Annotated in this window: 46 protein-coding genes (2 of these 46 cut by a window edge); 14 read left to right on the top strand and 32 right to left on the bottom strand. The window is 72.8% G+C overall.

Going from position 1 to position 57671, the window contains the following annotated elements:
* Positions 1-851, bottom strand: partial view of a glycoside hydrolase family 3 protein gene (locus IO29_RS14430; RefSeq protein ID WP_030383160.1) — the beginning only. The gene continues 2179 nt to the left of window position 1, outside the view; the window shows 851 of its 3030 coding nt (coding positions 1-851); the start codon lies at positions 849-851; its stop codon lies off the left edge, out of view.
* Positions 852-1137: 286 nt separating this feature from the next.
* Here IO29_RS14430 and IO29_RS14425 point away from each other — a divergent pair, with 286 nt between their 5' ends.
* Positions 1138-3021: a ricin-type beta-trefoil lectin domain protein gene (locus tag IO29_RS14425; protein WP_030383159.1), complete on the top strand. Its 1884-nt coding sequence runs from the start codon at positions 1138-1140 to the stop codon at positions 3019-3021.
* Positions 3022-3153: 132 nt separating this feature from the next.
* Here the strand turns inward: IO29_RS14425 and cimA are convergent, their stop codons facing one another.
* From cimA to IO29_RS14405, 3 genes are all read right to left on the bottom strand, one after another.
* A complete protein-coding gene (gene cimA / locus IO29_RS14420; protein ID WP_030383158.1) occupies positions 3154-4761 on the bottom strand; it encodes a citramalate synthase in 1608 nt (535 codons plus the stop codon).
* A gap of 353 nt (positions 4762-5114) precedes the next feature.
* Positions 5115-6203, bottom strand: coding sequence for a branched-chain amino acid aminotransferase (locus tag IO29_RS14410; RefSeq protein WP_030383157.1), 1089 nt, complete (start codon positions 6201-6203; stop codon positions 5115-5117).
* A gap of 290 nt (positions 6204-6493) precedes the next feature.
* The gene (locus IO29_RS14405; RefSeq protein ID WP_030383156.1) at positions 6494-7537 is read right to left on the bottom strand and encodes a 3-isopropylmalate dehydrogenase; all 1044 of its coding nucleotides are present in this window, start codon (positions 7535-7537) and stop codon (positions 6494-6496) included.
* A gap of 185 nt (positions 7538-7722) precedes the next feature.
* Here IO29_RS14405 and IO29_RS14400 point away from each other — a divergent pair, with 185 nt between their 5' ends.
* The gene (locus IO29_RS14400) at positions 7723-9237 is read left to right on the top strand and encodes a purple acid phosphatase family protein (RefSeq protein WP_030383155.1); all 1515 of its coding nucleotides are present in this window, start codon (positions 7723-7725) and stop codon (positions 9235-9237) included.
* A gap of 35 nt (positions 9238-9272) precedes the next feature.
* Here the strand turns inward: IO29_RS14400 and IO29_RS40030 are convergent, their stop codons facing one another.
* From IO29_RS40030 to IO29_RS14390, 3 genes are all read right to left on the bottom strand, one after another.
* The gene (locus IO29_RS40030) at positions 9273-9401 is read right to left on the bottom strand and encodes a hypothetical protein (protein WP_106969815.1); all 129 of its coding nucleotides are present in this window, start codon (positions 9399-9401) and stop codon (positions 9273-9275) included.
* A gap of 300 nt (positions 9402-9701) precedes the next feature.
* Entirely contained in the window at positions 9702-11333 is a 1632-nt protein-coding gene (gene pruA, locus IO29_RS14395) for an L-glutamate gamma-semialdehyde dehydrogenase (protein ID WP_030383154.1), read from the bottom strand.
* Positions 11334-11525: 192 nt separating this feature from the next.
* Positions 11526-12452: a proline dehydrogenase family protein gene (locus tag IO29_RS14390; protein ID WP_030383153.1), complete on the bottom strand. Its 927-nt coding sequence runs from the start codon at positions 12450-12452 to the stop codon at positions 11526-11528.
* Between the two features lie 144 nt (positions 12453-12596).
* On the opposite strand from IO29_RS14390, the gene IO29_RS14385 reads away from it, so the two are divergent.
* A complete protein-coding gene (locus IO29_RS14385) occupies positions 12597-13976 on the top strand; it encodes a PucR family transcriptional regulator (protein WP_199806889.1) in 1380 nt (459 codons plus the stop codon).
* Between the two features lie 22 nt (positions 13977-13998).
* Here the strand turns inward: IO29_RS14385 and IO29_RS14380 are convergent, their stop codons facing one another.
* The gene (locus IO29_RS14380) at positions 13999-14619 is read right to left on the bottom strand and encodes a TetR/AcrR family transcriptional regulator (RefSeq protein ID WP_030383151.1); all 621 of its coding nucleotides are present in this window, start codon (positions 14617-14619) and stop codon (positions 13999-14001) included.
* A gap of 173 nt (positions 14620-14792) precedes the next feature.
* Here IO29_RS14380 and IO29_RS14375 point away from each other — a divergent pair, with 173 nt between their 5' ends.
* Entirely contained in the window at positions 14793-16415 is a 1623-nt protein-coding gene (locus tag IO29_RS14375; protein WP_051707634.1) for an MFS transporter, read from the top strand.
* Positions 16416-16905: 490 nt separating this feature from the next.
* On the opposite strand, the gene serA is transcribed toward IO29_RS14375, so the two are convergent.
* The 6 genes from serA to IO29_RS14345 all read right to left on the bottom strand — a co-directional run bounded on the left by serA (position 16906) and on the right by IO29_RS14345 (position 27345).
* Complete coding sequence (gene serA / locus IO29_RS14370; RefSeq protein WP_030380200.1) at positions 16906-18495, bottom strand: phosphoglycerate dehydrogenase; 1590 nt, start codon at positions 18493-18495, stop codon at positions 16906-16908.
* A gap of 306 nt (positions 18496-18801) precedes the next feature.
* Complete coding sequence (gene ilvC / locus IO29_RS14365; RefSeq protein WP_030380199.1) at positions 18802-19800, bottom strand: ketol-acid reductoisomerase; 999 nt, start codon at positions 19798-19800, stop codon at positions 18802-18804.
* A gap of 185 nt (positions 19801-19985) precedes the next feature.
* Complete coding sequence (ilvN, locus tag IO29_RS14360) at positions 19986-20513, bottom strand: acetolactate synthase small subunit (protein WP_030380198.1); 528 nt, start codon at positions 20511-20513, stop codon at positions 19986-19988.
* A gap of 91 nt (positions 20514-20604) precedes the next feature.
* Positions 20605-22455, bottom strand: a complete 1851-nt coding sequence (locus tag IO29_RS14355) for an acetolactate synthase large subunit (protein ID WP_030380197.1) — start codon at positions 22453-22455, stop codon at positions 20605-20607.
* A gap of 252 nt (positions 22456-22707) precedes the next feature.
* Positions 22708-25941 (bottom strand): putative bifunctional diguanylate cyclase/phosphodiesterase, encoded by a 3234-nt coding sequence (locus IO29_RS14350; RefSeq protein WP_030380196.1) that lies wholly within the window; start codon positions 25939-25941, stop codon positions 22708-22710.
* Between the two features lie 450 nt (positions 25942-26391).
* Entirely contained in the window at positions 26392-27345 is a 954-nt protein-coding gene (locus IO29_RS14345; RefSeq protein ID WP_199806888.1) for a 2-hydroxyacid dehydrogenase, read from the bottom strand.
* Positions 27346-27419: 74 nt separating this feature from the next.
* On the opposite strand from IO29_RS14345, the gene IO29_RS14340 reads away from it, so the two are divergent.
* Both IO29_RS14340 and IO29_RS14335 read left to right on the top strand, forming a co-directional pair.
* Entirely contained in the window at positions 27420-28418 is a 999-nt protein-coding gene (locus IO29_RS14340; RefSeq protein WP_030380194.1) for an aldo/keto reductase, read from the top strand.
* A 258-nt stretch (positions 28419-28676) separates the two neighbouring features.
* The gene (locus IO29_RS14335) at positions 28677-29831 is read left to right on the top strand and encodes a PQQ-dependent sugar dehydrogenase (protein WP_030380193.1); all 1155 of its coding nucleotides are present in this window, start codon (positions 28677-28679) and stop codon (positions 29829-29831) included.
* A gap of 30 nt (positions 29832-29861) precedes the next feature.
* Here the strand turns inward: IO29_RS14335 and IO29_RS14330 are convergent, their stop codons facing one another.
* The 11 genes from IO29_RS14330 to IO29_RS14280 all read right to left on the bottom strand — a co-directional run bounded on the left by IO29_RS14330 (position 29862) and on the right by IO29_RS14280 (position 44759).
* Positions 29862-30479, bottom strand: a complete 618-nt coding sequence (locus tag IO29_RS14330) for a hypothetical protein (RefSeq protein WP_030380192.1) — start codon at positions 30477-30479, stop codon at positions 29862-29864.
* 36 nt (positions 30480-30515) lie between these two features.
* On the bottom strand, positions 30516-31103 hold the full coding sequence (locus IO29_RS14325; protein ID WP_030380191.1) for a GNAT family N-acetyltransferase: 588 nt from the start codon (positions 31101-31103) through the stop codon (positions 30516-30518).
* Complete coding sequence (locus IO29_RS14320; RefSeq protein WP_030380190.1) at positions 31081-33339, bottom strand: MMPL family transporter; 2259 nt, start codon at positions 33337-33339, stop codon at positions 31081-31083. The genes IO29_RS14325 and IO29_RS14320 overlap by 23 nt, the downstream gene beginning before the upstream one ends.
* A 262-nt stretch (positions 33340-33601) precedes the next feature.
* Positions 33602-35116, bottom strand: a complete 1515-nt coding sequence (gatB, locus tag IO29_RS14315; protein WP_030380189.1) for an Asp-tRNA(Asn)/Glu-tRNA(Gln) amidotransferase subunit GatB — start codon at positions 35114-35116, stop codon at positions 33602-33604.
* Between the two features lie 15 nt (positions 35117-35131).
* Complete coding sequence (locus IO29_RS14310; protein WP_006139668.1) at positions 35132-35374, bottom strand: hypothetical protein; 243 nt, start codon at positions 35372-35374, stop codon at positions 35132-35134.
* Complete coding sequence (gatA, locus tag IO29_RS14305) at positions 35371-36864, bottom strand: Asp-tRNA(Asn)/Glu-tRNA(Gln) amidotransferase subunit GatA (RefSeq protein WP_030380188.1); 1494 nt, start codon at positions 36862-36864, stop codon at positions 35371-35373. Before gatA ends, IO29_RS14310 begins: the two co-directional genes overlap by 4 nt.
* A 5-nt stretch (positions 36865-36869) precedes the next feature.
* Entirely contained in the window at positions 36870-37166 is a 297-nt protein-coding gene (gatC, locus tag IO29_RS14300) for an Asp-tRNA(Asn)/Glu-tRNA(Gln) amidotransferase subunit GatC (RefSeq protein ID WP_030380187.1), read from the bottom strand.
* A gap of 283 nt (positions 37167-37449) precedes the next feature.
* Positions 37450-39585 carry a putative bifunctional diguanylate cyclase/phosphodiesterase gene (locus IO29_RS14295; protein WP_420705373.1) on the bottom strand — a complete coding sequence of 712 codons (2136 nt, stop codon included), beginning with the start codon at positions 39583-39585 and terminating at the stop codon, positions 37450-37452.
* A 1069-nt stretch (positions 39586-40654) separates the two neighbouring features.
* Positions 40655-42850, bottom strand: coding sequence for an NAD-dependent DNA ligase LigA (ligA, locus tag IO29_RS14290; protein ID WP_030380185.1), 2196 nt, complete (start codon positions 42848-42850; stop codon positions 40655-40657).
* Between the two features lie 15 nt (positions 42851-42865).
* Positions 42866-43873, bottom strand: a complete 1008-nt coding sequence (locus tag IO29_RS14285; RefSeq protein WP_030380184.1) for a methionine synthase — start codon at positions 43871-43873, stop codon at positions 42866-42868.
* A gap of 160 nt (positions 43874-44033) precedes the next feature.
* Positions 44034-44759 carry an SDR family NAD(P)-dependent oxidoreductase gene (locus IO29_RS14280; protein ID WP_030380183.1) on the bottom strand — a complete coding sequence of 242 codons (726 nt, stop codon included), beginning with the start codon at positions 44757-44759 and terminating at the stop codon, positions 44034-44036.
* Positions 44760-44901: 142 nt separating this feature from the next.
* Here IO29_RS14280 and IO29_RS14275 point away from each other — a divergent pair, with 142 nt between their 5' ends.
* Positions 44902-45942, top strand: a complete 1041-nt coding sequence (locus tag IO29_RS14275) for a helix-turn-helix domain-containing protein (protein WP_234307534.1) — start codon at positions 44902-44904, stop codon at positions 45940-45942.
* Here the strand turns inward: IO29_RS14275 and IO29_RS14270 are convergent.
* Positions 45911-46600 (bottom strand): SDR family oxidoreductase, encoded by a 690-nt coding sequence (locus IO29_RS14270; RefSeq protein ID WP_030380181.1) that lies wholly within the window; start codon positions 46598-46600, stop codon positions 45911-45913. The genes IO29_RS14275 and IO29_RS14270 overlap by 32 nt on opposite strands.
* A 144-nt stretch (positions 46601-46744) precedes the next feature.
* Positions 46745-47284 (bottom strand): LOG family protein, encoded by a 540-nt coding sequence (locus IO29_RS14265; RefSeq protein ID WP_030380180.1) that lies wholly within the window; start codon positions 47282-47284, stop codon positions 46745-46747.
* A gap of 74 nt (positions 47285-47358) precedes the next feature.
* On the opposite strand from IO29_RS14265, the gene IO29_RS14260 reads away from it, so the two are divergent.
* The 5 genes from IO29_RS14260 (at position 47359) to IO29_RS14240 (ending at position 52130) form a co-directional block, all read left to right on the top strand.
* Positions 47359-47697, top strand: a complete 339-nt coding sequence (locus IO29_RS14260; RefSeq protein WP_030380179.1) for a DUF427 domain-containing protein — start codon at positions 47359-47361, stop codon at positions 47695-47697.
* Between the two features lie 62 nt (positions 47698-47759).
* Positions 47760-48545, top strand: coding sequence for an alpha/beta fold hydrolase (locus tag IO29_RS14255; RefSeq protein WP_030380178.1), 786 nt, complete (start codon positions 47760-47762; stop codon positions 48543-48545).
* A gap of 115 nt (positions 48546-48660) precedes the next feature.
* Positions 48661-49596: a ketopantoate reductase family protein gene (locus IO29_RS14250; RefSeq protein ID WP_033225613.1), complete on the top strand. Its 936-nt coding sequence runs from the start codon at positions 48661-48663 to the stop codon at positions 49594-49596.
* 222 nt (positions 49597-49818) lie between these two features.
* The gene (locus tag IO29_RS14245; protein WP_051707636.1) at positions 49819-50589 is read left to right on the top strand and encodes an SAM-dependent methyltransferase; all 771 of its coding nucleotides are present in this window, start codon (positions 49819-49821) and stop codon (positions 50587-50589) included.
* Positions 50590-50705: 116 nt separating this feature from the next.
* Complete coding sequence (locus IO29_RS14240) at positions 50706-52130, top strand: COG1470 family protein (protein ID WP_030380175.1); 1425 nt, start codon at positions 50706-50708, stop codon at positions 52128-52130.
* A gap of 73 nt (positions 52131-52203) precedes the next feature.
* Here IO29_RS14240 and mnmA read toward each other — a convergent pair whose 3' ends face one another.
* The gene (gene mnmA, locus IO29_RS14235) at positions 52204-53337 is read right to left on the bottom strand and encodes a tRNA 2-thiouridine(34) synthase MnmA (protein WP_030380174.1); all 1134 of its coding nucleotides are present in this window, start codon (positions 53335-53337) and stop codon (positions 52204-52206) included.
* A 60-nt stretch (positions 53338-53397) separates the two neighbouring features.
* Between mnmA and IO29_RS14230 the strand changes: the two genes are divergently transcribed.
* Positions 53398-54099 (top strand): N-acetylmuramoyl-L-alanine amidase, encoded by a 702-nt coding sequence (locus tag IO29_RS14230; RefSeq protein WP_030380173.1) that lies wholly within the window; start codon positions 53398-53400, stop codon positions 54097-54099.
* Positions 54100-54120: 21 nt separating this feature from the next.
* On the opposite strand, the gene IO29_RS14225 is transcribed toward IO29_RS14230, so the two are convergent.
* From IO29_RS14225 to IO29_RS38925, 3 genes are all read right to left on the bottom strand, one after another.
* Positions 54121-55290 (bottom strand): cysteine desulfurase family protein, encoded by a 1170-nt coding sequence (locus IO29_RS14225; protein WP_030380172.1) that lies wholly within the window; start codon positions 55288-55290, stop codon positions 54121-54123.
* Between the two features lie 130 nt (positions 55291-55420).
* The gene (locus tag IO29_RS14220; protein WP_030380171.1) at positions 55421-55687 is read right to left on the bottom strand and encodes a hypothetical protein; all 267 of its coding nucleotides are present in this window, start codon (positions 55685-55687) and stop codon (positions 55421-55423) included.
* A gap of 41 nt (positions 55688-55728) precedes the next feature.
* Positions 55729-55896: a hypothetical protein gene (locus IO29_RS38925; protein ID WP_030380170.1), complete on the bottom strand. Its 168-nt coding sequence runs from the start codon at positions 55894-55896 to the stop codon at positions 55729-55731.
* Between the two features lie 112 nt (positions 55897-56008).
* On the opposite strand from IO29_RS38925, the gene IO29_RS14210 reads away from it, so the two are divergent.
* Complete coding sequence (locus tag IO29_RS14210; RefSeq protein ID WP_030380169.1) at positions 56009-56683, top strand: TetR family transcriptional regulator; 675 nt, start codon at positions 56009-56011, stop codon at positions 56681-56683.
* Between the two features lie 241 nt (positions 56684-56924).
* On the opposite strand, the gene IO29_RS14205 is transcribed toward IO29_RS14210, so the two are convergent.
* Positions 56925-57671: the 3' portion of a thioesterase family protein gene (locus tag IO29_RS14205; RefSeq protein WP_030380168.1), read on the bottom strand. It continues 153 nt past the right edge of the window; only the last 747 of its 900 coding nucleotides appear in the window; its start codon lies off the right edge, out of view; the stop codon is at positions 56925-56927.

Here is a 57671-nt window from a genome sequence, read left to right as displayed (position 1 = left end):
GAGGCGGTGCCGGCCGGGAAGGTGAGCTGTCCGGTGGCCGGGGCGTAGTCCTTGCCGGCGGTCGCGGTGCCCGCGGGGTCCGTGGTGTATGCGACGGTCACGGGCTCGTCGAGGGGTGCGGAGCCGGTGGTGGCGACCGTGATCCGCACGGCGGCCGTGCGGCCCTCCTTCACCGGGTACACGGCGGCGTCCGTGGTGACGGAGGCGCGCAGCGACTGGTCGACCTTCCCGTACAGCTCGACGTCGTCCATGGCGAAGTCGCCCTTGAGGCCGACGGGGAGGGTGAGGGCGTAGCCCCACATCGCGGTGAGGTCCAGGACCTGGTCGATACCGCCGACGGGCTGGTAGTCCGTTCGATAGGTGAAGTCGGTGAACGGCAGTTCGATCTGTTTCCAGCCGGTGAAGTCGTCGGTGAAGGAGGTCGTCCAGAGTTCGGAGGCCTCGCCGTTCGCGCCGCCGTCCTTGATCTCGAACGGGATCTTCTTGCCGGTGTTCCGGCCCTCCCACCACAGGCGCAGGCCCTTGTGGGCGGACCAGTCGTGGGCGGGCCGGTCGGCCGCGAAGTCGTGGGTGAAGCCGCCGTAGCCGGAGATGTCGTAGCTGCCGGTGAGGACCTTGTCGCCCTCGGGCGCGTCCTCGCGGGCGGTCAGCGCGAGCGTGGGCGGGTCGTCGCTGTCGCCGCCCCAGGTGAAGATTCCCTCGGCCGGCTGGGCGGCGAAGGGGACCTCGCCCTCGAAGCGGTCGACGGGGACGGGGGCGGGGTCATCGGCGCCGGAGGCCGTTCCGGCGGCGCCGAGTGGGAGGAGGGCGGTGAGCAGGGTCGCGGAGGCGAGCAGGGCGGTTCTTCGCAATGGACCTTCCCCTTGGCTCTCGGAGGGCCGCGCGGCTCCCGGATCCTCCCGTGAGCCCTGGGGTCCCTCGTGTGCTCTCAAGACTTAGATCACGGCGTGAGTTAACTGGGGCACCGGGAGAGCGTCAAGATGGCGGACCACAACTGGTGCACAGTCACCTCATGGCCGGGGCGGACGAGTTGTGGGTTCAAGTGGTGAACGCGCTACCCCTTGACGTGGACCCTCCGTCGTCATTTACTCACGGCTCGCACGCCTTCTTCCCCCCACTCCCAGAAGGGCGGCGACCATGAGGAGACCGCTGCGCGCGGCCCGGCTGCTGCTGGCCGGACTGCTCACCACCGCCGGGCTGACCACCGCCTCGCTGACCGCCGCGGCCCCGGCCGCGCACGCGGCGGGCGAGTCGGTGACGGCCTGGCTGACCACGACGGACGACGACGGCGGACGGCACGTCGTACGGGGCCTGGAGCCGCAGACGCCGTTCGCCTTCCAGTCCGGCACCGGCGGCGGTGGGGAGAACATCACCGTCGACGAGAACACCCGCTATCAGACCTTCACCGGCGGCGGCGCCTCCTTCACGGACACCGCGGCCTGGCTGATGAACAGCAGCGGGGCGCTGAGCCGGTCCACCCGGGACGCGACCATGCGGAAGCTGTTCTCGCCGACGGACGGGATCGGGCTGTCGTTCCTGCGCAATCCGATGGGCGCCTCGGACCTGGCGCGCTTCGGCTACACCTACGACGACGTGCCGGCCGGACAGAGCGACCCGGACCTGTCCGAGTTCTCGATCGCGCACGACCTCGCCGATGTGGTGCCGCTGACCAGGCAGGCGCTGCAACTGAATCCGGCGCTGACCGTGATGGCCTCGCCGTGGACCGCGCCCGCCTGGATGAAGGACAGCGGACAGCTCAACGGGGGCTGGCTGAAGGCGGAGGACTACGGGGCCTACGCCTCGTACTTCGTGAAGTACCTCCAGGCGTACCAGGACCAGGGCGTGCCGGTGAAGTACGTGACGGCGCAGAACGAGCCGACGTGCTGCTCCGGTTATCCATCGATGAGCTGGAACGCCTCCGGGCTGGCCTACTTCACCAAGAACGAACTGCTGCCGAAGCTGGCGGCGGCCGGTCTGTCGACGAAGGTGCTCGCGCACGACTGGAACTGGGACGTCTACGACGGGTACGCCGCCCAGACCGTGGACGACGCGGCGGTCCGCTCCCATCCCAACTTCGGCGGGATCGCCTGGCACGGCTACGGCGGCGACGTCGGCGAGCAGACGTCCGTCCACGACCGGTACCCCTCGCTGGACGCCTTCGGCACCGAGCACTCCGGCGGCACGTGGATCGCCGACCAGCAGCGCGAGGACATGCGCAACATCGTGGACTACACCCGGAACTGGGCGAAGTCGGTGACCAAGTGGTCGCTGGCGGTGGACCAGGACATGGGGCCGCACAACGGGGGGTGCGGGACCTGCACGGGGCTGATCACCGTGCACGACGGGGACGGGCGCTCGGGGCAGGTCGACTACACCGTCGAGTACTACGACATGGGGCACCTGACGAAGTTCGTCCGGCCCGGCGCGCAGCGGATCGCCTCGACGGCGTCCTCCGCCGTGCCGAACGTGGCGTGGCGGAACCCGGACGGGTCCAAGGCGCTGCTCGCCTACAACGAGGGAGCGGCCGCGAAGACGGTGACGATCAACTGGGGCGCTCAGCACGCCACTTACTCCCTGCCGGGGCGGACATCGGCGACGTTCACGTGGTCCGGGACGCAGGCGGGCGGCGGGGACCTGTCGGGGGCGTTCGTGGGGCTCGCGGGCAAGTGCCTGGACGTGGCGGGGGGTTCGTCCGCCGACGGGACGGCGGTGCAGCTGTACGACTGCAACGGGTCCGCCGCGCAGCGGTGGACGGTGGGGGCGGACGGGACGGTGCGGGCGCTGGGGAAGTGCCTGGACGTGGTCTCGGGGGCCACGAGTGACGGGGCGAAGGTGCAGTTGTACGGGTGCAACGGGACGGGGGCGCAGGGGTGGTCGTACAACGCGGCGACGGGTGACGTGGTGAACGTGGCGGCGGACAAGTGTCTCGACGTGACGGACAACTCGTCCGCGAACGGGGCGCGGGCGCAGATCTGGTCCTGCACGGGGGCGGCCAACCAGAAGTGGGGGTTGCGGGGGTAGTCTTCCTCGCCCCCGCCGCCCCTGCCCTTCCCGCCCCCGGGGGCTCCGCCCCCGGACCCCCGTAAAAGATCGCGCAGTTCCCCGCGCCCCTGAAAAGCAGGGGGCGGGGAACTGCGCGAGAGGTGCCGACCCCTACTCCGCCGGGGTCACGCCCGCCCGCAGCAGGCCGTAGGCGTACGCGTCCTCCAGGGCCTGCCAGGACGCGGCGATGACGTTGTCGGCCACGCCGACCGTCGACCACTCGCCCGTGCCGTCGGACGTGGAGATCAGGACGCGGGTCGTGGAGCTGGTGCCGTGCTTGCCCTCCAGGATGCGGACCTTGTAGTCGACCAGCTCGAGGGCGGCGAGCTGGGGGTAGAACCGCTCCAGGGCGACCCGCAGCGCCCGGTCCAGCGCGTTGACCGGGCCGTTGCCCTCCGCCGTGGCGACGATGCGCTCGCTCTTGGCCCACAGCTTCACCGTCGCCTCGTTGGCGTGGGTGCCGTCGGGGCGGTCCTCGACGATGGCGCGCCAGGACTCCGTGCGGAAGTACGTCAGCGGCTTGCCGGCCACCTCCTCGCGCAGCAGCAGCTCGAAGGAGGCGTCGGCGGCCTCGTAGGTGTAGCCCTTGAGCTCACGCTCCTTGACCCGCTCGACGACGCGGCCGACCAGCTCGCGGTCACCGCCGAGGTCGATGCCGAGCTCCTTGCCCTTGAGCTCGATCGAGGCGCGGCCGGCCATGTCGGAGACCAGCATCCGCATGGTGTTGCCGACCAGTTCGGGGTCGATGTGCTGGTACAGGTCCGGGTCGACCTTGATCGCGGAGGCGTGCAGTCCGGCCTTGTGGGCGAAGGCGGAGACACCCACGTAGGGCTGGTGCGTGGAGGGCGTGAGGTTGACGACCTCGGCGATGGCGTGGGAGATCCGGGTGGTCTCGCGGAGCTTGCCGTCGGGCAGGACCTTCTTGCCGTACTTGAGTTCCAGCGCGGCGACGACGGGGAACAGGTTGGCGTTGCCGACGCGCTCGCCGTAGCCGTTGGCCGTGCACTGCACATGGGTGGCGCCCGCGTCGACGGCGGCGAGGGTGTTGGCGACCGCGCACCCGGTGTCGTCCTGGGCGTGGATGCCGAGGCGGGCCCCGGTGTCGGCGAGGACGGTGGCGACCACGGCCTGGATCTGCGCGGGGAGCATGCCGCCGTTGGTGTCGCACAGGATGACGACGTCGGCACCGGCCTCGGCGGCGGCCCGTACGACGGCCTTGGCGTACTCGGGGTTGGCGCGGTAGCCGTCGAAGAAGTGCTCGCAGTCGACGAAGACGCGGCGGCCCTGGGAGCGGAGGAAGGAGACGGTGTCGCTCACCATGGCGAGGTTCTCGTCCAGGGTGGTGCGCAGGGCGAGTTCGACGTGCCGGTCGTGGGACTTGGCGACCAGCGTCACGACGTCGGCGCCGGAGTCGAGGAGCGCCTTGACCTGCGGGTCCTCGGCGGCTTTGGTGCCGGCCCTGCGGGTGGCGCCGAAGGCGACGAGCCGGGCGTGCCGGAAGTCGATCTCCTGCCGGGCGCGGGCGAAGAACTCGGTGTCCCGGGGGTTGGCGCCGGGCCAGCCGCCCTCGATGAAGCCGACGCCGAAGTCGTCCAGGTGCCGTGCGATGGCCAGCTTGTCCGCGACGGTGAGGCTGATGCCCTCGCGCTGCGCGCCGTCGCGCAGGGTGGTGTCGAAGACGTGGAAGGAGTCGTCGAGTTCGCTGGGTTCCGTCGTCATGGTGTCAAGGCTCCTGTAGGGATCTCGGTCTGTTCCGGAATGACCGGCTCCGCCGCTCTCCATGGTCCCTCGCGCTCTGTCCCCGGCGGGTGGTGGGCCGGGAAAAACGAAAAACCCCTCGCGGGTGCGAGAGGTCTGCGCGCGGGTCGAGGACGACGGTGTCCGCCCGTACCTGGTCGTACGAGACGGTCACTGCGGACCGGCGCGCCTGCTGCCAATAATCATGGCGAACGAGAGCACGGGGGCATTTTGGCACACCCCGTACCTGTAACCCACCGCCGTCTCAGGATGCGGGCGCGGGCGTGGCCGGATCCCGCCGGTGGGGCGGCGGGATCCGTCGGTGACCGGCCGGGTCAGCCGATGCGGCGCATCCAGCCGTGGGTGTCCTCGCTGACGCCGCGCTGGAGGCTGAGCAGGGCCTCGCGGAGCCGGGCGGTGACGGTGCCGGGGGTGCCGTCGCCGTGGGTCCACTCGCCGCTCTTGGTGCGGACGGTGCCGATCGGGGTGACGACGGCGGCGGTGCCGCAGGCGAAGACCTCGGTGAGGGCGCCGGAGGCGGCGTCCGCGCGCCACTGCTCCAGGGTGATCACGCCCTCCTCGGCGGTGTAGCCGAGGTCCCGGGCGACGGTGAGCAGGGAGTCGCGGGTGATGCCCTCCAGGATGGAGCCGGTCAGCGCGGGGGTGATGATGCGGTCGCCGTAGACGAAGGCGATGTTCATGCTGCCGGACTCCTCGACCTTGGTGCGGGTCACCGCGTCGAGGTAGACGACCTGGTCGCAGCCGTGCGCGGCGGCCTCGGCCTGGGGCAGCAGGGAGGCGGCGTAGTTGCCGCCGGTCTTGGCGTCGCCGGTGCCGCCGGGGACGGCACGGACGTGGTCCTCGGAGACCCAGATGGTGACCGGCTTGACGCCGCCGGCGAAGTAGGCGCCGGACGGCGAGGCGATCAGCATGAACAGGTACTCGTTGGCCGGGTGGACGCCGAGTCCGGTCTCGGAGGCGAACATGAACGGCCGCAGGTAGAGCGACTCCTCACCGCCGTGCGGCGGGACCCAGGCGGCGTCCTGGGAGAGCAGCGCGTCCAGGGCGGCGAGGAACAGCTCCTCGGGCAGCTCGGCCATGGCCATGCGGCGGGCGGAGGTGCGGAAGCGGCGGGCGTTGGCCTCGGGGCGGAAGAGCGCGACGGAGCCGTCGGGCTGCCGGTAGGCCTTGAGCCCCTCGAAGATCTCCTGGCCGTAGTGGAGCACATGGCTGGAGGGGTCGAGGGAGATCGGCCCGTACGGGACGAGCTGGGCGTCGTGCCAGCCGCGGCCCTCGGTCCACCGGATCGTCACCATGTGATCGGTGAAGTGGCGGCCGAACCCGGGGTTGGCCATGGCCGCCTCCCGCTCGGCGGCGGAGAGCGGGTGGGCGGAGGGCTTGAGCTCGATCGTGGGCGTCGTCATGAGTGGTCTGTCCTTCACCGGTCGTGTGTGACGGGCCGCGCTCACGCCCGCACCGCCCGTGAGGGGTGGTAGGACGTCCGAGCATTCCCTCATGCCGCGGCTCCGCGTTCGATTATCGCAAGAGCAGGACCGTGGCTGAAATGGACGAAACGATGTGAATGCGGCCCTTGGGCGTGCCCAGGGTGGATAGATGGTGGCACCCGGCGAGGTCATGGAAAAGCCGCCGGGTGCGGATGCGACCCGGCGGCCTTCTCACCCCTGTTCCAGGGGAGGTTGAGCAGGGCGGCGGGTCAGCCGGCTACTCGGGCGACGAGGGCGTCGCCGATCTCGGTGGTGGAGCGGGCGGGCCCGCCGACGCGCTCCGCGAGGTCGGCGGAGACAGCCTCCTCGATGCGCACGGCCTCGGCCTCGTACCCGAGGTGGCGCAGCAGGAGGGCGACGGAGAGGACGGTGGCCGACGGGTCGGCCTTGCCCTGGCCCGCGATGTCGGGCGCCGAGCCGTGCACCGGCTCGAACATGGAGGGGTAGGCGCCGCTCGGGTTGATGTTGCCGGAGGCGGCGACCCCGATGCCGCCGGAGATGGCGGCGGCCAGGTCGGTGATGATGTCGCCGAAGAGGTTGTCGGTGACGATCACGTCGAAGCGCTCGGGCTGCGTGACGAGGTAGATCGTCGCCGCGTCCACGTGCATGTACTCGGTGGTGACGTCGGGGAACTCCTCGGCCACCTTGTTGAAGATGTTCGTCCACAGGTGCCCCGCGAAGGTGAGCACGTTGTTCTTGTGGACGAGCGCGAGCTTCTTGCGCGGGCGGGCCTGCGCCCGGGCGAAGGCGTCGCGCACGACCCGCTCGACACCGAAGGCCGTGTTGACGGAGACCTCGGTGGCGACCTCCTGGGGGGTGCCCTTGCGAATCGTGCCGCCGTTGCCCGTGTACGGGCCCTCGGTGCCCTCGCGGACGACGACGAAGTCGATCTCCGGCTGGCCGGCGAGCGGGGTCTGCACACCCGGGAGCAGCGTGGAGGGCCGCAGGTTGACGTGGTGGTCGAAGGCGAAGCGGAGCTTGAGCAGGAAACCGCGCTCCAGGACACCGGACGGCACCGACGGGTCGCCGATCGCGCCCAGCAGGATCGCGTCGTGCGTCTGGAGCTGCTCGAGGTCGGCGTCGGTGAGCGTCTCACCGGTGGCGTGGTAGCGCCGGGCGCCGAAGTCGTACTCCTTCGTCTCCAGCTTCACATCCTGCGGAAGCACGGCGGAGAGCACTCTGAGGCCTTCGGCCACGACCTCCTGGCCGATGCCGTCGCCGGGGATGACTGCGAGATTGAGGCTGCGAGACATGGCGTCACGGTACGCCATGTCTTAGGGGGTGACATGGGGTGTCCGCAGTGTGGACGGGGAGCCTCGGCCCCGGGATTCTCGCGGGAGAGCTCGGCGCCCCTGGGGGCTGCGCTCCCGCAGCGTGTCATGTGCCGTTCACCCGGGTGACGGGCTGTCGTCGATGTCCGGCGGGAAAGGTACCGGTCATGGAGCTGAGCATGGCCGAGCAGTACGAGTTTCTGCGGGCGCGGTTGTCCCGGCGGCGGGTGCTGGTGAGTGCCGGGGCCGTGGCCGGTGGGGCGCTGGCCGGGTGTTCGGGGACCGTGAGTACGGACAGGGCGCCGGTGGCCTCGCCGTCGGTGCACGGGTCCGTGGTCGCGCCGTTCGGCCGGCATCTGGCGTTCGGGAGCGATCCCAGGACCCGTATGCGGATCTCGTGGCAGGTGCCGTTGGCCGTGCGCGAGCCGTTCGTGCGGATCGGGCTGCGGCCCGACGAGCTGAGCCACCGGATCGAGGCCGAGGTGCGGGCGCTGCACACGCCGGGGGTGCCCGGGGAACGGGCGGCGGTGGACCAGTACTACGTGCACGCGGCCCTGGACGGGCTGACGCCCGGCACGACGTACCACTACGGCGTCGGGCACGACGGCTTCGACCCGGCCGCGGCGGACCGCCGCGCCACCCTCGGCACCTTCCGTACGGCGCCCGCGCGGCCGGAGGCGTTCACGTTCACCGCGTTCGGGGACCAGGGCGTGGGCGAGCACGCGGCGCTCAACGACCGGCTGCTGCTGCGCCGGGACCCCGCCTTCCATCTCCACGCGGGCGACCTCTGCTACGCCGACACGACGGGCCACGGCAAGGAGACGGACCTCTACGACCCCCGGCTCTGGGACACCTTCCTCGCGCAGACCGAGTCGGTGGCGAAGTCCGTTCCCTGGATGGTGACGTCGGGCAACCACGACATGGAGGCGTGGTACTCCCCCGACGGCAACGGCGGCCAGGCGGCGCGCTGGTCGCTGCCGGACAGCGGCTTCGACCCGCGCCGGGCCCCCGGGGTGTACTCGTTCGTGTACGGCAACGTGGGCGTCGTCGCGCTGGACGCCAACGACGTGTCGTACGAGATCCCGGCCAACCTCGGCTACACGGAGGGCCGGCAGACCCGGTGGCTGGAGCGCAGGCTGGGCGAGTTGCGCGCGAACCCGGCGGTGGACTTCGTCGTCGTCTTCTTCCACCACTGCGCGTACTCGACGTCGACGCACGCGTCCGACGGCGGGGTGCGTGCCGCGTGGCTCCCGCTGTTCACCAGGCACCGGGTGGACCTGGTGATCAACGGGCACAACCACGTCTACGAGCGCACGGACGCGATCCGGGACGGCGAGGTCGGCCGGGTCGTCCCGGTCGGCGGGGACACGGACCCGACCCGGGACGGGATCGTGTACGTCACGGCGGGCGGCGGCGGGAAGGACCTGTACTCCTTCCCGACGGGCGTGCCGGACAGCTACGAGAACGCCGTCGCCGACCGGGAGGCCGTGGGGACCTTCCACTGGACCAAGGCGCGTGAGCGGCACGCGGACACGGTCGAGTGGTCGAGGGTCCGCTACACCGGCTTCTCGTTCCTGTCCGTACGGGCCGACCCGGGGCCGCGCCCCCGGCTGACGGTCTCCGCGCTCGCCCAGAACGGCAGGCGCATCGACCACTTCACCGTGCGGCGCGGGGGTGGGTGAACGGGGGTGGGTGACGGGGGTGGGGTGAACGGGGCTCAGTGGCCCGTCTGGCCGCCGTTGTCCCGGCGGTCGAGGGCGCGCTGGAGGGCGGCGGCGGCGTTCTTGCGGTCGGTGTCCGTCGTGCGGGGGTGACGGATGCGGCGGCGGGTGGTCGTCTCGGCCATGGGGAATCGACTCCTCAGCCAGCGGATGGAAAACGACGAGGCGCCAAAGGGGGCGGGGAGCCGGTGCCGCAGGGGTCTCCTGCGTGGGGCACCGCTCGCGACCGCCCTTCGCTTGGTCGAGCGAGACGTTCGGCTTCTACAAAAGTAGGCGAGAGGAAGCGGTGTGTCTGCACAATTACTTGGGCTTCCTACTATCTGAGACGGCGTGGCGCTGACCTGGCCGAACGCGGGACGTTTTCTCGCCGCACGCGCCAAGGGGCGCCCCCCGAGAAGGGGAGCGCCCCAGGGCAGGGACGGGCGTCAGCCCATGTGCGGGTACGCGTAGTCCGTCGGCGGGACCAGGGTCTCCTTGATGGCCCGCGTCGACGTCCACCGCATCAGGTTCTGCGGCGCCCCCGCCTTGTCGTTCGTGCCGGAGGCCCGCCCGCCCCCGAACGGCTGCTGCCCGACGACCGCGCCCGTCGACTTGTCGTTGATGTAGAAGTTGCCGGCCGCGTACCGCAGCTTCTCCATCGTGTACGCCGCCGCCGCGCGGTCGTTCGCGATGACCGACCCGGTCAGCGCGTAGTCCGACACGGACTCCATCTGCGTCAGCATCTCGTCGTACGCCTCGTCCTCGTAGACGTGCACCGCGAGCACGGGGCCGAAGTACTCCGTCCGGAACACCTCGTTCTCCGGGTCGGTGCACTCGATGACGGTCGGCCGCACGAAGTACCCGACCGAGTCGTCGTAGGTCCCGCCCGCCACGATCGTGCAGGTCGGGTCCTCCTTCGCCCGGTCGATCGCCGCCTTGTTCTTCGCGAACGACCGCTCGTCGATGACCGCGCCGACGAAGTTGGCGAGATCGGTGACGTCGCCCATGGTCAGGTAGTCGACCTCGGCCGCGAACTCCTCCTTGAAGCCGCCGTTCCAGATCGACGCCGGGATGTACGCGCGCGAGGTCGCGCTGCACTTCTGGCCCTGGTACTCGAAGGCCCCGCGCGTCAGCGCGGTCTTGAGCACCGCACGGTCCGCCGACGGGTGCGCGACCACGAAGTCCTTGCCGCCGGTCTCACCGACGAGCCGCGGATACGTCCGGTACTTGTCGATGTTGTTGCCGACCGTCTTCCACAGGTACTGGAACGTCGGGGTCGACCCGGTGAAGTGGATCCCGGCCAGGTCACGGTGGTGCAGGGCGACCTCGGAGACCTCGACGCCGTCACCGGTGAGCAGGTTGATGACGCCCGCCGGCAGCCCCGCCTCCTCCAGCAGCTCCATGAGCAGCACGGCGGCCAGGGTCTGCGTCGGCGACGGCTTCCACACCACCACGTTGCCCATCAGCGCGGGCGCGGTCGGCAGGTTGCCGGCGATCGCGGTGAAGTTGAACGGGGTGATCGCGTAGACGAAGCCCTCCAGCGGACGGTGGTCCATGCGGTTCCACACGCCCGGGGAGTTGGCCGGCGGCTGCTCGGCCAGGATGCCGCGCGCGTAGTGCACGTTGAAGCGCCAGAAGTCGACGAGCTCGCAGGGGCTGTCGATCTCGGCCTGCTGGGCGGTCTTGGACTGCCCGAGCATCGTCGCGGCGGCGAGCTTCTCGCGCCAGGGGCCGGCCAGCAGCTCGGCGGCGCGCAGGAAGATGGCGGCGCGGTCGTCGAAGGAGAGCGCGCGCCAGCCCGGCGCGGCGGCCAGCGCCGCGTCGACGGCGTCCTGCGCGTCCTGCCGCGTGGCGTGCCGGAACGTGCCGAGCACGGCCTTGTGGCGGTGCGGCTGGACGACGTCGAAGGGCTCGCCGCCGCCCATCCGCTTCTCCCCGCCGATGGTGCAGGGCAGCTCCGTCGGGTTCTCGGCGAGCTCCTTCAGCCTGGCCTCCAGCCGCGCCCGCTCGGGCGAACCGGGGGCGTAGCCGTGCACCGGCTCGTTGACGGGGGCGGGGACCCGGGTCACAGCGTCCATGGTGTCCGTAACTCCTTGTGTGAGCGGTGGGGAAACGAGTGTGTGCGGAGGGGACGTACTCAGCCCCTGCCGGCCGTCGACCGTACGAAGAACCGCAGGTCGGCCGGCTTCTCGGCCAGCCTGCGCATGCTGTGCCTTCCCGGGGGACAACCCCCGGACCCCCGGCCGGTACCGGGGCACAGCCCCGCACGGTCAGCCATGGCCGACCATGCTCCTGACGAAGAACCGCAGATTGGCCGGCTTCTCGGCCAGCCTCCGCATGAAGTACCCGTACCAGTCCGTCCCGTACGCCGTGTACACCCGCATGCGGTGGCCCTCAGCGGCCAGTCGCAGGTGTTCCTCGCCGCGGATGCCGTACAGCATCTGGAACTCGTACTCGTCGAGCTTGCGTCCGGCGCGCCGGGCCAGTTCCTGGGCGATGGAGATGAGGCGCGGGTCGTGCGACCCGACCATCGGGTAGCCCTCGCCCTCCATCAGCGTCCGCAGCACGCGGACGTACGCCTTGTCGGTCTCGTGCCGGTCCTGGTACGCGACCGAGGCCGGCTCCTTGTACGCGCCCTTGACCAGCCGCACCCGGCTGCCGCTCGCGGCGAGCCGGCGGGCGTCGGCCTCGGTGCGGAACAGGTACGCCTGGATGACGCAGCCCGTCTGCGGGAAGTCCCGTCGCAGTTCCTCGTGGACGGCGAACATCGAGTCGAGGGTGGTGTGGTCCTCGGCGTCCAGCGTGACGGTGGTGCCGATGGCGGCGGCGGCCTCGACGACCGGGCGGACGTTCGCCAGCGCCAGCTCGTGTCCGCCGGGCAGCGCCTGGCCGAACATCGACAGCTTGACGGACATCTCGGCGCGCGCGCCGAGCTCCAGCGGCTCCAGGCGGCCGATCAGCTCCAGGTACGCGTCGCGCGCGGCGGCGGCCTGCTCGGGGGTGGTGATGTCCTCGCCGACGACGTCCATGGTGAGCGCGAGGCCCTTGCCGGTGAGGTCGCGGATGACCGGCACGATGTCGTCGACGGTCTCCCCGGGGATGAACCGGTCGACGACCGGCCGGGTCACCGGGGCGGCGGAGACCAGCCGGCGCAGCCGGTCGCTGCGCGACGCGGCGAGAATCACGGGACCCAGCACGGGGCACCTCCACAAGAACACACACGCCAGGAGCCGTGCCCGAGGGTCCGGGTACGGCACGGGGAACCACCGTGAAACCTAGGGATTCCCGCGTTTTCCGGCCATCGACAGCTGTCACGCATCCGTGCCCCGGATCTCAGACAGATGTATGAAGGGCGGCCGGGGCTGCGGGAGAATGAGGGGGTGACGGCGGACCACAGAAGCGAACGCACGGGCGACAACCGAGGTGACCACCGAGGTGACCACCGGGGGGACTACCAGGACCTCGTGGACGAGATCTCCGGCCTGCTCGGCGCCCCCGCCACGCTGGAGAACCGGGACTTCGAGCTGATCGCCTTCGGCGCGTACGACAGCGACGAGGAGCTGGACGCCTCCGCGCTGGACCCGGTCCGCACCCGCTCGATCCTCACGCGCCGCTCCACCGCGGCCGTGCGTGCCTGGTTCGAGGGGTTCGGCATCACCCGGGCGACCGGCCCCGTCCGCATCCCGCCGACCCCGGAGGCGGGGGTGTACCGGGGAAGAATCTGTCTGCCGGTACGCCATCGGAGTGTCGTCCTCGGCTATGTGTGGCTGCTGGACGGCGACCCCGGCCCGACCGAGCGGCAGCTCGCCGCGGCGATGGAGGTGACCGGCCGGATCGGCGCGCTGCTCGTCGACGAGGTGCAGCACCGCGCGGACCTGACGCGCGAGCTGCGGGCGGTGCTGACCGCGGCGGACGGCTGGCAGCGGGACATGGCGATCGCGGAGCTGCGGACGGGGCTGGGCGAGCGGGCGGAGGCGGTGCACACGGTGGTGTGCGTGGCCCCGTGGCCGTCGGCCGACCCGGACGACGCCCCTTCGGTGCGTACGGTGCCGGGCGCGGTGGCGCGGTGCACGGTGCCGTGGGGCACGACCGGCCAGAGCCTGGCCCTCCTGGTCCGCCTGCGCTCCCCCGACGCCCCGGCCCCGGCCCGGTCGGCGGCGGCCCGGCTCCTGGAACGCGCGGCACAGACCGGCCCCACGACGGGTACCGCCCAGCGGGCGGCGAGCCAAGGCGCCACGTCCCCGGCGCGCGGCGGGGCGCCGGCGGCGGGCCGGGGTGCCGCGCCGGCGGCGGGCCGGGGTGTCGCGTCCGTCGCCGTCGCCGGTGTCGCCGTTCCCCGGCACGGGCTCGGCGAGCTCGGGGCCGCGTGGAGCGAGGCCGTCGCGGCGGCGCGGGCCGCGTGGGCGGAGCCGCGGCTCGGGCCCGTCGCCCTCTGGTCGTCCATCGGCCCGTACCGGCTGCTCACCGCACTGCCCCCCGAGGCGGCGCGCGACCCCGCCGTCCGCGAGCTGCTCTCCCCCGCGCACCGCGAACTGGCCCGTACCGCTGAAGTGTTCCTCGACCTCGCCGGCCAGGCGGGACGGGCGGCGGCGGAGCTGGGGATCCACCGGCAGACGCTGTACTACCGGCTGTCGCGGGTGGAGCGGCTGACCGGCCTGGATCTGGACGACGGCGAGGACCGTCTGCTGCTGCACATGGCCCTGAAGTCCCGTCGGCTGTGAGAGCCGCGGGCGGGGCCGGTGCTCAGCCCTCCCCCTCGCCGCCCCGCTCCCCCGGCCCCGCCGTACCCGTCACCCCGGCGAGCACCTGCCGCAGGCCCTCGGTCAGGGTCTTCGCATCGGGGGCGCTCTCGACGTCGAAGTTGTAGTGGGCGATGAGCCCCATCATCACCGTGTAGTAGAAGCCGCCGAGGGAGTCGACGGTCTCCTCGGGGACGTCCTCCTCCCGTCCGCCCATGAAGAGCGGCACGAGGGCGCGCATCGCCTCCCGCTGGGCCCCTGCCAGGTGGTCGCGGACCGCGGGCAGACGGTCGCCCATGGCCACGATCTCGATGCTCAGGCGCCACATCGAGCCGGGCTCCCGCATGGTCCCGATGATGTTCGACCACACCGCCTCGAACCGCTCCAGGGAGCCGGGAGCGGTGTCCGCGAGCAGCCGCTCGCTGCCGTCGAAGGCGTCGGAGACCTCTCCGATCAGCGCCACGTACGCCTGCGCGAGCAGCGTGTCCTTGGAGCCGTAGTGGTAGCCGATGGACGCCAGGTTGGTGCCCGACTCCTTGACGATGTCCCGCGCCGTCGTGCGCGCGAACCCCTTCTCCAGCAGGCAGCGCTTGGCGCCTTCGAGCAAGTCCTCTCGGTGTCCCATGCGGTCACCCTAATCCGCGCCCGGACGCCCGTCTAGAACGAGCGTGTAGAACGGCTGTGTAGAACCGCCGCGTAGAACGATTGTGTAAGACGCACGTCTATGCCCACGCCTTAAACAAGCGTACTGAACACTCGTACTAGACAAGCGTATAAGACGCCCGTACATTCCCTGCCATGACACCGACGAACCCGACCCCTGACCCCGCGCCCACCGCCGGCGCCCTGGCCGGGCGGCGCGAATGGGCCGCCCTGGGCGTGCTGATGCTTCCGCTGCTGCTGGTCTCCATGGACGTCTCCGTCCTCTACTTCGCGATCCCCGCGATCACCGCGGACCTGGAGCCGAGCGGCACCCAGCAGCTGTGGATCTTCGACATCTACGCCTTCGTCCTGGCCGGACTGCTGATGACGATGGGCGCCCTCGGCGACCGGTTCGGGCGCCGACGGCTGCTGCTGGCAGGCGCGGCGGCCTTCGGGGCGGCCTCGCTGGTGGCCGCGTACGCGAACAGCGCCGAGACGCTGATCGCGGCGCGCGCGGTGCTCGGGCTCGGCGGGGCGACGCTGATGCCGTCGACGATGGCGCTGCTGCGCACGATGTTCACCGACCCGGGGCAGCGGGCCAAGGCCGTCGGACTGTGGTCCGGGGTCATGACCGGCGGGATCGCGCTCGGCTCGGTGCTGAGCGGGGTGCTGGTGCAGTACTTCTGGTGGGGCTCGGTGTTCCTGGTCAACCTGCCGGCGATGGCCATGCTGCTGGTGCTCGGCCCGCTGCTGCTGCCGGAGTCGCGCAGCCCGGAGCCCGGCCGGTTCGACCTCGTGAGCGTGCCGTTGTCGCTGGCGGCGGTGCTGCCGGTGGTCTACGGGCTGAAGGAGATCCCCACCGAGGGGTGGAACGTGCGGTACGTGGTGTCGGTGACCGTGGGGCTGCTGTTCGCGGCGCTGTTCGTGCACCGGCAGCGTACGGCCGCCGCGCCGATGATCCCGCCGGCGCTGCTGCGGGCCCGCGGCTTCTCGCCCGCGCTGGCGCTGAACCTGCTGTCCTCGTTCGCGATGCTGGGCTCGGCGTTCTTCACGACGCAGTATCTGCAATCCGTGCTGGGCAGGAGCGCGCTGGAGGCGGCGTTGTGGGCGCTGCTGCCGTCGGTGCTGATCGGGGTGGCCGCGCCGGTGGCGGCGGTCCTTGTGCGGCGTGGGGTGGACAGGGCGTACGTCGTGGCCGGCGGGTTCGTGGTGGCGGCGGGCGGCTACGGGTTGCTGGCGCTCGCCGGGACGCAGTCGCTGTGGCTGGTGCTGGCCGGGGCGGGGGTGCTGGCCTCGGGGATCGTCACGGTGATGTCGCAGGTGACCGATCTGGCGCTGGGGGCGGCGCCGGTGGAGCGGGCCGGGACGGCGTCCTCGCTGATGGAGACGGCGTCGGAGTTCGGGGGTGCGCTGGGGATGGCGGTGCTCGGGGCGATCGGGACGGCGGTGTACCGGCACGGGGTGGGCCCGGAGGCGCCGGAGGCGGCGCGGCAGACGTTGGGTGGGGCGTTGGCGGTGGCGGAGGGGATGCCGGGGGATGCGGGGGCCGTGCTGGTGGCTGTGGCGCGGGGGGCGTTCGTGGACGGGATGCGGGGGGCGGCGGTGACGGGGGCGGTCCTGCTACTGGCCGCGGCGGTCCTGGCCCTCCGCGCCCTGGGCTCCGCGCGCCCACACGCCCTCACGGCTCCCCCGCACGAGCACGCCCAGCCGGCCCCCACCAGGGTCGCGGGGAACCGCGCACCCAGCCACGCCGCCCCCGCAGCCAACGAACCCGCCTAAGCAGGACCCCGGGGGGCGGCAGCCCCACCAACCCCCCGCCCCCCCAAAAAAGGGGCGCGAGGAACTGCGCGCCCAGCCACAACGCCCCCGCAGCCAACAAACCCACCCAACAGGACCCGGGGGGGCGACAGCCCCACCAACCCCCCGCCCCCCAAAGGGGCGCGAGGAACTGCGCGACCAGCCACAACGCCCCCGCAGCCAACAAACCCGCCCAGCGGGGGTCCGGGGGCAACAGCCCCCGGGGTCGGGAATGGGTAGGGGCGGCGGGGGCGAAGAAAAGTGTTTTCGCCCCCGCCGCCCCTACCCTTCCCTTCAAGGGGCTCCGCCCCTTGGACCCCGTGGGGTGCGTTGTCGGCCGACCGCCGGTGGGGACTTCTCGCGCAGTTCCCCGCGCCCCTTTACGGGGCGCATCGTTTCTCGCGCCCGCGCGGCGGAGCCGCGCAACGTACGCACCCCCGCGCCCCCTGCGGGGCGCGGGGGTGGGCCGGTGTCAGGCGAGGTTGATCGAGCGGGCGGAGGTCGCGCCGATTTCGGCGGCGAGTTCCGTGACCACGTTCGGCGGGACCGTGTCGTCGACCGTCAGGACCGCCAGCGCCTCGCCCCCGGCGACCGCGCGGGAGACCTGCATGCCGGCGATGTTGATGCCGGCCTCACCGAGGACGCGCCCGAGCGTGCCCACGACCCCCGGCCGGTCGGCGTACCGCAGCACGACCATGTGGTCGGCGAGTGCGAGGTCCACGTCGTACTCCCCGACCGCCACGATCTTCTGGTGGTGCTTCGGCCCGGCCAGCGTGCCGGACACCGACACCTCCTCGCCGTCCGCGAGCGTGCCCCGCACGACAACGACGTTGCGGTGGTCGGTGGCCTCGGAGCTCGTGGTCAGACGCACCTCGACCCCGCGCTCCTGGGCGAACAGCGGCGCGTTGACGTAGGACACCGTCTCGTCGACGACGTCCTCGAACACGCCCTTGAGCGCGGAGAGTTCGAGCACCTTCACGTCGTGCTGGGTGATCTCGCCGTACACCTCGACGTCGAGCCGCACCGCGACCTCGCCCGCGAGGGCGGTGAAGATGCGGCCGAGCTTCTCCGCGAGCGGCAGCCCCGGCTTGACGTCCTGGGCGATCACACCGCCCTGGACGTTGACCGCGTCGGGCACGAGCTCACCGGCGAGGGCGAGCCGCACCGACTTGGCGACCGCGATGCCCGCCTTCTCCTGCGCCTCGTCCGTGGAGGCGCCCAGGTGCGGGGTGCAGACGACCTGGTCGAGCTCGAACAGCGGGGAGTCCGTGCAGGGCTCCTTGGCGTACACGTCGAGGCCGGCGCCGGCGACCCGGCCCTCCTTCAGCGCCGCGTACAGCGCCTCCTCGTCGACGATGCCGCCGCGCGCGGCGTTGACGATGCGCACGCTGGGCTTGACCTTGCGCAGCGCCTCGTCGCCGATGAGGCCGAGCGTCTCGGGGGTCTTGGGCAGGTGGACGGTGATGAAGTCGGAGACCTCGAGCAGCTCGTCGAGGGTCACGACCTTGACGCCCATCTGGGCGGCGCGGGCGGGCTGCACGTAGGGGTCGTAGGCGACGACCTTCATGCCGAACGCGGACATGCGCTGCGCGACGAGCGCCCCGATGCGGCCGAGGCCGACGACACCGAGGGTCTTCTCGGCGAGCTCGACGCCGGTGTACTTGCTGCGCTTCCACTCGCCGTTCTTGAGCGCGGCGTTGGCCTGCGGAATGTTGCGCGCGGTGGAGACGATCAGACCGCAGGCGAGCTCGGCGGCGGTGACGATGTTGGAGGTCGGCGCGTTCACGACCATCACGCCGGCCTTGGTGGCGGCGGAGACGTCCACGTTGTCCAGGCCGACGCCGGCGCGGGCGACGACCTTGAGCTTGTGGGCGGCGGCGACGGCCTCGGCGTCGACCTTCGTCGCGGAGCGGATCAGGATGGCGTCGACGTCGGCGAGGGCCGGGAGCAGTTCGGCCCGGTCCGCCCCGTTGCAGTGCCGGATCTCGAAGTCCGGGCCCAGCGCGTCCACGGTGGCGGGCGACAGCTCTTCGGCGATGAGTACGACAGGTTTCGAGCTCACGTGGGTCCTCACATGTCCAATGCGGACGGCCGTCCCGACGGCCGCAGGCGGTGGGAGGGAAGCGGCGTCGGGAAAGGGCGGGCTCGCGCTTCCCCGGTGTCGCTGGGCCGCGTGGAAGACGCACGACGCTGTGGGCCTGACGCGTATTAGTGGTGCAGTCTAGTGGCGCGGCGAGGGCGTCGTGCGCCTCATCACGAGGATCACCCGTCCGTGGGAGGACGGGCGGGCCGACGCCGTGCGGACGGCGCCGGCCGGAGCGGGCCGGGGCCGGGCGGTGCCGCCCCGCCCCGGCCGCTCCCCGAGGGCTTACGCCTCCTCGTTGACCCAGCTCATGAGCTTGCGCAGCTCCTTGCCGGTGGTCTCGAGCAGGTGCTCGGAGTCCTGCTTCTTGTACTCGTTGTACTTCTTCAGACCGCCGTGGTACTCGTCCATCCAGTTCTTGGCGAACGAGCCGTCCTGGATCTCGGCGAGGACCTTCTTCATCTCGGCCTTGGTGGCGTCGGTGATGATCCGCGGGCCGGTGATGTAGTCGCCCCACTCGGCGGTCTCGGAGATGGACCAGCGCATCTTCTCCAGGCCGCCCTCGTACATGAGGTCGACGATGAGCTTCAGCTCGTGCATGCACTCGAAGTAGGCGATCTCCGGCTGGTAGCCCGCCTCGGTCAGCGTCTCGAAGCCCGCCTTGACCAGGGCCGCGGTGCCGCCGCAGAGCACGGCCTGCTCGCCGAAGAGGTCGGTCTCGGTCTCCTCGGTGAAGGTCGTCTTGATGACGCCGGCGCGGGTGCCGCCGATGCCCTTGGCGTACGACAGGGCCAGCGCGAAGCCGTTGCCGGAGGCGTCCTGCTCGACGGCCACGATGCACGGAACGCCGCGGCCCTCCTCGTACTGGCGGCGCACCAGGTGACCCGGGCCCTTGGGGGCGACCATGCACACGTCGACGCCGGCCGGGGGCTTGATGAAGCCGTAGCGGATGTTCAGGCCGTGGCCGAAGAACAGCGCGTCGCCGTCGTTCAGGTTCGGGGCGATGTGCTCCTCGTAGACCTGGGCCTGGATCGGGTCCGGCACGAGGATCATGATGACGTCGGCCTCGGCGGCCGCCTCGGCGGGGCTCACCACGCGCAGGCCCTGCTCCTCGGCCTTCGCCTTGGACTTCGAACCCTCGTGCAGACCGACACGGACGTCGACACCCGAGTCACGCAGCGACAGCGCGTGGGCGTGGCCCTGGCTGCCGTAACCGATGACCGCGACCTTGCGGCCCTGGATGATGGACAGGTCGGCGTCAGCGTCGTAGAACAGCTCGGCCACTTTCGGTTCACTCCTTGGTGTGCGGGTGTTGCGTCCCACCGTATGCCGGTGAGGGGGCGGGAAGCCGGGGGGTCTCGTAATGCGGGCGGCGCGCCGGGCAAGTGGTACCGGTCCACCGGCCGCGGGTACCGCCGGGGCGGGCGGCCGGTCGTTCCGGCCGCCCGGGGCGCGGGTCTGGCGGTGTGTCAGGCCGAGCGGTCGAGCGCGCGCAGCGAGCGGTCGGTGATGGAGCGGGCGCCGCGGCCGATGGCGATGGTGCCGGACTGGACCAGTTCCTTGATGCCGTACTGCTCCAGCATCCGGAGCATGGCGGTCAGCTTGTCGCTGGAGCCGGTGGCCTCGATGGTGACGGCCTCCGGGGAGACGTCGACGGTCTTGGCGCGGAAGAGCTGGACGATCTCGGTGATCTGGGAGCGCGTCTCGTTGTCGGCGCGCACCTTGACGAGGACCAGTTCGCGCTGGACGGCCTGGGCCGGCTCCAGCTCGACGATCTTGAGCACGTTGACGAGCTTGTTGAGCTGCTTGGTCACCTGTTCTAGCGGCAGGTCCTCGACGCTCACCACAATGGTGATGCGGGAGATGTCGGGGTGCTCGGTGACACCGACGGCGAGGGAGTCGATGTTGAAGCCGCGGCGGGAGAAGAGCGCGGCGATCCGGGCCAGGATGCCGGGGGTGTTCTCGACCAGGACCGAGAGCGTGTGCTTGGTGGACATGACGGGCGTACCTTCCTGAAGTCCCTGAAGTCCTCTGAGTTCGCGGGTGCGCGCGGGTGGCGCGCGGGTGACCCGAAGCTCTCCGGGGCTCTCAGTCGTCCTCGTTGTCGCCGAAGTCGGGGCGGACGTCCCGAGCGGCCATGATCTCGTCGTTGGAGGTGCCGGCGGCGACCATCGGCCACACCATGGCGTCCTCGTGGACGATGAAGTCCACGACCACGGGGCGGTCGTTGACCGAGTTGGCCTCCTCGATGACCTTGTCCAGGTCCTCGGGGCGCTCGCAGCGGATGGCGTAGCAGCCCATGGCCTCCGACAGCTTGACGAAGTCGGGGACGCGGGTGCCCCTGGCCTCCGGGTTGACGTCGTCCGGGCCCGAGTGCAGGACCGTGTTGGAGTACCGCTGGTTGTAGAACAGGGTCTGCCACTGGCGGACCATCCCCAGGGCGCCGTTGTTGATGATGGCGACCTTGATCGGGATGTTGTTCAGGGCGCAGGTGGTGAGTTCCTGGTTGGTCATCTGGAAGCAGCCGTCGCCGTCGATCGCCCAGACCGTGCGGTCGGGCTGTCCGGCCTTGGCGCCCATCGCGGCCGGGACCGCGTAGCCCATGGTTCCGGCGCCGCCGGAGTTGAGCCAGGTGGCGGGTTGTTCGTACTTGATGAAGTGCGCGGACCACATCTGGTGCTGGCCGACGCCCGCCGTGAAGATCGTGTCCTCGGGGGCGAGCTGTCCGATGCGCTCGATGACCGCCTGCGGGGAGAGCGAGCCGTCCGCGGGCTGGTCGTAGCCGAGCGGGTAGGTCTCGCGCCAGCGGTTGAGGTCCTTCCACCAGGCTTCGTAGTCGCCCCGGTGGCCGTCGGCGTGCTCCTTCTGGACGGCCTGGATCAGGTCGGCGAGGACCTCGCGGGCGTCGCCGACGATCGGCACGTCGGCGACGCGGTTCTTGCCGATCTCGGCGGGGTCGATGTCGGCGTGGACGACCTTGGCGTGCGGGGCGAAGCTGTCCAGCTTGCCGGTGACGCGGTCGTCGAAACGGGCGCCGAGGGCGACGATCAGGTCGGCCTTCTGCAACGCGGTGACGGCGGTGACGCTGCCGTGCATGCCGGGCATTCCCACGTGCAGCGGGTGGCTGTCGGGGAACGCGCCGAGCCCCATCAGGGTGGTGGTGACGGGGGCTCCGGTGAGCTCGGCGAGGACCTTCAGCTCGGCGGTGGCCTTCGCCTTGATGACGCCGCCGCCGACGTAGAGGACGGGCCGCCGGGCGGCGGTGATCAGCTTGGCCGCCTCGCGGATCTGCTTGGCGTGCGGCTTGGTGACCGGGCGGTAGCCGGGCAGGTCCATGACCGGCGGCCAGGAGAACGTGGTCTTGGCCTGGAGGATGTCCTTGGGGATGTCGACCAGGACCGGGCCGGGGCGGCCGGTGGAGGCGACGTGGAACGCCTGGGCGATCATCCGCGGGATGTCGTCGGCGTTGGTGACCAGCCAGCTGTGCTTGGTGATCGGCATGCTGATGCCGACGATGTCCGCCTCCTGGAAGGCGTCCGTGCCGATCGCGGAGGACGCCACCTGGCCGGTGATCGCGACCAGCGGGACGGAGTCCAGATTGGCGTCGGCCAGCGGGGTGACCAGGTTGGTGGCACCGGGGCCCGAGGTGGCCATGCAGACGCCGACCTTGCCGGTGGCCTGCGCGTAGCCGGTGGCCGCGTGGCCGGCGCCCTGCTCGTGGCGGACGAGGACGTGGCGGACCTTGGTGGAGTCCATCATCGGGTCGTACGCCGGAAGGATCGTGCCGCCGGGAATGCCGAATACCGTGTCGGCGCCGACCTCCTCGAGCGAGCGGATGAGGGACTGCGCGCCCGTCACCTGCTCGGGGACGGACGGCTGCTGTCCGGAGGAACGGGGCCGCGGCTGCGGATGGTGGGCCCCGGAGGCCTGCTCGGTCATCGGCATTCTCTTCTCGATGCTGAGGGTTTTTGCGTGGTTCGTGCGATACGTCAACTGTGGCGACTGCGGTACGGCTGGTGCCTGTGCAACAAAAAACCCCTCGTGCCAGGAGGCAAGCGAGGGGAGCGCGCCGGGTGCGGTCGCTGGGGATTCCGGGTGGTCCGGTCGGGCCCAGCTTCAGCCGACGCGCTGTCCAAGTACGAGAATTCGGGTGCGCATGGAACTGACCCTCTCCCTGGGGCGCACCGACTGTCAAGTGGGTGGGACGGGAGTCTCATCATGTGGGCGAAGGGCGGTACCGCCACCCAGGACGGCCGTACCGCCGAGCCCGGCCGTCGCGCCGCCGAGCCCGGATGTCGCGCCGCCGAGCCCGGATGTCGCGCCGCCGAGCCCGGACGTCGTGCCCCCGAGCGCCCCGGTGACGGTGCCGCCGAGCACCGCCGGGAGGCCGTGCGCGTAGACGCCCGCGCCCCTGCCCGCGAGGACGGGCTCGGCCGGTCCGTGCGGCACCGGGTAGTGGCCGCGGGTGAGCGCCCGGCGCAGCCGGTACTCGTCCAGCGGGCCGGAGAAGACCAGGCCCTGGCCGTGGGTGCAGCCCATGGCGCGCAGGGTGACGACCTGCTCGGGCAGGTCCACCCCGTCGGCCACGGACTGCAAGCCCAGGTCGGTGGCGATCCGGAGCAGTCCGCTGGTGATCTTGTGCAGCCGGGCCGACTCGACGACCCCCTCGACCAGCCCCCGGTCGAGCCGGAGGATGTCGACGGGGAGCCGGCGCAGCGCGGCGATCGTCGTCTGCCCGCTGCCGACGCCGTCCAGCGCGATGCGTACGCCGAGCCGGCGCAGGGCGCCGAGCCGGCGCTCCAGCTCCTCCAGGGGCACCCGGGCGTCGATGTCGGCCAGTTCCAGGATGAGGGCGCCGGAGGCGAGTCCGTGCCGGGTGAGCAGGTTCTCCACGGAGCCGGGCGGCAGGGTGCGGTCCAGGAGCCGGCGGGCGGCCAGGCGGACGGTGACGGGCGCGGCGATCCCGGAGGCGGTGCGCTCGGCGGCCTGGGTGACGGCCCGTTCGAGCAGGCCGCGGCACAGCTCGGCGGACCGCTCGCCGTCCTCGGCGACGCGCAGGAACTCGCCGGGGGTGAACAGCACGCCCTGGGCGGAGCGCCAGCGGGCCTGGGCGGCGACCGACGAGATCCGGCCGTCGGCGAGGGCCACGACGGGCTGGTGCAGCAGCAGGAATTCGCCGTCGTGCAGCGCGGTCCGCAGCCGGCCGGCCAGTTCGGCCTTGCGGACGACGTCCTGTTGCATCTGGGGGGCGTACAGCTCGACGCGGTTCTTGCCGGCCGCCTTGGCGCGGTACATGGCGAGGTCGGCGTTGCGCAGCAGTTCGCCCGCGCCGAGGCCGGGTTCGGCGAAGGCGACGCCGATGGAGGCGGCGACGCGGACATCGTTGCCGTCGATGGTGTACGGCTGCGAGAGTCCGGCACGGAGGCGGTCGGCCAGTTCTCCTATGTGGCGTTCCCTGGCGGCGCGGTCGCGGGTGCCGTCCCCGGTGATGAGGGCGGCGAACTCGTCCCCGCCGAGCCGGGCGGCGGTGTCGCCCTGTCTCAGGGAGTCCTGGAGCCGGCGGGCGGCCTGGACGAGCAGTTCGTCCCCCGCCTGGTGGCCGATGGTGTCGTTGACGGCCTTGAAGCCGTCGAGGTCGATGAAGAGCACCGCCGTGCCGCGCAGCGCGGGGCCCCGGTCCGAGGCGCGGCGGCCGGAGAGCGCCTGCCGCACGCGCCGGGTGAACAGGGCGCGGTTGGGCAGGTCGGTGAGCGGGTCGTGCTCGGCGTTGTGCTGCAACTGGGCCTGGAGGCGCACCCGTTCGGTGACGTCCCGGCTGTTGAAGATGAGGCCGCCGTGGTGGCGGTTGACGGTGGACTCCACGTTGAGCCAGCCGCCGTCGCCGGAGCGGAAGCGGCACTCGATGCGGGTGGTGGGCTCCTCCAGCGGGCTGGCGGCGAGGAAGCGGCGCACCTCGTGCACCACGCAGCCGAGGTCCTCGGGGTGGATGAGCCCCGCGAGTTCGGTGCCGACCAGCTCCTCCGCGGGCCGGCCGTAGACCCCTGCGGCGGCCGGGGAGACGTAGCGCAGGACGCCGCTGGGTGCGGCGATCATGATGACGTCGCTGGAGCCCTGCACCAGGGAGCGGAAGTGGTTCTCCTTCTGGGCCAGTTCGTGGGTGAGCGTGATGTTGTCGCGCAGCATGATGCCCTGGCGGGCCAGGAGGGCGAGCACGACGGCGCCGGCGGTGAGCAGCACGACGCGGTCGACGCTGCGGCCGTCGAGGAGGTTGTAGAGGATCCCCAGGGTGCAGACGGCGGCGGCCAGGTAGGGCGTGAGCGCGGCGATCGAGCCGGTGAGGGGGCGGGTGACCGGATACCGGCCGTGGCCCGGTTCCACCGGATACGGGTACGGCTGGGAATGCGGGTGCGGATACGGGTGCGCCTGCCCGGCGGGGCGAACCTGCCCGACGGGATGGGTCTGTCCGGCGGCGTGGGTCTGTCCGACGGGGTGGGTCTGGACGGCATCGGTCCTGGTGTGCTCCTGCGCCGGCCCCGTCCTGGTGTGTTCGTGGGCCGGTGCGCCGGCGCCCGGCACATGGGCGTGCACCACCCGGGTGTGCGCCTCGCCGTACCCCTCGTCGGTGCGGGTGCCGACCCAGGGGGCGTAGGCGAGCAGCAGGGAGCCGGAGAACCAGCCCGCGTCGAGCAGTTGGCCGGAGTGGTAGGCGTTGTGCAGGAGCGGCGAGGTGAACAGGGCGTCGCACGCGACCGTCAGGCCGAGCGCGCCGATCGCGGTGTTGACGGCGGAGCGGTTGACCGCGGAGCGCCGGAAGTGCAGCGCGAGGACCATGCTCACCAGGGCGATGTCCAGCAGCGGGTAGGCGAGCGAGAGCGCGGTGTGGGCGACGCTCGGCCCGTCGAACCGGGCGGCCTGGGCGAGCGCGAGGCTCCACGACAGGGTGAGCAGCGAGCCGCCGATCAGCCACGCGTCCAGCGCGAGGCAGAGCCAGCCGGCCCTGGTCACGGGCCGTTTGGCGAGCACCAGCAGGCCCACGATGGCGGGCGGCGCGAAGCACAGGAAGAACAGGTCCGCCCAACTGGGGCTGGGTACCGGGCGTTGGAGGACGACCTCGTACCAGCCCCAGACACCGTTGCCGAGGGCGGCCATGGTGGAGGAGACGGAGAACAGCAGCCAGGCGGGTCGAAAGCGGCTGCGGCGGGAGCGCGCGCGGAGCAGGCAGGAGACGGCGGCGGCGCCCGCCGCGATGCTCAGCCCGAAGTCGCCCATGAAGAGCGCGAGCCGCTGTGAGCCCCAGCCGAGCGCGGCACCGACGGCGTATCCCCCGCAGAGCAGGGCGAGGAGCAGCTGCGGGACCGGGCTCGGGCGGCCGTGCGGCGCCCGGCGGCGGACCGGCAGGGCCCCGGGCGAGCTCACCGGTCCCACCCGGTCCGGGTGGGGGCGGCACCGCGGTTCCGCCGGTGTGCGTGGCGCCTGCGGGGGGCGGGCCCGTGGTGGTGCGGGCCGCCGCGGGTGCCTCCGGGTGGCGCCGCGCGCACGGTTCGTCGGCGCGCGCCCTGTCGCGTCGGATCGGTGATGGTGGTCAGGCCGTGCATCGTCCGTCGCCCCCCTCGCAGTCCCAGTCGCTGGTCGTTCCCTCGTCCCCCGCGCCGAATCGAGCACGGCGCAGCCCCTTCCCGGGACGATACACCAGGATCGTCACTCAGGGACATAGTCTCTCTACTCTCCGTGACGACCAGCGAGGATGCGCGCACGGACCGCTTCCGGGGGGCTGCGGAGCGTGCACGGAGCGGGTTCGGCGCGCGGCGCGGCTGCCGTACGCGCTGGTCGTGCGCCCCCGGGCGGACGACCGCCCGCCCGGGGCGTCCGGTGCGTTCAGTCACCCGTGGTGAGGACCACGTTGCGCAGCGGTTCCCGGTTCACCAACCGGGTGAGCTGATCGGCCAGGAGCCGCTTGGCGCGGGGCAGGAAGGCCGAGGTGGGGCCGCCGACGTGCGGGCTGATCAGCACGCCGGGCGCGGACCACAACGGGTGCCCCGGGGGCAGCGGTTCGGGGTCGGTGACGTCGAGTGCGGCGGTGATCCGGCCGGTCTCCACCTCGGTGAGCAGCGCCTTCGTGTCGACGACGCCGCCGCGCCCCACGTTGACCAGCAGCGCGCCGTCCTTCATCCGGGCCAGGAACTCGGCGTCGGCCAGTCCCCTGGTCTGTTCGGTGAGCGGGGTCACCAGCACCACCACGTCCGCCTCCGGCAGGAGTTCGGGCAGGGCGGCGATCGGGTGCACGGGGCCGCGCGCCGTCGTGCGCGCGGAGCGCGCGACGCGTGCGACCCGCGCCACCTCGAACGGTTCGAGCCGGTCCTCGATGGCGCTGCCGATGGCTCCGTAGCCGACGATCAGCACGGACCGGTCGGCGAGCGCGGGGTGGAAGCCGCTCGTCCAGCGCCCCTCGTCCTGGGCGCGGACGAAGCCGGGGACGCCGCGCAGCGAGGCGAGGATCAGAGTGAGCGCGAGCTCGGCGGTGCTCGCCTCGTGCACCCCGCGCGCGTTGCACAGCCGTACGCCGGGCGGCAGGGCGGACAGCCGGCCCGTCACGTCGTCGACACCGGCGGTCAGCGTCTGCACCACGCGCACGTTCCGCAGCGCCTGAAGCGGTCTGACGCGCACGGCCTGCGGCTTCATGTACGGCACCACGTACACCGCGCAGTCGGCGGGATCGCCGGGGAACTCCTGCTCGCCGTCCTCGCCCCCGTCCCAGAAGAGATAGCGGAACCCCTCGGGGAGCCGGTCGATCTCCTCGGGCGGAATGGGCAGCCACACGTCGTCGGTCATGCCAGGAGGCTATGCGAACTCCTGTACGCGGCAACGGTTAGGTTGGTGGCCGGGACAGGGGAGGATACGGCCAGGTGGAGCGCAGGACGTTGGGCGCGGCGGGGCTCGAGGTGGGGGCCGTGGGGCTCGGGTGCATGCCGATGAGCTGGGCGTACACCGCGTCGCGGCGGCGGGGCGAGGAGTCGCTGCGGACGGTCCACCGGGCGCTGGACGCCGGTGTGACGCTGCTGGACACGGCGGACATGTACGGGCCGTTCACCAACGAGCTGCTGATCGGCCGGGTGCTCAAGGAGCGGCGGGCGGACGCCTTCGTGTCGACCAAGGTGGGGCTGCTGGCCGGCGAGCAGCACATCGTGGCCAACGGCCGCCCGGGCTACGTCCGGCGGGCCTGCGACGCGTCGCTGCGGCGGCTGCACACGGACGTCATCGACCTGTACCAGCTGCACCGCGCGGACCCCGAGGTGCCCGTGGAGGAGACATGGGGCGCGATGGCGGACCTGGTGCGGGCCGGGAAGGTGCGGGCGCTGGGGCTGTGCGCGATGGACGTGCGGGGCGGCCGGCGGTCGCGGGCGGGGCTGTACGACGGGACGGTGCGGCAACTGGAGCGGGTGCAGCAGGTGTTCCCGGTGAGCGCGGTCCAGGCCGAGCTGTCGGTGTGGTCGCCGGAGGCGTTGCGCACGCTGCTGCCCTGGTGTGCGGCGCGCGGGGTGGGCTTCCTGGCGGCGATGCCGCTGGGCAACGGGTTCCTGACGGGCACGCTGCGGCCGGGCGAGGGGTTCGAGCCGGACGATCTGCGGGCCCGGCATCCGCGCTTCACGGCCGAGATGATGGCGGCGAACCAGCCGATCGTGGCGGGGCTGCGGCGGATCGCGCGCCGGCACGGGGACGGGGTGAGCGCCGCGCAGGTGGCCCTGGCCTGGACGCTGGCCCAGGGCCCGCACGTGGTCCCGGTGCCGGGCACGAAGCGGCCCGGCTGGGCGGCCGAGAACGCGGCGGCGGCCGGGGTGCGGCTGACGGAGGAGGACCTGGCGGAGGTGGCGGGCCTGCCGCCGGCGCAGGGCTCGTGGGACTGAGGGCGCGCCGGTCGTACGGGAGCCTCCTCGGTCACGTCGTACGGGAAGCCCCTCGGTCCCGTCGTACGAGAACCTCCTCGGCCCCGCCGTGCGGGAACCTCCTCGGTCCCGTCGTACGGAACCCCCTCGCCCCCGTGCGGGAACCCCCCGGTCCCCGTGACCGTACGCACCCGACCCGCGACGGGCGCCGCCCCCGGCGACGTACGCTTCCCTTCACGGCGCGGCCGTGCCGCGCGACCCCGGCGAAGGGACCCGATCGTGCGCTCTCGACCCACCGCGGCCGCGCTGGCGGTCGCCGCCCTCCTGCTGACGGCGGGCTGCTCCGGCGGCGGCTCCAACGGGCCGGACGGCGGCCGGACGAGCGCCTCCGCCGGCCGCACCGCCGGTCCCTCCGCGACGGCGACGCGCACGCCGCCCGCCAAGGGCTCGGTGAAGGTGCTGCGCACGGTCGCCGACGGCCTGGACACCCCGTGGGGCCTCGCCCCGCTGCCCGGCGGCGGACTGCTCGTCTCCTCCCGGGACAAGGGCACGCTCACCCGGGTCGACGACAAGACGGGCAGGAAGACGACGCTGGGCTCCGTGCCCGGCGTCTCCGCGGACGGCGAGGGCGGCCTCCTCGGCATCGCCCTCTCCCCCGCGTACGCCTCCGACCATCTGGTGTACGCCTACTTCACGACCGACTCCGACAACCGCGTCGCCCGCATGCTGTACGACCCGAAGAAGCCGGCCGGGGAGCAGCTCGGCGCCCCGGACACGGTGTTCAAGGGCATCCCGAAGGGCTACATCCACAACGGCGGCCGGATCGCGTTCGGCCCCGACAAGATGCTGTACGCGGGCACCGGCGAGTCCGGCGAGCGGGGTCTCGCCCAGGACAGGAAGTCGCTCGGCGGCAAGATCCTGCGCATGACCCCGGACGGCGAGCCCGCCCCGGGCAACCCGTTCGACGACTCGGTCGTGTACACGTACGGCCACCGCAACGTCCAGGGCCTGGCCTGGGACGACGAGCAGCGCCTGTTCGCCTCGGAGTTCGGCCAGGACACGTGGGACGAGCTGAACGCGATCGAGCCCGGCGCGAACTACGGCTGGCCGGACGCGGAGGGCACGTCGGACGACACGGAGTTCCACGACCCGCTCGCCCAGTGGCACACCGACGAGGCCTCCCCCAGCGGCATCGCGTACGCCGAGGGCTCGATCTGGATGGCCGGCCTGAAGGGCGAGCGCCTGTGGCGCATCCCCCTGAACGGCACGAAGGCCTCGGCGGACCCGCAGTCGTTCCTGGAGGGGAAGTACGGCCGCCTGCGCACGGTGGCCGCCGCGGGCGGCGACAGGCTCTGGCTCACGACGAGCAACACGGACGGCCGCGGCACCCCGAAGAAGGGCGACGACCGGATCCTGGAGCTGGAGGTCGGGTAGGGCCCGCCAGGGCGGGCCCCTTCCCCCGCCTCAGCTCGTCGACGGCAGGCCGAGGATGAGGTCCGTGTACTTGGCCACCGCGAGGAGCAGGCCGAGGACGCCGAGGGCGACGCCGCCCCAGGCGGCCGACTTGATCCAGGGGGCCTGCGGGCGGCCCGGGGTGCCGAAGGCGGGGCGGGCGAGGACGACGACGCCCACGACCAGCGCGAGCAGGGCGAAGAGGCCGCCCCACAGCGCGGTGGCGTGCCAGGCGTCGCCGTAGACCTCCTTGATCTGCTTGCCGACGCTCGCCGAGGACGAGGTGTGCAGCTGCCCGACGAGCGTCTCGCGGGCGGAGGCCACCGTGCCGACCCAGCTGCCGGTGAGCGAGACCACACCGAGCGCCGCGGAGACGATCGCGCCGGCGCCCTGGCCGACCCCGGAGGGGCCGGTGTCCTTCGGGTCGCCGTCCGGCGCGTCCTCCTGCGCAGCGCCCGCACCGGGCTCCGCGGCGGCCGTCCGCTCCGGCTCCGCGGCGGCCGTCCGCTCCGGCTCCGCGGCCGGTTCCGCCGCCTCGGCCGGCGCCGTCGTGTCCGCCGCCTCGGCCTCGGTCTTCGCCTCGGCGCCGGTCACGGTCGCCCCGGCCTCGTCAACTGTCTTGGATCCCATAACTCCGCACCGTACGTACGCTCTCTGAGAGGTCCCTTAACGGGGGTCCCCATGGTCCTCGGCGGCGCCGGCCGCGCGGGCCTGCCGCCATTCGGGGGCGAGCAGGGACCACACCTCGATGTCCTGCCGTACGCCCCGGTGGAGATGTCTCCCGCGCAGTACGCCGTCGCGGCGCATGCCCAGCCGTCGCGCCACATTGATGCTGGGTGTGTTGGCGGACGACACCAGCCACTCCACACGGTGGATGCCGCGCGCGTCAAACGCCCAGCCGAGGAGCACGCGCGCGGCCCGGGTGACCAGTCCCCGCCCGGCCGCCGCCGGTTCCAGCCAGCAGCCGGCCTCGGCGAAGCCCCGTGCCGCGTCGAACGTGCGGAACAGCACACCGCCCACCAGCTTCCCGTCCAGCCAGATGCCGTGCAGGCTGCCGGCGTCGTCGGCGCGCCGGTGGGCGTACATCGTCAGCAGCTCCCGCGCGGAGTCGGCGTCCGTCTGCTGCTCGCCGAAGGCGATGTGCTGCCCGATGAACTCGCGCCCGCGGTCGAGGTGGGCGAGGAACTCCTCGGCGTGCCACGGCTCCAGAGGGCGCAGTTCGGCCCCGTCGTCACCCAGGGATGTCGCGTACATCGTCCTGCCGCTCCTTCACCAGCGCGTCCACTTCCTCCGCGAGCGCGGCGTCGTCCGTGCCGAGCCCGGGGACCGCGAGCAGTCTCGCACGGCACTGCGGCGGCTCGATGCTGAGGCGGGGCAGGCGGGCGTCGAGGCCGCGCGGCAGCCACCAGTTGGCGCCGCCGAGCAGATGCATCAGGGCGGGCACGAGCAGCGTGCGCAGCACGAACGCGTCGAGGGCGACGGCGGCGGCGAGCGCGATGCCGAACATGGCGATCGTCCGGTCGCCGCTGAGGACGAAGGCGAGGAAGACGGAGATCATGATGACGGCGGCGGAGTTGATGACGCGGCCGGTCTCGGCGAGGCCGACGCGTACCGCGCGCCGGTTGTCGCCGGTCTCCAGCCACTCCTCGTACATCCGGCTGACCAGGAAGACCTGGTAGTCCATGGAGAGTCCGAACAGCACCGACACCATGATCACGGGCAGGAAGGGCTCGATCGGCCCGGCCCGGCCGAGGCCGAGGAGTTCGCTGCCCCAGCCCCACTGGAAGACGGCGACGACGACGCCGAACGCGGCGGCGACGGCGGCGACGTTCATCGCGGCGGCCTTGAGCGGGATGGCCAGGGACCGGAAGGCGAGCAGCAGCAGGACGCAGCCCAGCCCGATCACCACGCCGACGAAGAGCGGGAGTTTGCCGATGATGACGCTCGCGAAGTCGTCGTACCCGGCGGTGACCCCGCCGACCTTCACGTCGAGTCCGGTGCCGGACTCGGCGCGCGGCAGCACCTCGGTGCGCAGCCGGTCCACGAGGTCGCTGGTGCGTGCCGACTGCGGGGCGGACTCCGGGACCACGGTGAGGTAGGCGGTGTTCCCGCCGGGGTTGTAGGTGGCCGGGGAGACCGAGGCGACGTCGGGGGTGGTGCGCAGGGTGGCGGCGAGGTTGTCCAGAATCAGCCGGTCCTCGGCGTCGTCGACGTGGGTGACGAGGGTGAGGGGGCCGTTGACGCCGGGGCCGAAGCCGTCGGCGAGGAGGTCGTACGCCTGCCGGGTGGTGGTCGCCTTCGGGTCGCTGCCGGCGTCGGAGGTGCCCAGGTGGAGCGAGAGGGTGGGCAGCGCGAGGACGGCCATGACGACGAGGGCGAGGGCGCCGAGGAGCTTGGGGTGCCGTTCGACGAAGGCGGACCAACGGGCGGCGAACCCGGTGGGCACCTCCGGTTCGGGCCCGTGCTCGGCCAGGTGCCGGCGTTCGCGGCGGCTGAGCGCCCGCATGCCGGTGTACGACAGCAGGGCGGGCAGCAGGGTCACGGAGGCGGCGACGGTGAGGACGACGGTCAGCGCGGCGGCGATCGCGACACCGTTGAGGAAGCCCAACCGGAGGATGAGCATGCCGAGCAGCGCGATGCACACGGTCGCACCCGCGAACACCACCGCGCGCCCGGTGGTGGCGACGGCCTCCTGGGCCGCGTCGGCCACGGACAGCCCGCGTTTGAGGCCCCTGCGGTGCCGGGTGACGATGAACAGCGCGTAGTCGATGCCGACGCCGAGCCCGATCAGCATGCCGAGCATGGGGGCGAAGTCGGCGACGGTCATGGCGTGGCCGAGCAGTCCGATGCCGGCGTAGGCGGTACCAACGCCGACGAGCGCGGTGGCGATGGGGAGCAGTGCGGCGGCGGGCGAGCCGAACGCGACGAGGAGCACCGCGGCGGCGACGAGCACGCCGACGATCTCGGCGAGGTGCCCGCCGGCGGACTCGGTGAGGGTGACGGCGCTGCCGCCCAGTTCCACCTGGAGTCCGTCGGTCTCGGCGGACTTCGCGGTGTCGACGACGGCCCGTGCCGCGCCCTCGGTGATGTCCTGCGAGGGGTCCTCGAAGGTGACGGTGGCGTAGGCGGTGCGGCCGTCGCGGCTGATCTGCCCGTTCCGGCCGTCCTCGTAGGGGCCGGTCACGGAGGCGATGCCGGGGAGGTCGGCGAGCCGGTCCAGGGTGCGGGTCATCGTCTGTTCGACGTCGGCGGCGCGCACGGTGGTGCCGGTGGTGTGCCAGACGACGGTGTCGCTGTCGCCGTCGGTGCCGGGGAAGCCCTCGTGGAGCAGTCGGCCGGCCTGGCTGGACTCGGTGCCGGAGACTCCGTAGTCGTTGGAGTAGGCGGTTCCCGCGACGGCCGCCGCGGTGAAGACGCCCGCGAACGCGGTCAACCACAGCAGAACGGCGGCAAGGCGCCGCCTGACACACCAGCGTGCGAGGGCTGCCACGGACGTACCCCCTGGGGGAATTGTGGATCTTTGCCCGAAGTCAGCCGGGAATAAAACGAACGGCCCGCAAAGAACGCTTGAACACTGCTCGTTCACTGTTGCAGCAGGAAATGATCGTTTGTCGCGATCGTGGCGTTCCTCACAGGCATACGGAACGATTCACAGGGCATTGATGGCCGCCGTCCGAGCGGGGCCGCCGCATGCCGGAGGGGGCGCACCGGACTCGGTGCGCCCCCTCCGCCGACGTACGGATACGCCTCGCTCAGCCCTCGGTGACGCCCAGCTTCTCGAGGATGAGTTCCTTGACACGGGCCGCGTCGGCCTGGCCGCGGGTGGCCTTCATGACCGCGCCGACCAGCGCGCCGGCCGCGGCCACCTTGCCGCCGCGGATCTTGTCGGCGATGCCCGGGTTGCCGGCGATCGCCTCGTCGACGGCGGTGCCCAGGGCACCCTCGTCGGAGACGACCTTCAGACCGCGCTTGTCGACGACCTCGTCCGGCGTGCCCTCGCCGGCCAGCACGCCCTCGATGACCTGGCGGGCCAGCTTGTCATTGAGGTCGCCCTTGGTAACCAGCTCGGTGACCCGGGCGACCTGCTCCGGCGTGATGGCCAGCTCGTCCAGCGCCTTCTGGGACTCATTGGCGCTGCGGGCCAGCTCGCCCATCCACCACTTGCGGGCGGAGGCGGCGTCGGCGCCGGCGTCGATCGTGGCGACGATCGGCTCCAGCGCGCCGGCGTTGAGGATCGCCTGCATGTCGGTGCCGGAGATCCCCCACTCCTCGCGCAGCCGGTTGCGCCGCACCAGCGGCAGCTCGGGCAGCGAGGCGCGGATCTCCTCGACCCACTCGCGGGACGGGGCGACCGGCACCAGGTCGGGCTCCGGGAAGTACCGGTAGTCCTCGGCCTCCTCCTTCACGCGGCCGGAGGTCGTGGACCCGGTGTCCTCGTGGAAGTGCCGGGTCTCCTGGATGATCGTGCCGCCCGAGGAGAGCACCGCCGCGTGCCGCTGGATCTCGAAGCGGGCCGCGCGCTCGACGGACCGCAGCGAGTTGACGTTCTTCGTCTCGCTGCGGGTGCCGAACTTCTCCCGGCCGTGCGGGCGCAGCGACAGGTTGACGTCACAGCGCATCTGGCCCATCTCCATGCGGGCGTCGGAGACGCCGAGCGCCTTGATGAGCTCGCGCAGCTCGGCGACGTACGCCCGCGCGACCTCGGGGGCCCGCTCGCCCGCGCCCTCGATCGGCTTGGTGACGATCTCGATGAGCGGGATGCCGGCGCGGTTGTAGTCCAGCAGGGAGTGGGACGCGCCGTGGATACGGCCGGTGGCGCCGCCCACGTGCAGCGACTTGCCGGTGTCCTCCTCCATGTGGGCGCGCTCGATCTGCACCCGGAAGACCTCGCCGTCCTCCAGCTGTACGTCGAGGTAGCCGTCGAAGGCGATCGGCTCGTCGTACTGGGAGGTCTGGAAGTTCTTCGGCATGTCCGGATAGAAGTAGTTCTTCCGGGCGAAGCGGCACCACTCGGCGATCTGGCAGTTGAGCGCGAGGCCGATCCGGATGGCCGACTCGACCCCGGTCGCGTTGACGACCGGGAGCGCGCCGGGCATGCCGAGGCAGGTGGGGCAGGTCTGCGAGTTGGGCTCGGCGCCCAGCTCGGTGGAGCACCCGCAGAACATCTTCGTCTTGGTGCCGAGTTCGACATGGACCTCAAGGCCCATGACGGGGTCGTACGACGCGAGAGCGTCCTCGTACGACACCAGGTCGGTCGTGGTGGTCACGGTGAAACTTCCCTCTCAGCCCAGCAGGACGTCGTCGTCGCCCAGCCGCTTCAGCTCGCGGTAGAGGATGGCGAGGTTGGTGACGACCGCGGCGCCGGTCACAACGGCGTCGATCAGTCGCAGCGTGTCGTGGTCGTCGCGGGCCTTCTTGATCTGCTTGTAGGCACCGAGGGCGCCGAACGCCGACGTGGCCATCGAGACGTACAGACCGGTCCGGGACTTCTTGAAACCCTTGGCCTTGGACAGTGCGTTGCTCACAGCGACGGTGCCTCCTCGATCAGCGGGTGACCCCACCTTTCCACGAAGGCGGCCTCGACGGCGGCACCCACCTTGTACAGGCGGTCGTCCTTCAGGGCCGGGGCGATGATCTGGAGCCCGACCGGCAGGTTGTCCTCGGGGGCGAGGCCGCAGGGCAGCGACATCGCGGCGTTGCCCGCGAGGTTGGCCGGGATGGTGCACAGGTCGGCCAGGTACATCGCCATCGGGTCGTCGGCGCGCTCGCCGATCGGGAAGGCGGTGGTCGGGGTCGTCGGGGAGACGATCACGTCGACCTGCTCGAACGCCTTCTCGAAGTCCCGCGTGATGAGCGTACGGACCCTCTGGGCGCTGCCGTAGTAGGCGTCGTAGTAGCCGCTGGACAGGGCGTACGTGCCGAGCATGATGCGGCGCTTGACCTCGGCGCCGAAGCCGGCCTCGCGGGTGAGCGAGGTGACCTCCTCGGCCGAGTGCGTGCCGTCGTCGCCGACGCGCGCGCCGTAGCGCAGGCCGTCGAAGCGGGCGAGGTTGGAGGAGCACTCGGAGGGCGCGATCAGGTAGTACGCCGACAGGGCGAGGTCGAAGGACGGGCAGTCCAGCTCGACGATCTCGGCGCCCAGCTCCTTCAGCAGCGCGACGGACTCGTCGAACCGCTGGACGACACCGGCCTGGTAGCCCTCGCCGCGGAACTGCTTGACGACGCCGACGCGCATGCCGTCGACGCTGCCGTTGCGGGCGGCCTCGACGACCGGCGGGACCGGGGCGTCGATCGACGTGGAGTCCAGCGGGTCGTGCCCGGCGATCACCTCGTGCAGCAGGGCCGCGTCCAGGACCGTACGGGCGCAGGGGCCGCCCTGGTCGAGGGAGGAGGAGAACGCCACCATGCCGTACCGGGAGACCGCGCCGTACGTCGGCTTGACGCCGACCGTGCCGGTGACGGCGGCCGGCTGGCGGATGGAGCCGCCGGTGTCGGTGCCGATGGCGAGCGGGGCCATGTGGGCGGCGAGCGCGGCGGAGGACCCGCCGCCGGAGCCGCCGGGGATCCGGGTGAGGTCCCAGGGGTTGCCGGTCGGCCCGTAGGCGCTGTTCTCGGTGGAGGACCCCATGGCGAACTCGTCCATGTTGGTCTTGCCGAGGATGACGACGTCGGCGTCCTTGAGGCGCTTGGTGAGCGTCGCGTCGTACGGCGGGATCCAGCCCTCGAGGATCTTGGAGCCGACGGTGGTCGGGATGCCCTCGGTGGTGAAGATGTCCTTCAGCGCGAGGGGCACACCGGCCAGCGGGCCGAGCTGCTCGCCCCTGGCCCGCTTCTCGTCCACGGCGCGGGCCTGGGCGAGGGCGCCCTCGCGGTCGACGTGCAGGAAGGCGTGCACCTTCTCGTCGACGGCCTCGATCCGGGCGAGGTGGGCCTCGGTGACCTCGACGGCGGTGAGTTCGCCGGAGGCGATCTTGGCGGCCGTCTCGGCGGCGGTGAGCTTGATGATGTCGCTCATGGCGGTTACTCCTCCCCCAGGATCTGCGGCACCTTGAAACGCTGCTGCTCCTGGGCGGGGGCGCCGGAGAGCGCCTGCTCGGGGGTGAGCGACGGACGGACCTCGTCCGCGCGCATGACGTTCGTCAGCGGCAGCGGGTGGGAGGTCGGCGGTACGTCTTGGTCGGCGACCTCGGCGACGCGGGCGACCGCGCCGATGATGTCGTCCAGCTGTCCCGCGAAGTGGTCGAGCTCTTCGGGCTTCAGCTCCAGACGCGCCAGCCGGGCGAGGTGGGCGACCTCCTCGCGCGTGATGCCAGGCATGCAGCGTTCCTCTGAGTGAGTGCGTGCGGTTTGGCCCCAATCCTATGGGGCGGGGCGGGGTGGGGGTGCATCGGTTTGTCGGCGGGGGCCGCGACGGAGCTCAGGGGGCTGTGTTCTCCGCGCGGCTTCGCCGCGGTGGGCGCGGGAAGTTGCCACCGGCGGTCGGCCGACAACGCACCCAACGGGGTCCAAGGGGCGGAGCCCCTTGAAGGGATGGGAAGGGTAGGGGCGGCGGGGGCGAAGAACCCCGGGCGAACCCCCACCCACCCCGGCGAGCCGCAGGCTATTCGTCACCGGCGGCCGCAGGCAGCGCCGGCGCGGCGGGCGCCCGCCGCGGAGCGCCCCGCGCCCGCAGCCACGCCGTCGTCTCCTCCGGCGGCATCGCCGCGGAAACCAGCCACCCCTGCACCGCGTCGCACCGCAGATCCCGCAGCCGCTCCCACGTCTCGTCGTCCTCGACACCCTCCGCCACGACCAGCAGCCCGAGGGAATGCGCGAGATCGATCGTGCATCGCACGATCTCCGCGTCCTCCGTGTCGATCGCCAGCCGCGCCACGAACGACCGGTCGATCTTCAGCTCACTCACCGGCAGCCGCCGCAGATGCACCAGCGACGAGTACCCGGTCCCGAAGTCGTCCAGCGACATCTTCACCCCGTGCCCGGCGAGCGCCGCCAGCGTGTCCGCCGCCCGCTGCGGATCCTCGAGCAGCACATGCTCGGTGATCTCCAGCTGCAACGCCCCCGCCGGCACCCCGTGCCGGGCCAGCCGCGCGGCGACGGACCCGGCGAAACCGGGGGTGTGCACGTCACGCGGCGAGACGTTCACCGCGACCGGCACCAGCAGCCCCTGCTCCCGCCACGCGGCCACCTGTTCGAGCGCGGTCTCCAGGACGTACTCGGTCAGGTGCGGCATCAGTCCGGAGGACTCGGCGATGGCGATGAACTCGTCCGGGGGCACCCTCCCGCGCTCGGGGTGCACCCAGCGCACCAGCGCCTCGAGCCCGGCGACCTCGCCGTCGAAGCGGACCTTGGGCTGGTAGTGCAGCTGCACCTCGTGCGCGTCGAGCGCGCGCCGCAGATCGCCCAGCAGACCGAGCCGGTCGGGGGTGTTGGAGTCCCGCTTGGACTCGTACACCTCGACGCCGGTGCGGTCACGTTTCGCCTGGTACATCGCCACGTCGGCGCGGCGCAGCAGCCCCTCGGCGTCGGTGGAGTGGTCGGGGAAGACCGCGAGCCCGGCGCTGGCCTCCAGGACGAGGGTGAGCCCGTCGAGGTCGAGCGGGGAGCTGAGGGCGACGACGAGGTTGCGGGCGACGCGGGAGGCGGACGTCGTGGAGTCCGCGATCGGCAGTAACACGGCGAACTCGTCGCCGCCGAGCCGTGCGGCCTCGGCGCCGCGGGGCAGCGCGAGGCGCAGCCGCTCGGCGATCTGGAGGAGCAGCCGGTCGCCCGCGAGGTGACCGAGGGTGTCGTTGACCGAACGGAAGCGGTCGAGGTCGATCAGCATGAGCGCGGAACGCGCTCCGATGCGTTCGGCGTCGTCGAGCGCGCTCCAGGTGCGCTCCAGGAGCCACTGGCGGTTGGGCAGTCCGGTCAGCGGGTCGCGCAGTTGTTCCTCGGCGCGGACGCGGGCGATCCACAGGGTGGAGTCGAGCGCGATGAGGGGGATGGCGAAGAGCGGCAGCAGCAGCGGCCGGGCCTCGGCGACGACGCAGATCAGCGGGGTGATGCCCAGCAGGGCGACGGCGAGCAGCCCCTGTCTGACCAGCGCGGTGCGGGCGACGGTGGGCAGATGGCCGCCGCGCGGACCGTGCAGGAACCACAGCAGGGCGCGGGTGACGACGAGGTAGGCACAGGCCACCAGGGCGACCTGGGGTGCGGTGGCGAGCGTCCAGGTACCGGGGTTCCAGGGGTGTTCGACGGACGGGACGCGGCCGCAGGCGGCCAGCAGCAGGGCGCCGGTGCCGATGCCGAGGATGTCCACCGCGCCGTGCAGGACGCCCTGCCGCCAGCGGCCCGGCCGGGCGACGCCGACCAGGACGACGGTGGTGAGGCTGATCATGCCGGCGGCGACCCAGCCGTAGAGCAGCAGGACGGCGAGGGTGAGGGCGGCGCCGGAACCGGTGCCGCCGGACCAGCGGGACTGGCCGAGCGCCACGAGGTGGCCGACGATGACACCGGTCAGCAGGGCGAGCGACCAGCCGACGGTGCCGGACGGGAAGAGGGCGTGGTGCCCGTCGAACGCCCGGTAGAACCCGGCGCCGAGCACAACGGCGGCGACCCCGACGACAGCCCCCGGCAGCGTCGGCCACGAGGGTCCTCGCTCACCGCGCTCCAACGGATGCGCGCCACCCGGTCCGGCTCCGCCCGGCCGCGGCGCCCCACCGGCCCCGGACGCGCCCTGCCCCCACCGCGCCATCCGGCCCAGCCCGGATCCGCCCTGCCCCGGCACGGCCCCGCTCCCGGAAGCACCCGAAGCACCGATGCCCCCGGGCCCACCCGCAATCCCCCACGCACGCGCGACCCGCTGCGCCCGGGCGTCACCCCGCGCACCCGGCGCACCCGGCGCACCCGGCGCACCCGAAGTACCGGACACCGCCGTCGCGCCCGGGGCGCCCGCTGCACCCCCGGCACCCGGCCTACCCGCCGCACCCGGTGCACCCGCGGCGCGCGGCCTACCCGCCGCGCCCGGCCTACCCGGGAGACCCGACGCCCTTCCGGCGCCCGGCGCACCGGCGCCACCCGACCCGCCCGGGAAGCCCGCCGCACTCGCCGCGCCCCCGGCACCCGGCGAACCCGAGGCGCCCAACGCACCCCGCGCACCCGCAGCGCCCATCGCGCCCGCAGCACCCGGCCCACCGCCCGGGAAACCCGACGCACTCGCCGTGCCTCCGGCCCCCGGCGAACCCGAGGCGCCCATCGCACCCGCAGCGCCCGGCCCACCGGCCGGAAAACCCATCGCACCCGAAGCCCCCGGCCCACCGGCCGGGAAACCCGACGCGCCCCCGGCACCCGGCGGGCTCGCCGGACCCGCGGCGCCGAACGCGCCGGCGGTGCCCGGGGCAGCCGCCCCGCCCTGCGTGCCCAGGGCGCCCGCAGCGGCGTCCTCGGCGGTGCCCGGGGCGCCTTCGGCGCCCGGGTCCCGTATCGCCCCGGCGTCGCGCGAGCGCGACGCCGTCCGGGTGGCTCGGCGCCACGCGCCGGAGATCCGGCGGACGCGCGGCCGCGCGTCCGGGGCGGCGCTCTCGCTCGGTTCCATTCCCGTCCCTCTCACAGCCGGCGGTGCCCACGCGTTCGCGGCCCGGTGCCGGCGACGACTGCCGACGGCACCACGTCCAAAAACCCACCACGCAGCGGGGCACGGCAGGCGTACCTCTCAACAGTAGGCCGCGTAAGGCTTCCACGGGCAGCGGTCGGCCACGGTTGCCCGAATGCGACCCGGCCACCCGTATGCATCTGGTATGCGCCGAACGGGTGGCCTTCAACCGCTACTCCTCGGTCGGAAGCGCGACTTCGGCCGCGGCTTCCGGTCCGCGCTCCAGCAGGACGGCGAATCCGTCCTCGTTCAGCACCGGCACCTTCAGCTGCATCGCCTTGTCGTACTTCGATCCGGGGCTGTCGCCGACGACGACGAACGACGTCTTCTTGGAGACCGACCCCGTGACCTTGGCGCCTCTGCTTTGCAGGGCCTCCTTCGCCCCGTCCCGCGTGTGGTGTTCGAGCGTGCCGGTGACGACGACGGTGAGCCCCTCCAGCGGCCGCGGCCCCTCGTCCTCGCCGGTGTGCTCCTCCTCCATGCGGACCCCGGCGGCCTTCCACTTGCGCAGGATCTCGCGGTGCCAGTCCTCGGCGAACCACTGCTTGAGGGAGGCGGCGATGATCGGGCCGACGCCCTCCGTGGCCGCCAGCTCCTCCTCGCTCGCCGCCTCGATGCGGTCCACCGAGCGGAACTCGCGGGCCAGTGCCTCGGCGGCGACGGGGCCGACGTGGCGGATGGACAGCCCGGTGAGCACGCGCGCCAGCGGGCGTTCCTTCGCGGCGGCGATGTTCTCCAGCATGGCGACCGCGTTCTTGCGCGGCTCGCCCTGCTGGTTGGCGAAGACCGTGGCGATCTTCTCCTCGCCGCTCTTCGGGTCGCGCTTGGGCAGCCCGCTGTCCTGGTCGAGGACGTACGCCTTGATGGGCAGCAGCTGCTCCATGGTGAGGTCGAACAGGTCGCCCTCGTCGGTGAGCGGCGGCTCGGCGGGCTCCAGCGGTCTGGTCAGGGCCGCGGCGGCGACATAGCCGAAGTGCTCGATGTCCAGCGACTTGCGGCCCGCGAGGTAGAACAGCCGCTCGCGCAACTGGGCGGGGCAGGCCCGGGAGTTGGGGCAGCGCAGATCGACGTCGCCCTCCTTCATGGGCCGCAGCGGGGTACCGCACTCGGGGCAGTCGGCGGGCATCACGAACTCCCGCTCGCTGCCGTCGCGCAGGTCGGCGACGGGGCCGAGGATCTCGGGGATGACGTCACCGGCCTTGCGCAGCACCACCGTGTCGCCGATGAGGACGCCCTTGGCCCTGACCACGTCCTGGTTGTGCAGCGTGGCGAACTCGACCTCGCTCCCGGCCACCGTCACCGGTTCGACCTGGGCGTACGGCGTCACCCGTCCCGTTCGGCCGACGCCGACGCGGATGTTGACGAGCTTGGTGTTGACCTCCTCGGGCGCGTACTTGTACGCGATGGCCCAGCGCGGGGCACGGGAGGTGGAGCCGAGGCGGCCCTGGAGGGGGATCTCGTCGAGCTTGACGACGGCACCGTCGATCTCGTGCGCCACGGAGTGCCGGTTCTCGCCGTAGTACGCGATGAACTCCCGTACGCCCGCGAGGTCGTCGACCACCCGGTTGTGCGGGGAGGTGGGCAGCCCCCAGGTCTTCAGCAGCTCGTACGCCTGGGAGAGGCGTGTCATGCCGTCGAAGCCCTGAAGGGCGCCGATGCCGTGCACCACCATGTGCAGGGGACGGCCGGCGGTGACCCGGGGGTCCTTCTGGCGCAGTGAACCGGCCGCCGCGTTGCGCGGGTTGGCGAAGGGCTTGTCGCCGGCCTCGACGAGGCGGGCGTTGAGCTCCTGGAACTTCTCCATCGGGAAGTAGACCTCGCCGCGGATCTCCACGACGTCCGGCACCTGCTCGCCGTGCAGCCGGTCGGGGATCTCGGCGATCGTGCGCACGTTCGGGGTGATGTCCTCGCCGGTGCGGCCGTCCCCGCGGGTGGCGGCGCGGGTGAGGCGGCCGTGCTCGTAGGTGAGGTTGACGGCGAGGCCGTCGACCTTGAGCTCGCACAGGAAGTGGTACTCCTGGCTGCCGAGTTCCCTGGCGATGCGTTCGGTCCAGGCGGCGAGGTCCTCGTCGTTGAACGTGTTGTCCAGCGACAGCATGCGCTCGCGGTGCCGGACCGAGGTGAACTCCGTCTCGTACGCGCCCGCGACCTTCTGCGTGGGCGAGTCGGGCGTCCGCAGCTCGGGGTACTGCTCCTCCAGGTCCCCCAGCTCGCGCAGCAGCCGGTCGAACTCCGCGTCGCTGACGACCGGAGCGTCCTTCACGTAGTACCGGAAGCGGTGCTCCTCGATCTGCTCGGCGAGCCGGACGTGCTGCTCCCGTGCCTGCGCGGGCACCGCCGTGGTCTGGGCTTGCTTGTCGCCGGCCACCGTCTTGTCCTCCCGTTACTCTGGGTCGTCCGCGAGGGACCTCGCCGCCCGGGCGCAGTGGGCCAGCGCCCGGCGCGCGTACTCGGGGGACGCGCCCGCGAGTCCGCACGCCGGAGTGACCGTGACCGTCTCCGCGAGAAGCCCCGGAGACAGCCCCAGCCTGCGCCACAGCGTCCTGACACCCATGACGCTACCGGCAGGGTCTGACAACGGGGCGTCCGTGCCGGGCACGACACCGGCGAAGAGCCGGGTCCCCGCCTCCACGGCTTCCCCGAGCACGTCGTCGTCACGCTCGGTGAGCAGGGAGAAGTCGAAGGAGACGGCCGTCGCACCGGCCCGGCGCAGCAGCGCGAAGGGCACGTCGGGGGCGCAGGAGTGCACGACGACGGGACCGGCGTCGTGGACGCCGAGGACCTCGCGCAGGGTGGCCTCGACGACCTGCCGGTCGGGGGCGCGGTGGGTGCGGTAGCCGCTGGCGGTGCGGACCTGGCCGCGCAGGACGGCGGTGAGGGACGGCTCGTCGAGCTGGAGCACGAGCCGCGCGCCCGGCACCCGGCGGCGCACCTCCGCGAGATGCGCCCGCAGTCCCTCGGCGAGCGAGCCGGCCAGGTCGCGGCAGGCGCCGGCGTCGGAGAGGGCGGCCTCGCCGTTGCGCAGCTCCAGGGCGGCGGCGAGCGTCCAGGGGCCCACGGCCTGCACCTTCAGGGGGCCCTCGTGGCCCTGGGTGAACTCCTCCAGGGCATCGAGGTCCTCGCGCAGCCAGGAGCGGGCCCGTCGGGTGTCCCGCCCGGGGCGGTCCCCGATCCGCCAGCCGCTGGGCTCCACGCGCGCGTAGAGCTCGACGAGCATCCCGGCGGTGCGGCCGATCATGTCCGCGCCGGGGCCGCGGGCCGGCAGTTCGGGGAGGAAGGGGAAGTCCTCGAAGGACCCGGTGGCGGTCTTCGCGGCCTCCCGCGCGTCCCCGCCCGGCAGGGAGCCGACACCGGTGGCGGGCCCGAACCTGAACTGGCTGTTTTCACTCACGCCGGAAGCCTAGAGCCTGCGGCGCGAGCCCCGTCGTCCACCCGGGCGGCGGACCGTCGTCCGTCGGTGGCGGACGGCGGTGGCGGACGCCGGTGGCCGACCGTCGTCCGTGGGTGACGGACGACGGTGGCGGCCGTCGTCCGTCGGTGGCGGGCCGGGTTCAGGACTCCAGGAACTTGTCCGCCAGGCCCCGCTCCAGATAGTCGTCCGGCAGGTCCTGCACGAGCAGTTCGGCCTCGGCCCGCTCCGTGTGCAGGCGCCAGAAGGCGTCGGCGATGGTCTCCGGCTGGGAGTCGTGGCCGCCCTGGCCGATGAAGGCGGCGATCGCCACGTGGGCGGCGTAGACCCCGGTGCCGGCGAGCGCGGCGTGCAGATTGAGGATCCAGTTGCGCATCCCGCCGGTGGCGATCTGCACGTTCGCCACGTGCGGGGCGACGATCGGCCCGGAGCCGGCGCCGCTGGTGACCAGGACCGTCCCCGTGCCGCGCGCCATCATTCCGGGCAGCACGTGCCGCACCGCGGCGACGCCGCCGAGCAGATAGAGGTCGAGCTGGGCCAGGACCGAGTCGACGGTGACCTCTGTGGCTCCGACGAGCGGCGCCCGGCGCAGGTCGGCCGGGCTCGGCGCGGGCGAGTACTCGAGGACGTCGATCGGCCCCAGCCGCTCCTCGGCGGCGGTCAGCGCCGCGAGCAGGGCGGGACGGTCGGTGATGTCGGCGGGGAACACCTCGGCCCGGACGCCCGCGCCGGCCAGGTCGCCGGCCACTTCCTCCAGGGTCGTGCGGTTGCGGGCGATCAGCGCCACGTCGAACCCCTCGGCGCCGAACCGCCGGCCGATCGCCCGGCCCAGCTGCGGGCCCGCGCCGACGATCACGATCGTGCTCAACTCGCCACCTCGTTGACTCATTACTCTCATGGGCATGCGGCCGGCACACCTTGCCGCCGGCACCTCCACACCATAGGAACACCCCGGCCCCGGAGGCTCGGACCCGCACGACAGCCCGAACCGGAGATGCGCGACACCGGAGATGCGCGACAACGAGGAGACGATGAACGGCACGTTCTCGGTGGACCTGAGCGGCGCCCACGCCTTCGGCGACTTCGCCCGCGCGTGGCGGTCCCGGATGGGCGAGACGTTCCCGCTGGCGCCCTTCAGCCGGGCGACCGTCGCCGGTTTCGGGGCGCGGTCCCGGGGGTTCCGGCTGCGGAACGCGATGTTCAACCACTTCGAGAACGCGGCCGCCCTGCGGACGGTGGGTTCGGGAGTGGGCTCCGACGACCACGTACGGCTGTGGATCGTGCACCGGGGCACCTGGTGGCTCGGGGAGCCGGGAGGGACGGAGCGCACGGCGCCGGCCGGCCGCGTGCTGGTGCAGACGGGGCGGCTGTCCCACTTCGCGGCGGCGCCGCGCACCGCCGTCCGGATGCTCGTGCTGCCCGCCGCGGAGATCCGGCACGGGCGGGGCCGGACGTCCTCCGGTCCGGGCGGCACCGCCGAGGTACGGCTGCTGACCGCGCACGCCGCCGCGGTGGGCCGGATGCTGGACCGCCTCGGCCCCGCCGGGCTCGACGCCGCCCGCGACACCCTGGCCGAGCTGGCCCGGGCCGTGGTCCTGGGCGGCGTCGACGACGTGGAGCCCCGGCTGTCGCCGGCGCTGGCGCAGGCCGCGCGGGAGCTGGCCGACGGGCGGCTCACCGACCCCGGCCTGTCCCCCACGGCCGTCGCCCGGGAACTGAACGTCTCCGTGCGCACCCTGCAACGGGCCTTCGCGGGCGAGGGACGGTCACTGAGCGACTACATCAGGGACCGCCGGCTGGAGGAGGCGCGCCGCGCGCTCCTCACCGTCCCGCACCGGCGGATGACCGTCGCGGACATCGCCGCCCGCTGGCAGTTCGCCGACAGCGGCCACTTCGCCCGCGTCTTCCGCGGCCGGTACGGGCGGACGCCCACGGACTACGCGGCGTCCGCCGCGGCCGAGGAGGCCGACGGGGCGGAAGGGGCCGGCGGGCCCGACGAGCCCGACGAGCTCGGCGGGGTCACCGTCCCGGACGTACCGTCAGGTCGTTGACCTCGGCGTCGCGGGGCAGGTCGAGTGCCATCAGGACGGTGGTGGCGACCGACTCGGGGTCGATCCAGCGCTCCGGGTCGTAACTTCTGCCCTCCTGCTGGTGCACCTTGGCCTGCATGGGGCTGGCGGTGCGGCCCGGGTAGACGGAGGTGACGCGGACGCCGGCCGCGTGCTCCTCCTCGCGGAGCGCGTCCGCGAGGGCCTTCAGGGCGTGCTTGGAGGCGGCGTACCCGGACCAGCCGGCGTGCGCGTTCAGGCCGGAGCCGGAGTTGACGAACACGACGTGGCCGCGGGCGGTGCGCAACTGCGGCAGGAAGTGGCGGGTCAGCTCGGCGGGGGCCAGCAGGTTGACGTCCAGCTGGTGGCGCCAGGCCTTGGGGGTGAGCTCGCCGACCGTGCCGAGTTCGATGACGCCGGCGATGTGGAGGAGGGAGTCGACGCGGTCGGGGAGCGACTGGTGGGAGAAGGCCCAGGACAGCCGGGCGGGGTCGGCGAGGTCGCCGACGAGGGTGTGGGCGCCGGGGAACTCGGCGGCGAGTTCCTTCGCCCGGGCGGCGTCGCGGGCGTGCAGGACGAGGTCGTCGCCGCGGGCGTGCAGCCGCCGGGCGACGGCGGCGCCGATGCCGGAGCCGGCGCCGGTGATCACATGTGTAGCCATGCCGTCATGCTCGCATTTCTCCTCGCCCCCGCCGCCCCTGCCCTTCCCGTCCCCGGGGCCGCGCCCCGGGCCCCCGCCGAGAGATCGCGCCCACGCGGCGGCGCCGCACTCGGCGCAGCCCCGCCCGTTGTCCCCCGACCGCCCTCACTCGATGCCCTGCGTCTCCTCCAGATACGCCAGCGCCCCCACCGGCTCCTCCGCGAAGAAGACCAGGTCGGCCAGGGGGACGGGGAGGAAGCCCTCCGCGTCCATGCGGTGGAACTGCTGCTTCAGGCCGTCGTAGAAGCCGGCCGTGTTGAGCAGGACCACCGGCTTGTCGGTGTGGCCGTGCTTCTTCAGTTCCAGGATCTCGGTCGCCTCGTCGAGCGTTCCCGTGCCGCCCACCATGATGACGACGGCGTCGCCCTTCTCCAGCAGCAGCCGCTTGCGTTCGGCGAGGTCCCGGGCGACGACCATGTCGTCGACGCCGGGGCGCACCTTGTGCGAGAGGAAGTCGACGGAGACCCCGCACAGCCGTCCGCCCGCCTCCTGGACGCCGTCGGCGACCACCTTCATCAGGCCGGCGTCGGAGCCGCCCCAGACCAGGGTGTGGCCGCCCTTGCCGAGCAGTTCGGCGAACTCGCGGGCGGGGCGGGTGTAGCGGTCGTCGAGGTCGGCGGCGGAGAGGAAGACGCAGATTCGCATGGCGACCACGGTACGCGGGAAAAAAGCCCGCCCCCGGGCGGGAAGAACGGGGCACGCGGCCGTGCTGAACCGGCATGAGCCAAGGACACATCATCACCGTCGAACAGAGTGCCGAGCGCGTGCGCGTGGTCCACGGCGGCCAGGTGCTCGCCGAGAGCGACCGCCCCCTCGTGCTGCGCGAGACCGGCTGTCCCCCGCGCTACTACCTGCCCCCCGAGGACGTACGGCTCGACCTGCTGACGCCGTCGGAGACGCACACGGTCTGCCCGTTCAAGGGGACGGCCTCCTACTGGTCGCTGCCGGACGCCGCCGACCTGGTCTGGGCGTACCCGGAGCCCAAGCCGGACGTGGCCGCGATCAAGGACCACCTGTGCTTCTACGAGGTGGAGGTCGCCGGTACGGCGGGCTCCTGAGTTCCCGCCGTGTCGCGGGCCGGAACGCCGCACCCGTGGCAGTCTCCTGAGACATGGCAGCCATGGACAAGAAGGTCACCTCCAGCGACGGCACCTGTCTCGCGTACACGCGCACCGGTCGGGGCCCGGCAGTCGTCCTGGTGAGCGGGGCGATGTCGACGGGCGCGACGACGGCGCCGCTGGCCGCGCGGCTGGCGGACCGTTTCGAGGTGGTCGCCTACGACCGCCGGGGCCGCGGCGGCAGCGGGGACACCGCGCCGTACGCGGTCGCCCGCGAGGTGGAGGACCTCGGGGCGCTGATCGGCGCGGTGGGCGGCAGCGCCGCCCTGTACGGCATCTCGTCGGGCGGCGCGCTCGCCCTTCAGGCGGCGGCGAGCGGGCTGCCGGGCGTGACGCGGGTCGCCGTGTACGAGCCGCCGTTCGCACTGTCGGACGACGGGGCGGACGAGCGCGCCCGGTACACCGCACGGCTCACCGAGGCGCTGGAGCAGGGCAGGCGCGGGGACGCGGTGGAGCTGTTCCTGGCGCTCACCGGCCTCGCCCCCGAGATGATCGCGAACGCCCGCACCTCCCCCATGTGGCCCGGCATGGAGGCGGTCGCGCCGACGCTCGCGTACGACGACGCCGTGATGGGCGACGGCGGCCGCGTCCCCCGCGACCGGCTGGCGCGGATCGGGGTGCCGGTGCTCGCCGTGGCCGGCGGGGCGAGCCCGGCCTGGCTGCGCGAGGCGGCGCGGGCGGTGGCGGACGCGGTCCCCGACGGCGCGTACCGCTGCCTCGAGGGGCAGAACCACATGGTCGACCCGGAGGCCCTCGCCCCCGTGCTGGCGGAGTTCCTCGGGGCCTGAGTCGGAGCGCTCCGGCCGGTGGCGGAAATGCGGGGCGGGCGGGCCGTGTTGCGGTCCAGCGGGGAAGCGTTTCCGGCCACCGGGGCCGGGCCCCCGACCGGAGGGACACCGCCGCATGCCCAGCAGCACCGCACCGGACCGCACGGAAACCGCCGCCGACGTCCACCGCCCGTGGACCGTGGCCGTCCTCGGCCCCGGCGGCGTCGGCGGACTGCTCGCCGCGCTGCTGTCCCGGGCCGGGCACCGGGTGATCTGTCTGGCCGGCGAGACGACCGCGAAGACGCTGCGCGAGGACGGGATCCGGGTGCGCAGCGGGCGGTTCGGGGACTTCACCGCCGAGGTGGAGGCCGGCACCGGGCTGCGCGAACCAATCGACCTGTGCGTGGTGGCCGTCAAGCACACCAGCCTGGAGGCGGCCCTGGACCGGGTCCCGCCGGCCGTACTGGGCCCGGACGCGCTGGTCCTGCCGCTCCTCAACGGCGTCGAGCACCCGGAGGCGCTGCGCCGGCGCTACGGCGCGGAGCGGGTCGCGGCCGGGGTCATCCGCGTGGAGTCGACCCGGGTCGCGCCCGGTGTGATCGAGCACGGCAGCCCGTTCGCCGACATCGATCTCGCGGGCCGCACCGCGCGCCCGCTCACCGAGGTGGCCGCCGTCCTGGAGGCCGCCGGGCTCCGGGCCCGCGTCGCGGAGTCGGAGACCGCGATCCTCTGGGCGAAGCTGGCCTTCCTCGCCCCGTTCGCCCTGCTCACCACGCGGTACGGCACGGGCGCGGGCCCGGTGCGCACGGAGCACCGGGAGGAGCTGCTCGCCCTGATCGACGAGACCACCGCCGTCGGCCGTGCGGAGGGGGCGCCGCTCGACGCGGCCCGCAGCGTGGCGATGTTCGACGCGTGCCCGGCGGACATGAAGTCGTCGATGCAGCGGGACGCGGAGGCGGGCCGCGCGCTGGAGCTGGACGCGATCGGCGGGGCCGTGCTCCGCGCCGCCGGGCGGCACGGGATCGCGGTGCCGACGGCCGCGCGCCTGGTGTCCGAGGTGGGGGCCCGGTGACCGGCGGCCGGGGCCCGGAGGGCGTCGTCAACTGACCGTGTCTGCCGGTATGTTGCCCATTTCCGTGGGTTAGGGTGTGCCGCACGGTTCACCGATGACACGTTCGACGGCAGACGAGTGCGACGGCACACAAGTGCGACGGCGACACGTCCGCCGGTGACAAGGGGGTCCAGCGCTGTGAACGAACGGCCGGCACGCGGCACGGTGCCGATCAACTCCGCCATGGCGCACCCCGCCCGGGTCTACAACGCGTGGCTGGGGGGCAAGGACAACTACCGCGTCGACCAGGAGGCGGCCGAGCTGGCCGCCGCGGCCAACCCGCGCATCATCCAGGCGGTCCGCGCCAACCGGGCCTTCCTCGGCCGTGCCGTGCGCGAGCTGTCGGCCACGGCGGGGATCCGGCAGTTCCTCGACATCGGCACCGGCATACCCGCGGCCGACAACACGCACGAGGTGGCGCAGCGGGCCGACCCCGGCGCCCGGGTCGTCTACGTGGACAACGACCCGGTCGTCCTGGCCCACGCCGAGGCGCTGCTGGTCAGCACCCGCGACGGGGCGACGGACTACGTCCAGGCCGATCTGCGCGAGGTGGACCACATCCTGGAACGGGCCGCCGGGACGCTGGACTTCTCGCAGCCGGTCGGCCTCATGCTCGTCGCCGTGTTGCAGTACATCCCGGACGCCGACGACCCGTTCGCGCTGACCGCGGCCCTCCTGGACGCCCTGCCCGCCGGCAGCCACCTCGTCGTCTCCCACCCGGCCTCGGACATCGCCTCCGAGGAGGTCGCGAAGTCGATGCGGGTCTACAACGAGCGCGCGGGCGAACACGCGGGCGCCACTCCGCGCACCCACGAGCGCGTCACCCGTTTCTTCCGGGGCACCGAGCTCCTGGAGCCCGGGGTCGTCGGACTGCCCCAGTGGCGCCCGGACGCCGAGACGGTCACGGACACGGACCCGCTCCCGATGTGGTGCGGCGTCGGCCGCAAGCCCTGACCGCACGGTCCCGCGGGACGGAACGGGAGGCGGGGCAACGACTCCCGCCTCTTCGGGCACCTTCCGTGCCCCTGGGCTTCCTGACCAGGCACCGGCGTCGCGTTTAACGTCCGGGAGTGAGCCTTTGGACTTCCCTGGAACCCGCCTCCGCGACCGTGGACCCGGGTGGCAGTACGACGGTACGGCTGCGGCTGCGCAACACCGGTGACGTGGTGGACGAGTACCGCTTCGAGGCGGTCGGTTCCCTCGCGCCCTGGACCGTGGTGGAACCGCAGACGCTCCGGCTGTATCCGGGGACGACGGGGTCGGTGGAGCTGACGTTCGCTCCGCCGCGCACACCGGACGCGACGGCGGGCCCCCATCCGTACGGGGTGCGGATCACGCCGACGGAGCACCCGGAGGCGACGACCGTCCCGGAGGGGAACGTCACGGTCACTCCGTTCACGGAGGTACGGGCGGAACTGGTGCCGCCGACGGTGAAGGGCCGCTTCCGGGGGCGTCCGAAGCTGGCCGTGGACAACCTGGGCAACACCAAGCTGACGGCCTCGTTGAGCGGCAGCGACAACGGCGACCAGCTGTCGTACGAGATCCGTCCGAGCAATGTGCAGATCGAGCCGGGCCGTGCGGCGTTCGTGAAGACGGTGCTGAAGCCGCGGCAGATCATCTGGTTCGGCGCGAAGGAGTCCCGGCCGTACGCGCTGAGCGTGCAGCGGTCCGGTGTGACGCCGCTGAAGACGGAGGGCACCTACGTCCAGCGGGGGTTCCTGCCGCGCTGGCTGGCCACCTTCCTCGGTATCTTCATGGCCCTGGCGATCGCCTTCGTCATGCTGTGGATCTCCTACAAGCCGCAGGTCCGCACCGCGGCCACCGAGAAGGTCGCGGCGGCCGGCGTCGGCACGCTGCCGCCCTCCGCCCCGCCCTCCCTCAAGGCGCCCGAGAGTCCCGCCGCGCAGGACACCGCTCCCGCCCAGGCCTCGGGCGGCGGGGCGGACGGGGGCGGTGGCGGCGGGGACGGCGGCTCCGCGGACAAGAAGACCAAGGCCCCCGAGACGACCGCGGCGACCGCCGTCAAGCAGCTCGCCGCGCAGGACCCGAGCGGACGGCACGTCTGCTACCGGGCGTTCGTGACGGGCGACGGCTGGACGGACGCGGTGTGCGACGGCCAGACGGCCGGCACCCCGGGCGAGGGGACGATCACGGGCGTCAACATCGCCGTCGCCGGCACCAAGGGCGTCACCAACCGCGCCTATGTCTACGACCCCGGCTCGACCAACGGCGAGGGGAAGTACTTCGATCCGTTCGCGACCGCCGCCGACGGCATCGACAACTACGTCGGCAGCACCAAGAAGAACGCCCCGCACATGCTGGGCTTCTCCATCAGCGTCGACGGCGGCAAGGGCAACGTCTGCCACACCACCTATATCCACGACGGCGACTGGCTCGGCATGGAGTGCGACCAGCCCAACGCCGGCCTGGCATTCACCTACGCCGGAACCCACGACAACAATGAGTGGATCCAGGCGTTCACCATCACCGTGTGACCCCCGCCGTACGGCCGCCCGCGCACCGTGTGCGGGCGGCCGCGTCCCGTGCTCCCGGGAGCGTGGGCCCGGCTCAGCCCACCGCCGCCGTCGCCCGCCGCGTCGAGGCGATCGTGGCGGAGCCGACGACCCGCGTGCCGTCGTACAGGACGATGGCCTGGCCGGGGGCGACGCCGCGGACGGGAGCGGCGAAGGTGACCTCCAGGGAGCCGTCCACCAGTGCGGCCGTCACCTCCGTCTCGCCGCCGTGGGCGCGGAGCTGGGCCGTGTAGGTGCCGGGGCCCGAGGGGGCCGTGCCGCACCAGCGGGGCTTGACGGCGGTGAGCGCGTCGACGTCCAGGGCGGCGGCCGGGCCGACCGTGACCGTGTTCGTCACCGGGGAGATGTCCAGGACGTAGCGCGGCTTGCCGTCGGCGGCCGGGGTGCCCAGGCGCAGGCCCTTGCGCTGGCCGATGGTGAAGCCGTACGCGCCCTCGTGGCTGCCCACCTTGGCGCCGGACTCGTCGACGATGTCGCCCTCCGCCCGGCCCAGGCGGTTCGCCAGGAAGCCCTGGGTGTCGCCGTCGGCGATGAAGCAGATGTCGTGCGAGTCGGGCTTCCTGGCGACGGCCAGGCCCCGGCGCTCGGCCTCCGCGCGGATCTCGTCCTTCGTGGTCACCGTGTCGCCGAGCGGGAACATGGCGTGGGCGAGCTGCCTGTCGTCCAGCACGCCGAGGACGTACGACTGGTCCTTGGCCATGTCGGAGGCGCGGTGCAGTTCACGGGTGCCGTCCTCGCGGCGGATCACCTGGGCGTAGTGGCCGGTGCAGACCGCGTCGAAGCCGAGCGCGAGCGCCTTGTCGAGCAGCGCGGCGAACTTGATCTTCTCGTTGCAGCGCAGACAGGGGTTGGGGGTGCGGCCGGCCTCGTACTCGGCGACGAAGTCCTCCACCACGTCCTCGCGGAACCGCTCGGCGAGGTCCCAGACGTAGAACGGGATGCCGATGACGTCCGCGGCGCGGCGGGCGTCCCGCGAGTCCTCGATGGTGCAACAGCCCCGGGCGCCCGTACGGAACGACTGGGGGTTCGCGGAGAGCGCGAGGTGGACGCCGGTGACGTCGTGGCCCGCTTCCGCGGCGCGGGCGGCGGCGACGGCGGAATCGACCCCGCCGGACATGGCGGCGAGGACGCGAAGGGGACGGGTGCGCTGCGGGATGTCGTCAGTCATAGCCCCTCCAGGGTACGGGGCGGAGGGAACCGGAACCCCCGGATATCCGTTCTCCAGTACATGGGGGCAGAACAGACGGAGGAGAAGACCCAGCGCCCGCAGACGTCCGCGGAGGACGACGGCGACCGGCGGCTCGGGCGGCGGGCGCTGCTCGTCGGCGGCGCGGCGGCCGCGCTGGGCACGGTCGTACTGGCCCGGGACGAGCTGTCGCACCTGTGGTGGCGGCTGCCGGGCGTGGAACGGCCGCGCGCGGGCGGCGCGGTCGACTACCGGGGCGCCCAGTGGATAGCCGCCGCCTCCGCCAATCTGCGGCGGGCGGACCGGCCCGACGACTACCCCATCGACCGTGTGATCATCCATGTCACGCAGGGCAGTTACAGCAGCGCGGTCAACGTCTTCCAGGACCCCTCGCACAAGGCGGCGGCGCACTACGTCATACGCAAGGACGGCCATGTCGCGCAGATGATCCGCGAGTTGGACGTGGCGTTCCACGCGGGCAACCGGAAGTACAACGAGCGGAGCGTCGGCATAGAGCACGAGGGCTTCGTGGAGAAGGCGTCCTCGTTCACGGACGCGATGTACGAGGCGTCGGCGCGGCTGACGGCCGCGATCTGCGCGCGGTACGCCATACCCGTCGACCGCACGCACATCATCGGCCATGTGGAGGTGCCGGGCACGGACCACACCGATCCCGGGCGGTACTGGGACTGGGACCGGTACATGAAGCTGGTGCGCAGGGCGCGGACGGCCGCCGCGGCTTAGCCGGCCGGGCTTTGCGTGGTCCTATGTGAGGCCCGCTGTGCGGGCGCGTTCCACGGCCGGGCCGATCGCCTTGGCGACGGCCTCCACGTCGGCCTCGGTGGAGGTGTGGCCGAGGGAGAAGCGCAGGGTGCCGCGGGCGAGGTCCGGGTCGGTGCCGGTGGCGAGGAGGACGTGGCTGGGCTGGGCGACGCCCGCCGTGCAGGCGGAGCCGGTGGAGCACTCGATGCCCTGGGCGTCCAGCAGGAGCAGCAGGGAGTCGCCCTCGCAGCCGGGGAAGGTGAAGTGCGCGTTGGCGGGCAGCCGGCCCCCCGGGGCGGGGTCGCCGCCGAGGAGCGCGTCGGGGACGGCGGTACGGACGGCGTCGACGAGCGCGTCGCGCAGGGCGCCGACCTCGCGGGCGAACTCCTCGCGCCGCTCGGCGGCGAGCCGGCCCGCGACGGCGAAGGAGGCGACGGCGGGCACGTCGAGCGTGCCGGAGCGCACGTGCCGCTCCTGGCCGCCGCCGTGCAGCACGGGAACGGGGTCCTGGTCACGGCCGAGGACCAGCGCGCCGATGCCGTACGGGCCGCCGATCTTGTGACCGGAGACGGTCATCGCGGCGAGGCCGGAGGCGGCGAAGTCCACCGGGACCTGGCCGAAGGCCTGGACGGCGTCGGCATGCAGGGGGACGTCGAACTCCCGGGCCACCTCGGCGAGTTCGGCGACCGGGAAGAGGGTGCCGATCTCGTTGTTGGCCCACATGACGGTGGCCAGCGCCACGTCCTGCGGGTCGCGGGCGAGGGCCTCGCGCAGCGCCTCGGGGTGCACCCTGCCGTATGCGTCGACGGGGAGGTACTCGACGGTGGCGCCCTCGTGTTCGCCGAGCCAGTGGACGGCGTCCAGGACGGCGTGGTGCTCGACGGGGCTGGCGAGGACGCGGGTACGGCGGGGGTCGGCGGCACGGCGGGACCAGTACAGGCCCTTGACGGCGAGGTTGTCGGCCTCGGTGCCGCCGGAGGTGAACACGACCTCGCTGGGGCGGGCGCCGAGCGCCTCGGCGAGGGATTCGCGGGACTCCTCGACCGTGCGGCGGGCCCTGCGGCCGGATGCGTGGAGGGAGGACGCGTTGCCGGTGATCCCGAGCTGGGCGGTCAGGGCCGCCGCGGCCTCCGGGAGCATGGGCGTGGTGGCGGCGTGGTCGAGGTATGCCATGGTGAGGCGAATTCTACGGGGGCGCCGCGCCGGCTCCGGCGGGCGGTGGGTGGTGGCGGGGCCGGCCGGGAGCGTCAGGTACCGGTTTCGGACAGGCCCCGAAAGGACCACCGCAGCCATGACGGCACTGTCAGAAGTTCCAGGAGACCGTGTTGTCCGCCTGCATGAAGGCGACCAGGACGATCAGGTCGGCCACGCCCAGGGTGAGGCCGAGGATCGCTCGGCCCGGGCGCTTGGTGCCTCGCCACAGCGCGACCGAGGCCAGGACGATGGCGATGGGACCGAGGAAGAGGTTGAGGACCAGCAGGCCGAGCAGGCCGAGCACGAAGGACGCCACGGCCATGCCGTCGGTGTCCCGCTTGCCGGTGTGCCGGGTCGGTGTGGCGGTGAGTTCCATGATGCGTCGGCTCCAGACGATCGGAGGGTGGACGGCGGACGTCAGTGCGCCGAGGTGTGGCGCCGGCGCCCGTACCGCTCGCGGACGGCGAAGACCGCGAGCCAGAGCGCGATGACGCCCGCGGCGACGAGGGTGACGGGGAGCGGGGCGTGGGCGACGGTGCCGAGCACGGTGCCCAGCAGCAGGAGTGCGGCGACGAGGAGCAGCATGGGACGGGACCCCCTTCGGTGAACCGTTGCGGATTACAGTTGTTCACTGACTTCCCAGTCTAGTGCGCCTCATGACTTTGCAAGTACGGAGAACAGTTGTTAACTGCATGGCATGAGTCACACTTCCGGCGTCCGCCAGGCCCAGAAGCAGAAGACCCGCCGGGCGCTCCTGGACGCCGCGCTCGGGCTGCTGGAGGAGCAGAGCCTGAGCAGCCTGGGGCTGCGGGAGGTCACGCGGGCGGTGGGGGTCGCGCCGACCGCCTTCTACCGGCACTTCCGCTCGACGGCCGATCTCGGCGTCGCACTCGTCGAGGAGGCGCTCGGCTCACTGCACCCGATGATCGGCGCGACGGTGTCCGTCCCCGGCGACAGCGAGGAACGCATCGCCCGCGCCGTCGAGTTGATCTCCCGGCACGTGGCGGCGCACCCCGCGCACGTGCGCTTCGTCGCCCGCGAGCGGCACGGCGGGGTGGCGCCGGTGCGCGAGGCGATACGCCGGGAACTGGCCCGGTTCGCCGAGGAGGTGCGCGGCGAACTCGCCGGGCAACCGGAGTCCGCGGGCTGGAGCGACGACGACCTGCTGATGCTCGCGGAGCTCTACGTCGACCAGATGCTGGTGACGGCCTCCCTGTTCCTGGAGGCCCGCGAGGTACCGGAGGCGACGGGGACCGAGGGGGCGGCCCCGGGCGCCGAGGCGGTCGGGCGGGAGCGGGACCGCGTGGCCCGGCTCGCCGCCCGTCAGCTGCGTCTCATCAGCATCGGCCGGCGCCACTGGCTGGACGGCTGAGGGGGGCCGTCCGCGTCGTACGGTGGCGCCGGGCCTCTGCGCGGGCCGCCGCCCCGGCCGCCGTCAGCCCTGTGCCGGAGCGCCCTGCGCCGGAACGCCCTGCCCGGCTCCCTGGTCCGGGCCGCCGCGGCCACCGGCACCGCCGCCCAGGCCGCCTCCGCCGGGGCCGCCGGACGGGGCACCCGACGGCGGTTTTCGCTGTGCGGGGGATGTGCCTCGCTCGCTGCGGGGCACGCCTCCCTCAGGAACGCCCGCCGCCCTCGGGGAGCCGTACCCGGGCCAGCTGGCGGGACTGGGCGACCAGGCGGTCGGAGGTGTCCCAGACCTCCGCGTCCTCCTCCAGGAAGCCGCCGGCCAGGTTGCGGGTGGTGATCGAGACCCGCAGCGGGCCGGGGGCCGGGCGGGCGCGGACGTGGACGGTGAGTTCGACGGTGGGGACCCAGCCGGACAGGCCGAGTTCGAAGGCGGTCGGGGGCAGCGCGTCGACCGCCAGCAGCAGCGAGAGCGGGTCGGCGTCGCGGCCGTCGGCCAGGCCGAACCAGGCCCGCATCTCGCCCTTGCCGGACGGGGAGCCCAGCGCCCAGCCCAGGGTCGCGGGGTCCACCCGGGCCGTCACCCGCTCGGTGAACGTCGAGCCGCCGAGGACCGGGGTGGGCGAGTCGCCCGAGCCGAAGCACTGGTCCGGCGGCGGGATGGCGGGGGGCTCGGCGGAGGTGCGGACGTCGTCGGGGAGGGCGTCCAGGTCGCCGTAGGAGGCGAGGACGCGGATCCGCTCGACCTCCCGGCCCTCGTCGTCGTACTGGAAGAGGGAGGCCTGGCCGGTGGAGAGGGTGCGGCCGGTGCGGACCACGTCCGTGCGGACCACCGCGGGGCCGGGGCGGGAGGCGGTGAGGTAGTGCGCGGAGACGGTGAACGGGTCGGCGTGCGGCAGCGTGTCCGCGAGGGCGCGGCCGAGGACCGCGAGGAGATAGCCGCCGTTGACCGCGTT

This window comes from Streptomyces sp. NRRL F-6676, assembly GCF_000725625.1.
In the GTDB taxonomy this organism is placed as follows: domain Bacteria; phylum Actinomycetota; class Actinomycetes; order Streptomycetales; family Streptomycetaceae; genus Streptomyces.
Note: the sequence above shows the minus strand (reverse complement) of the source record. Positions and strands in the feature narration are given on the sequence as shown.

Coding starts and splice junctions, on each gene's coding strand:
- IO29_RS14425 (WP_030383159.1), top strand. CDS start 1,138: ATGAGGAGACCGCTGCGCGCGGCCCGGCTGCTGCTGGCCGGACTGCTC.
- cimA (WP_030383158.1), bottom strand. CDS start 4,761: ATGACGACGGAACCCAGCGAACTCGACGACTCCTTCCACGTCTTCGAC.
- IO29_RS14410 (WP_030383157.1), bottom strand. CDS start 6,203: ATGACGACGCCCACGATCGAGCTCAAGCCCTCCGCCCACCCGCTCTCC.
- IO29_RS14405 (WP_030383156.1), bottom strand. CDS start 7,537: ATGTCTCGCAGCCTCAATCTCGCAGTCATCCCCGGCGACGGCATCGGC.
- IO29_RS14400 (WP_030383155.1), top strand. CDS start 7,723: ATGGAGCTGAGCATGGCCGAGCAGTACGAGTTTCTGCGGGCGCGGTTG.
- IO29_RS40030 (WP_106969815.1), bottom strand. CDS start 9,401: ATGGCCGAGACGACCACCCGCCGCCGCATCCGTCACCCCCGCACGACG.
- pruA (WP_030383154.1), bottom strand. CDS start 11,333: ATGGACGCTGTGACCCGGGTCCCCGCCCCCGTCAACGAGCCGGTGCAC.
- IO29_RS14385 (WP_199806889.1), top strand. CDS start 12,597: ATGTATGAAGGGCGGCCGGGGCTGCGGGAGAATGAGGGGGTGACGGCG.
- IO29_RS14380 (WP_030383151.1), bottom strand. CDS start 14,619: ATGGGACACCGAGAGGACTTGCTCGAAGGCGCCAAGCGCTGCCTGCTG.
- IO29_RS14375 (WP_051707634.1), top strand. CDS start 14,793: ATGACACCGACGAACCCGACCCCTGACCCCGCGCCCACCGCCGGCGCC.
- ilvN (WP_030380198.1), bottom strand. CDS start 20,513: ATGTCCACCAAGCACACGCTCTCGGTCCTGGTCGAGAACACCCCCGGC.
- IO29_RS14355 (WP_030380197.1), bottom strand. CDS start 22,455: ATGACCGAGCAGGCCTCCGGGGCCCACCATCCGCAGCCGCGGCCCCGT.
- IO29_RS14345 (WP_199806888.1), bottom strand. CDS start 27,345: ATGACCGACGACGTGTGGCTGCCCATTCCGCCCGAGGAGATCGACCGG.
- IO29_RS14330 (WP_030380192.1), bottom strand. CDS start 30,479: ATGGGATCCAAGACAGTTGACGAGGCCGGGGCGACCGTGACCGGCGCC.
- IO29_RS14325 (WP_030380191.1), bottom strand. CDS start 31,103: ATGTACGCGACATCCCTGGGTGACGACGGGGCCGAACTGCGCCCTCTG.
- gatA (WP_030380188.1), bottom strand. CDS start 36,864: ATGAGCGACATCATCAAGCTCACCGCCGCCGAGACGGCCGCCAAGATC.
- gatC (WP_030380187.1), bottom strand. CDS start 37,166: ATGCCTGGCATCACGCGCGAGGAGGTCGCCCACCTCGCCCGGCTGGCG.
- IO29_RS14295 (WP_420705373.1), bottom strand. CDS start 39,585: ATGGCGCGGTGGGGGCAGGGCGCGTCCGGGGCCGGTGGGGCGCCGCGG.
- IO29_RS14275 (WP_234307534.1), top strand. CDS start 44,902: ATGCGCGACAACGAGGAGACGATGAACGGCACGTTCTCGGTGGACCTG.
- IO29_RS14270 (WP_030380181.1), bottom strand. CDS start 46,600: ATGGCTACACATGTGATCACCGGCGCCGGCTCCGGCATCGGCGCCGCC.
- IO29_RS14265 (WP_030380180.1), bottom strand. CDS start 47,284: ATGCGAATCTGCGTCTTCCTCTCCGCCGCCGACCTCGACGACCGCTAC.
- IO29_RS14260 (WP_030380179.1), top strand. CDS start 47,359: ATGAGCCAAGGACACATCATCACCGTCGAACAGAGTGCCGAGCGCGTG.
- IO29_RS14255 (WP_030380178.1), top strand. CDS start 47,760: ATGGACAAGAAGGTCACCTCCAGCGACGGCACCTGTCTCGCGTACACG.
- IO29_RS14250 (WP_033225613.1), top strand. CDS start 48,661: ATGCCCAGCAGCACCGCACCGGACCGCACGGAAACCGCCGCCGACGTC.
- IO29_RS14245 (WP_051707636.1), top strand. CDS start 49,819: ATGGCGCACCCCGCCCGGGTCTACAACGCGTGGCTGGGGGGCAAGGAC.
- mnmA (WP_030380174.1), bottom strand. CDS start 53,337: ATGACTGACGACATCCCGCAGCGCACCCGTCCCCTTCGCGTCCTCGCC.
- IO29_RS14230 (WP_030380173.1), top strand. CDS start 53,398: ATGGGGGCAGAACAGACGGAGGAGAAGACCCAGCGCCCGCAGACGTCC.
- IO29_RS14225 (WP_030380172.1), bottom strand. CDS start 55,290: ATGGCATACCTCGACCACGCCGCCACCACGCCCATGCTCCCGGAGGCC.
- IO29_RS14220 (WP_030380171.1), bottom strand. CDS start 55,687: ATGGAACTCACCGCCACACCGACCCGGCACACCGGCAAGCGGGACACC.
- IO29_RS38925 (WP_030380170.1), bottom strand. CDS start 55,896: ATGCTGCTCCTCGTCGCCGCACTCCTGCTGCTGGGCACCGTGCTCGGC.
- IO29_RS14210 (WP_030380169.1), top strand. CDS start 56,009: ATGAGTCACACTTCCGGCGTCCGCCAGGCCCAGAAGCAGAAGACCCGC.